At 62.8% G+C, this 57,056-nt stretch carries 50 protein-coding genes and 1 tRNA gene (1 of these 51 running past the window's edge); 34 read left to right on the top strand and 17 right to left on the bottom strand.

The genetic code is table 11. The features are described 5' to 3' along the window. A protein-coding gene (locus tag CDV46_RS18895) for a MarR family winged helix-turn-helix transcriptional regulator (RefSeq protein ID WP_058376204.1) crosses the window boundary here: on the bottom strand, positions 1–325 show its 5' portion. It extends 155 nt beyond the left edge of the window; 325 of the gene's 480 nt are visible here — the first part of the coding sequence; its start codon is at positions 323–325; its stop codon lies off the left edge, out of view. A gap of 169 nt (positions 326–494) precedes the next feature. Then, complete coding sequence (locus CDV46_RS18890) at positions 495–1,649, bottom strand: porin (protein ID WP_087686355.1); 1,155 nt, start codon at positions 1,647–1,649, stop codon at positions 495–497. A gap of 318 nt (positions 1,650–1,967) precedes the next feature. On the opposite strand from CDV46_RS18890, the gene coq7 reads away from it, so the two are divergent. The 17 genes from coq7 to lpxC all read left to right on the top strand — a co-directional run bounded on the left by coq7 (position 1,968) and on the right by lpxC (position 22,142). Then, positions 1,968–2,666 (top strand): 2-polyprenyl-3-methyl-6-methoxy-1,4-benzoquinone monooxygenase, encoded by a 699-nt coding sequence (gene coq7 / locus CDV46_RS18885; protein WP_087724216.1) that lies wholly within the window; start codon positions 1,968–1,970, stop codon positions 2,664–2,666. 443 nt (positions 2,667–3,109) lie between these two features. Next, the gene (gene mraZ / locus CDV46_RS18880) at positions 3,110–3,538 is read left to right on the top strand and encodes a division/cell wall cluster transcriptional repressor MraZ (protein WP_039406026.1); all 429 of its coding nucleotides are present in this window, start codon (positions 3,110–3,112) and stop codon (positions 3,536–3,538) included. A 22-nt stretch (positions 3,539–3,560) separates the two neighbouring features. Continuing rightward, the gene (gene rsmH / locus CDV46_RS18875) at positions 3,561–4,514 is read left to right on the top strand and encodes a 16S rRNA (cytosine(1402)-N(4))-methyltransferase RsmH (RefSeq protein ID WP_087686357.1); all 954 of its coding nucleotides are present in this window, start codon (positions 3,561–3,563) and stop codon (positions 4,512–4,514) included. Beyond that, a complete protein-coding gene (ftsL, locus tag CDV46_RS18870; RefSeq protein WP_087686358.1) occupies positions 4,511–4,855 on the top strand; it encodes a cell division protein FtsL in 345 nt (114 codons plus the stop codon). Before rsmH ends, ftsL begins: the two co-directional genes overlap by 4 nt. Continuing rightward, complete coding sequence (locus tag CDV46_RS18865) at positions 4,852–6,627, top strand: peptidoglycan D,D-transpeptidase FtsI family protein (protein WP_058376199.1); 1,776 nt, start codon at positions 4,852–4,854, stop codon at positions 6,625–6,627. Before ftsL ends, CDV46_RS18865 begins: the two co-directional genes overlap by 4 nt. Before the next feature lie 32 nt (positions 6,628–6,659). Next, positions 6,660–8,198 (top strand): UDP-N-acetylmuramoyl-L-alanyl-D-glutamate--2,6-diaminopimelate ligase, encoded by a 1,539-nt coding sequence (locus CDV46_RS18860; RefSeq protein WP_087724220.1) that lies wholly within the window; start codon positions 6,660–6,662, stop codon positions 8,196–8,198. After that, positions 8,195–9,604, top strand: coding sequence for a UDP-N-acetylmuramoyl-tripeptide--D-alanyl-D-alanine ligase (locus tag CDV46_RS18855; RefSeq protein ID WP_087686359.1), 1,410 nt, complete (start codon positions 8,195–8,197; stop codon positions 9,602–9,604). Before CDV46_RS18860 ends, CDV46_RS18855 begins: the two co-directional genes overlap by 4 nt. A 15-nt stretch (positions 9,605–9,619) precedes the next feature. Further along, entirely contained in the window at positions 9,620–10,789 is a 1,170-nt protein-coding gene (gene mraY / locus CDV46_RS18850; protein ID WP_058376197.1) for a phospho-N-acetylmuramoyl-pentapeptide-transferase, read from the top strand. Positions 10,790–10,915: 126 nt separating this feature from the next. Further along, a complete protein-coding gene (gene murD, locus CDV46_RS18845) occupies positions 10,916–12,439 on the top strand; it encodes a UDP-N-acetylmuramoyl-L-alanine--D-glutamate ligase (protein ID WP_087724214.1) in 1,524 nt (507 codons plus the stop codon). Further along, complete coding sequence (ftsW, locus tag CDV46_RS18840) at positions 12,436–13,704, top strand: putative lipid II flippase FtsW (protein ID WP_058376195.1); 1,269 nt, start codon at positions 12,436–12,438, stop codon at positions 13,702–13,704. Before murD ends, ftsW begins: the two co-directional genes overlap by 4 nt. Beyond that, a complete protein-coding gene (gene murG, locus CDV46_RS18835) occupies positions 13,701–14,804 on the top strand; it encodes an undecaprenyldiphospho-muramoylpentapeptide beta-N-acetylglucosaminyltransferase (RefSeq protein ID WP_087724212.1) in 1,104 nt (367 codons plus the stop codon). Before ftsW ends, murG begins: the two co-directional genes overlap by 4 nt. A 1-nt stretch (position 14,805) precedes the next feature. Beyond that, complete coding sequence (gene murC, locus CDV46_RS18830; RefSeq protein WP_087686361.1) at positions 14,806–16,215, top strand: UDP-N-acetylmuramate--L-alanine ligase; 1,410 nt, start codon at positions 14,806–14,808, stop codon at positions 16,213–16,215. A 1-nt stretch (position 16,216) separates the two neighbouring features. Next, positions 16,217–17,200 (top strand): D-alanine--D-alanine ligase, encoded by a 984-nt coding sequence (locus CDV46_RS18825; protein WP_084656438.1) that lies wholly within the window; start codon positions 16,217–16,219, stop codon positions 17,198–17,200. Between the two features lie 50 nt (positions 17,201–17,250). Beyond that, the gene (locus CDV46_RS18820) at positions 17,251–18,087 is read left to right on the top strand and encodes a cell division protein FtsQ/DivIB (protein ID WP_058376192.1); all 837 of its coding nucleotides are present in this window, start codon (positions 17,251–17,253) and stop codon (positions 18,085–18,087) included. Between the two features lie 22 nt (positions 18,088–18,109). Continuing rightward, entirely contained in the window at positions 18,110–19,342 is a 1,233-nt protein-coding gene (gene ftsA, locus CDV46_RS18815) for a cell division protein FtsA (protein ID WP_010806905.1), read from the top strand. A 116-nt stretch (positions 19,343–19,458) separates the two neighbouring features. Beyond that, positions 19,459–20,649, top strand: coding sequence for a cell division protein FtsZ (gene ftsZ / locus CDV46_RS18810; RefSeq protein ID WP_058376191.1), 1,191 nt, complete (start codon positions 19,459–19,461; stop codon positions 20,647–20,649). Between the two features lie 578 nt (positions 20,650–21,227). Then, positions 21,228–22,142, top strand: coding sequence for a UDP-3-O-acyl-N-acetylglucosamine deacetylase (gene lpxC / locus CDV46_RS18805; RefSeq protein ID WP_058376190.1), 915 nt, complete (start codon positions 21,228–21,230; stop codon positions 22,140–22,142). 134 nt (positions 22,143–22,276) lie between these two features. Here the strand turns inward: lpxC and CDV46_RS18800 are convergent, their stop codons facing one another. After that, complete coding sequence (locus CDV46_RS18800; RefSeq protein ID WP_058376189.1) at positions 22,277–22,756, bottom strand: DciA family protein; 480 nt, start codon at positions 22,754–22,756, stop codon at positions 22,277–22,279. Between the two features lie 306 nt (positions 22,757–23,062). Between CDV46_RS18800 and secA the strand changes: the two genes are divergently transcribed. The 4 genes from secA to CDV46_RS18780 all read left to right on the top strand — a co-directional run bounded on the left by secA (position 23,063) and on the right by CDV46_RS18780 (position 28,875). Then, positions 23,063–25,858 carry a preprotein translocase subunit SecA gene (secA, locus tag CDV46_RS18795; RefSeq protein WP_087686364.1) on the top strand — a complete coding sequence of 932 codons (2,796 nt, stop codon included), beginning with the start codon at positions 23,063–23,065 and terminating at the stop codon, positions 25,856–25,858. Between the two features lie 167 nt (positions 25,859–26,025). Beyond that, positions 26,026–27,255, top strand: a complete 1,230-nt coding sequence (argJ, locus tag CDV46_RS18790) for a bifunctional glutamate N-acetyltransferase/amino-acid acetyltransferase ArgJ (RefSeq protein WP_087686365.1) — start codon at positions 26,026–26,028, stop codon at positions 27,253–27,255. 224 nt (positions 27,256–27,479) lie between these two features. After that, entirely contained in the window at positions 27,480–28,358 is an 879-nt protein-coding gene (locus CDV46_RS18785) for an ATP-binding protein (protein WP_058376186.1), read from the top strand. Positions 28,359–28,443: 85 nt separating this feature from the next. Further along, positions 28,444–28,875, top strand: coding sequence for an NUDIX domain-containing protein (locus CDV46_RS18780; protein WP_087724210.1), 432 nt, complete (start codon positions 28,444–28,446; stop codon positions 28,873–28,875). Positions 28,876–28,968: 93 nt separating this feature from the next. Here CDV46_RS18780 and yacG read toward each other — a convergent pair whose 3' ends face one another. The 9 genes from yacG to CDV46_RS18735 all read right to left on the bottom strand — a co-directional run bounded on the left by yacG (position 28,969) and on the right by CDV46_RS18735 (position 36,778). After that, positions 28,969–29,163, bottom strand: coding sequence for a DNA gyrase inhibitor YacG (yacG, locus tag CDV46_RS18775; protein ID WP_087686368.1), 195 nt, complete (start codon positions 29,161–29,163; stop codon positions 28,969–28,971). 4 nt (positions 29,164–29,167) lie between these two features. Continuing rightward, complete coding sequence (gene zapD, locus CDV46_RS18770) at positions 29,168–29,923, bottom strand: cell division protein ZapD (protein WP_058376183.1); 756 nt, start codon at positions 29,921–29,923, stop codon at positions 29,168–29,170. 159 nt (positions 29,924–30,082) lie between these two features. Next, the gene (gene coaE / locus CDV46_RS18765; RefSeq protein ID WP_087724208.1) at positions 30,083–30,697 is read right to left on the bottom strand and encodes a dephospho-CoA kinase; all 615 of its coding nucleotides are present in this window, start codon (positions 30,695–30,697) and stop codon (positions 30,083–30,085) included. Continuing rightward, positions 30,694–31,563 carry a prepilin peptidase gene (locus CDV46_RS18760; protein WP_087724206.1) on the bottom strand — a complete coding sequence of 290 codons (870 nt, stop codon included), beginning with the start codon at positions 31,561–31,563 and terminating at the stop codon, positions 30,694–30,696. Before CDV46_RS18760 ends, coaE begins: the two co-directional genes overlap by 4 nt. Next, positions 31,560–32,813 (bottom strand): type II secretion system F family protein, encoded by a 1,254-nt coding sequence (locus CDV46_RS18755; RefSeq protein ID WP_176399118.1) that lies wholly within the window; start codon positions 32,811–32,813, stop codon positions 31,560–31,562. Before CDV46_RS18755 ends, CDV46_RS18760 begins: the two co-directional genes overlap by 4 nt. Next, a complete protein-coding gene (locus CDV46_RS18750) occupies positions 32,794–34,083 on the bottom strand; it encodes a GspE/PulE family protein (protein ID WP_087724201.1) in 1,290 nt (429 codons plus the stop codon). The genes CDV46_RS18755 and CDV46_RS18750 overlap by 20 nt, the downstream gene beginning before the upstream one ends. A gap of 159 nt (positions 34,084–34,242) precedes the next feature. Then, entirely contained in the window at positions 34,243–35,532 is a 1,290-nt protein-coding gene (locus CDV46_RS18745; protein ID WP_087686373.1) for an HlyC/CorC family transporter, read from the bottom strand. 214 nt (positions 35,533–35,746) lie between these two features. Beyond that, a tRNA-Pro gene (locus tag CDV46_RS18740) sits at positions 35,747–35,823 on the bottom strand. A 25-nt stretch (positions 35,824–35,848) separates the two neighbouring features. Continuing rightward, a complete protein-coding gene (locus CDV46_RS18735) occupies positions 35,849–36,778 on the bottom strand; it encodes a polyprenyl synthetase family protein (protein ID WP_237172219.1) in 930 nt (309 codons plus the stop codon). Between the two features lie 349 nt (positions 36,779–37,127). Here CDV46_RS18735 and rplU point away from each other — a divergent pair, with 349 nt between their 5' ends. The 4 genes from rplU to proB all read left to right on the top strand — a co-directional run bounded on the left by rplU (position 37,128) and on the right by proB (position 40,362). After that, positions 37,128–37,439, top strand: a complete 312-nt coding sequence (gene rplU / locus CDV46_RS18730) for a 50S ribosomal protein L21 (RefSeq protein ID WP_058376175.1) — start codon at positions 37,128–37,130, stop codon at positions 37,437–37,439. Between the two features lie 28 nt (positions 37,440–37,467). Further along, positions 37,468–37,728 (top strand): 50S ribosomal protein L27, encoded by a 261-nt coding sequence (rpmA, locus tag CDV46_RS18725; protein ID WP_017234735.1) that lies wholly within the window; start codon positions 37,468–37,470, stop codon positions 37,726–37,728. 150 nt (positions 37,729–37,878) lie between these two features. Continuing rightward, positions 37,879–39,024: an Obg family GTPase CgtA gene (cgtA, locus tag CDV46_RS18720; protein WP_087686374.1), complete on the top strand. Its 1,146-nt coding sequence runs from the start codon at positions 37,879–37,881 to the stop codon at positions 39,022–39,024. Positions 39,025–39,228: 204 nt separating this feature from the next. Then, on the top strand, positions 39,229–40,362 hold the full coding sequence (proB, locus tag CDV46_RS18715; protein WP_087686375.1) for a glutamate 5-kinase: 1,134 nt from the start codon (positions 39,229–39,231) through the stop codon (positions 40,360–40,362). 160 nt (positions 40,363–40,522) lie between these two features. Here the strand turns inward: proB and CDV46_RS18710 are convergent, their stop codons facing one another. Then, positions 40,523–41,215 carry a CNP1-like family protein gene (locus CDV46_RS18710; RefSeq protein WP_087724199.1) on the bottom strand — a complete coding sequence of 231 codons (693 nt, stop codon included), beginning with the start codon at positions 41,213–41,215 and terminating at the stop codon, positions 40,523–40,525. A 68-nt stretch (positions 41,216–41,283) separates the two neighbouring features. Then, positions 41,284–42,054, bottom strand: a complete 771-nt coding sequence (locus CDV46_RS18705) for an RNA pyrophosphohydrolase (protein WP_254916119.1) — start codon at positions 42,052–42,054, stop codon at positions 41,284–41,286. 130 nt (positions 42,055–42,184) lie between these two features. Between CDV46_RS18705 and CDV46_RS18700 the strand changes: the two genes are divergently transcribed. Both CDV46_RS18700 and CDV46_RS18695 read left to right on the top strand, forming a co-directional pair. Beyond that, complete coding sequence (locus CDV46_RS18700) at positions 42,185–43,924, top strand: proline--tRNA ligase (RefSeq protein ID WP_087724196.1); 1,740 nt, start codon at positions 42,185–42,187, stop codon at positions 43,922–43,924. A 164-nt stretch (positions 43,925–44,088) separates the two neighbouring features. Further along, positions 44,089–44,682, top strand: coding sequence for a MarC family protein (locus tag CDV46_RS18695; protein ID WP_058376170.1), 594 nt, complete (start codon positions 44,089–44,091; stop codon positions 44,680–44,682). 96 nt (positions 44,683–44,778) lie between these two features. On the opposite strand, the gene CDV46_RS18690 is transcribed toward CDV46_RS18695, so the two are convergent. Together CDV46_RS18690 and ffh are read right to left on the bottom strand one after the other, a co-directional pair. Then, positions 44,779–45,327, bottom strand: a complete 549-nt coding sequence (locus tag CDV46_RS18690; protein ID WP_058376169.1) for a hypoxanthine-guanine phosphoribosyltransferase — start codon at positions 45,325–45,327, stop codon at positions 44,779–44,781. Between the two features lie 141 nt (positions 45,328–45,468). Then, positions 45,469–46,833, bottom strand: coding sequence for a signal recognition particle protein (ffh, locus tag CDV46_RS18685; protein ID WP_058376168.1), 1,365 nt, complete (start codon positions 46,831–46,833; stop codon positions 45,469–45,471). A gap of 103 nt (positions 46,834–46,936) precedes the next feature. Here ffh and CDV46_RS18680 point away from each other — a divergent pair, with 103 nt between their 5' ends. From CDV46_RS18680 to CDV46_RS18660, 5 genes are all read left to right on the top strand, one after another. After that, positions 46,937–47,821: a cytochrome C assembly family protein gene (locus CDV46_RS18680; RefSeq protein ID WP_087686378.1), complete on the top strand. Its 885-nt coding sequence runs from the start codon at positions 46,937–46,939 to the stop codon at positions 47,819–47,821. A 6-nt stretch (positions 47,822–47,827) separates the two neighbouring features. Beyond that, positions 47,828–48,106, top strand: coding sequence for a PP0621 family protein (locus CDV46_RS18675; protein ID WP_058376166.1), 279 nt, complete (start codon positions 47,828–47,830; stop codon positions 48,104–48,106). A 223-nt stretch (positions 48,107–48,329) separates the two neighbouring features. Continuing rightward, positions 48,330–48,842: a DUF1269 domain-containing protein gene (locus CDV46_RS18670; RefSeq protein WP_058379914.1), complete on the top strand. Its 513-nt coding sequence runs from the start codon at positions 48,330–48,332 to the stop codon at positions 48,840–48,842. 439 nt (positions 48,843–49,281) lie between these two features. Further along, positions 49,282–49,908 carry a 1,6-anhydro-N-acetylmuramyl-L-alanine amidase AmpD gene (gene ampD / locus CDV46_RS18665; RefSeq protein ID WP_087686380.1) on the top strand — a complete coding sequence of 209 codons (627 nt, stop codon included), beginning with the start codon at positions 49,282–49,284 and terminating at the stop codon, positions 49,906–49,908. Between the two features lie 375 nt (positions 49,909–50,283). Continuing rightward, positions 50,284–53,235 (top strand): ribonucleoside-diphosphate reductase subunit alpha, encoded by a 2,952-nt coding sequence (locus tag CDV46_RS18660; protein ID WP_087686381.1) that lies wholly within the window; start codon positions 50,284–50,286, stop codon positions 53,233–53,235. A 107-nt stretch (positions 53,236–53,342) separates the two neighbouring features. On the opposite strand, the gene CDV46_RS18655 is transcribed toward CDV46_RS18660, so the two are convergent. Next, entirely contained in the window at positions 53,343–54,308 is a 966-nt protein-coding gene (locus CDV46_RS18655; RefSeq protein WP_087724193.1) for an aldose epimerase family protein, read from the bottom strand. Between the two features lie 655 nt (positions 54,309–54,963). Here CDV46_RS18655 and CDV46_RS18650 point away from each other — a divergent pair. Both CDV46_RS18650 and CDV46_RS18645 read left to right on the top strand, forming a co-directional pair. After that, positions 54,964–56,115, top strand: a complete 1,152-nt coding sequence (locus CDV46_RS18650; protein ID WP_087686383.1) for a ribonucleotide-diphosphate reductase subunit beta — start codon at positions 54,964–54,966, stop codon at positions 56,113–56,115. Positions 56,116–56,831: 716 nt separating this feature from the next. Continuing rightward, positions 56,832–57,056: hypothetical protein (locus CDV46_RS18645; protein ID WP_176399117.1), on the top strand; the 225-nt coding region annotated here is incomplete at its 3' end.

The following is a 57,056-nucleotide window of genomic DNA, read 5'->3' as shown; positions in this document are numbered from 1 at the left end:
AGGCGCGCCGGTCGTTGACGACGGTCTCACGCGTCACCCAGCCCTCCTTTTCCAATTGATCGGTGATGCCGGTGACGTTGCCGCCGGTGACCATCATGCGCTTGCTGAGCTCTCCCATCTTCAGCCCCTCGGGATGGCGATCGAGCTGTGCCAGCAGATCGAAGCGCGGCAAGGTGCAATCGAAATCCTGGCGTAGCCGCGACCGGATGTCGGTTTCGATCATGTTGGCGCAGGTGAGCAGCCGCAGCCAGAGACGCAAGGCGTCGTGCTCGCGATCATTGGCTCGCGTTTCGAGATCGAGAGAGTCGGAATCGGCGAGGCTCATGGGAGGCGCAATGAAATTTACAGTATGGAAATTTTAGGTTTGAAATAAACGCCGGGTCAAGCCGGGATTCCGTGGGGCGTTGGTCTGGAAACAACGCGCGTGCAATAAAAAAAGGGCACCCGAAGGTGCCCTTTCGTCAAACAAAGACTAAGTGACGAAAACTGTCAGCTTAGAACTTGTGACGGATGCCGCTCGTAACTGCGAACTGGTTCGAGTTGTTCGAGAAGCCCAGGCCGTTCATCGACGCGCCGCCAGGAGCATCGCTGCTGGCGTGTTGGTACAGACCAACCAGGTACAGGTCCGTACGCTTCGACAGGAAGTAGTCCGTGCCGATGGTGGCTTGCGTGTACTTCGGCGACACGTTCGTGCCGACGTTGTTCAGCGTCGACCACGTGTACGTCACAGCAGCGCCCAGTTGCAGAGCCGGGGTCAGCATGTACTTGCCGTTCAGTTCGACGTTGTCGAACTTCCAGCTGCCGCCACCAACGTACGTGTACGAGCTGTGGCCATACACCAGACCGACCGTTGCCGGACCGAAGGCGTACGACAGACCGGCTGCGCCGATCCATGCCTTGTCGCTGACAGCAGCACCGCCCAGGTTCATCGGCGTGTTGACGTCACCTGCGGTCAGAACACCGCTGGTGTTCGTGCCCGGCGAGGCGATGTACAAGTAGCCAGCGCCGAACGACAGCGGGCCGTTAGCGTAGCCAGCACCGAACGAATACGCACGGTTGTTAGCGAAGCCCGAACCAGCCGTACCGTTGTTGGCCGAGTTCGAGAAGCCGTACATACCGCCTGCGCTGAAGCCAGCGTAGTTGATCGACGTGTACTTGACAGTGTTGTTCACGCGGAACGAGTTGTTCAAGTTGTCGTTATCGAACGGGTGGGCGCCTGCGAACGTGCCCCACTGGCTACCGACTGCGAACGGACCAACGAAGTCCACCACGGAGTCGTACTGACGACCGATGGTCAACGTACCAGCCGTTGCGCTGCTCAGGCCGACGTATGCTTGACGACCGAATTCACGGCTGCCTTGGCCCAGCGTACCGTTGCCCAGGTTGAAGCCGTTTTCCAACACGAAGATAGCCTTCAGGCCACCACCGAGGTCCTCAGCGCCCTTCAGGCCCCAACGCGAACCTTGCAGGTTGCCGTTGGCGAACTGGAAGTTCTTCGAAGTGGTGCCCGTGCCGGCCAAGTTGCCGCCCGAACGGCTGACGTATTGAACGCCAGCGTCGATGATACCGTACAGGGTCACGCTGCTTTGTGCGTGAGCAGCGCCAGCGAATGCGCCGAGCACACCCAGAGCGAGAAGCGACTTTTTCATTGAGTGATCTCCAAAGGATTGTGAGATTTGTTTAACAAGGTCACTAGTGATAACGTCCTTGCTAATCAACTTCGCGAGAAGTTGGACGTAATGTAACAAATTCAATGTGGGCGGCAAAGGAAAAGGCCGGTTTTGCGCGGGTTTGCGGCGACCTTTGTTTCGTTTACGCAACAGCCCGGAAACCGGCTTCTGGCGCGGGTTACGCGCGTTTGCTCCCGCGCAAGGCACGTCTGGCAAAGGGGCGTATGATCCCCGGCAGGCGCGGTGGAATCGTCCTGAATTCCACATTGTGAAAGATTGAAGTGAGTTGAAAGCAAGATGTTCTCTGACAGCCTGATCTCCGAACTTGACCGTGGCCTGCGAGCAATCGTGGGTGTCACGCAAGCCTCCCGGCCGACTCCCGTCCCCGCAAAAGTGACCGCCCGGTCGACCCAAGTCGGTGGGGCGGCTGGCGCGACCGATGGTGCGTCAGCTTCTTCCCCGGAAGGTGCCGACGATGCGTTGAGCCCGCAGGAGCGTCGGCATGTCGCAGGTCTCATGCGCGTGAATCATGTGGGCGAGGTTTGCGCGCAGGCGCTCTATCAGGCACAGAAACTGGCGACCAAGCGGCCCGAATTGCGTAAGGCTTTCGAGCATGCCGGCAAAGAGGAGGAGGATCACCTCGCATGGACGGCACACCGGCTGACCGAACTGGGCTCCCGGCCTAGTCTGCTCAACCCGCTCTGGTATGCCGGTGCGTTCGCGATCGGTTTTGTTGCCGGCAAGTGCGGCGACAACGTCAGCCTCGGTTTCATGTCCGAGACCGAACGTCAGGTCGAACACCATCTCGATACCCATCTGGATGAGCTGCCGGCGCACGATCTGCGCTCGCGGGCCATCGTCGATCAGATGCGCCTCGATGAGATCGAACACGGCCAGGCGGCGCGTGATGCCGGTGGTATTGAGTTGCCAGCGCCAGTGCAGCGCGTCATGCGCGCCGCCGCCAAGGTCATGACGACGACGGCCTACTATATATAGAGCACTCGAAAACGCACTTCGTCAGCGCACTGCGATCGCCTCAGGCACACCCTCTCTTCTCGTGTCGTTCTCCCCTCGCGTAGCCCGTGTCATGCGCCATTTGGCAGGCCGCCAAATGGCGTGAGCGCGCACTACCCGGTATCGACAGCGTTGGCGGGCCTCGCACGAGGCCGGGTCATAAGTTTGAGGTTCCACTTTCACTATCGCAGTTATGTCATTAATTTTTCTGACAAAAATTCGTTTGGCTGCTTGAGGAAAGTGCGCTAAGTCATTGTTCTGCCTAACAAATCCCCTTCGAAAAACCGGCGAAACGCTTGACCGGCCAAACACTCTCCTCTAAAGTGGGAAATAGTGTGAGAAAGTGTATTTTTGTGTGGCGTTAGGCACGAAATCTTTCTCTCTCGGCATGACGGACAGGCGGTCGAAACCTCACGGGAGCGCACGTGTTTCAGGGAGCCTCGGCACTTTCACTGGATGCAAAGGGACGGATGTCGATTCCGGCCCGGCATCGTGACGTGCTGCAAGGCGAGGCCGAAGGCAAGGTCACGATCACGAAGCACCCCGATGGTTGTCTGCTGCTGTTTCCGCGTCCCGAATGGGAGATCTTCCGCGGCAAGATCGCCGCACTGCCGATGGATGCGCACTGGTGGCGCCGTATTTTCCTGGGCAACGCCGCTGACGTCGAGATGGATTCGGCGGGGCGTGTCCTGGTAGCGCCGGAATTGCGTGCCGCCGCAGGCATGGACAAGGAAGTCATGCTGCTGGGCATGGGCAGTCACTTTGAACTCTGGGATGCCGCGACTTACGCCGCCAAGGAACAGGCAGCGATGGCGCAGGGTATGCCGGAAGCACTGAAAAACTTCACTTTTTGATTGATCAGGTGGTCCGACGAGCATGGCGCACGCGGTGGAAACGGTAATGCAGCACCGCACGGTCCTGCTGGATGAGGCCGTGGACGCCCTGCTGTGGCGCGACGAAGGCGTATACGTCGACGGAACGTTCGGGCGGGGCGGGCACAGTCGCAGACTTCTCGAGCGACTGGGGGCCCAGGGGAGGCTGATCGCATTCGACAAGGATCCCCAAGCGATCGCGGAGGCGGCAAAGATTGCCGATCCGCGATTTTCGATTGAGCACGACAGCTTTGCGACGCTGCGTGACGGGCTCGCCCGTCGCGGTGTCGACAAGGTGTCGGGCGTCTTGCTGGACCTGGGCGTGTCGTCGCCGCAGTTCGACGACCCCGCGCGCGGCTTCAGCTTTCGGTTCGACGGGCCGCTCGACATGCGCATGGACACCACGCGCGGCGAGTCGGCCGCCGAGTGGCTGGCCCGGGCAACGCTGGAAGAAATGACGGAGGTCATCAAGGACTATGGGGAAGAACGGTTTGCTTTTCAGATTGCAAAGGCGCTTGTTGCTCGCCGGGCAAACGCCGATCACCTCGGTCCACTCGTCAGCACTCGCGAGCTTGCCGAGATCGTGGCTGGCGCCGTCAAGACCCGTGAGAAAGGCAAGGACCCGGCAACACGCACCTTTCAGGCTATACGGATTCACGTCAATCAAGAGCTTGCGGATCTCGAGATAGCACTTGAAGCGGCGGCCGATGTCCTCGAAACCGGAGGCAGACTCGTGGTGATCAGCTTTCATTCGCTGGAAGACCGCATCGTGAAGCGCTTCATGCAAGCGCGCACGAGCGCGCCGGTGGTGGATCGCCGCGTGCCTTTGCGCGCCCACGAAATTCCCGAGCCGCCGTTCAAAGCCCATCGCAAGAGCAAGCCTTCCGCCGCCGAGGTGGAAGCGAACCCGCGTGCGCGCTCGGCGATCATGCGGGTCATGGAGCGGGTGTCGACATGAGCCGGCTCAACATCCTCCTGCTCGCGCTGCTCATCGGCTGCGCGCTGTCGCTGATCAATGCGCAATATCGTGCGCGCGGGACGTTCGTCGAACTGAACCGCGAGCAGGCGCTCGAGCATCAGTTGTTGCAGGACTGGGACCGTCTCCAATATGAACAGAGCGCGCAGAGCAAGAGCGCGCGCATCGAGAACGTGGCGCGCAGCGACCTGAAGATGCAGGCCGTCTCCCCAGGCCGCACGCAATATCTGTCGGCCCCGGCCGGCGGGACGGGCGCGATGGTCGACGTGCCGGTGCCGACCGCGAGCGCCGCGTCGGCCCCTGCCAGCGGAGGCAAGCGATGATCCGCCGCAAAGACGCCAAGGCCAAGACGAAGGATGTGCAGTTCTCTGCCAGCCCCGTGCTGTCCGTGCGTCTGCCGATGTGGCGCTCGAAGATGCTCGTCTTCGTGATCTTCGGCGCGTTTGCCGCACTGGCTGCACGCGCCTTCTGGATTCAGGGCCCGGGCAACGCCTTCTATCAACGTCAGGGCGAGAGCCGTTACGAACGCACACTGGAGATGTCCGCCACGCGCGGCAAAGTGTTCGACCGTAACGGGCAGGTGCTCGCGACGAGCTTGCCGGTCAAGGCCATCTGGGCCATTCCCGAAGACGTGCCTGAAGATGTCTCCACCGATCAGGTGCGCAAGCTCGCGCGTCTGCTGGAGATGGGCGAGCCCGATCTGCGCCGCAAACTCAATCAGGAAAAGAGCTTCGTCTATGTGAAGCGCCAAGTGCTGCCGGACGTCGCCAAGCAAGTGTCCGATCTGGACATTCCGGGGATCTATCAGCGCAAGGAATACAAGCGTTTCTATCCGGAAGGCGAAATCGCGGCGCACATCGTCGGCTTCACCAACGTGGAAGACGTCGGGCAGGAAGGCGTCGAGCTGTCGATGCAGAAGGACCTCGCCGCCACGCCGGGCAGCCGCCGCGTGATCAAGGACCGGCTGGGCCGCGTGGTCGAAGATCTGGACATCCTCGCGCAGCCGCGCGACGGCCACGACATCACGCTCTCGATCGACAGCAAGATTCAGTTCCTCGCCTACAGCGAGTTGAAGGACGCCATCGAGCGCACCGGTGCAAAAGCGGGTAGTGCGGTCGTGCTCGACGTGCGCACGGGCGAAGTGCTCGCGCTGGTCAACCTGCCGACGTACAACCCGAACAACCGCACGAACCTGACCGGCGCCCAGTTGCGCAACCGCGTGATCACCGACACGTTCGAGCCGGGCTCGATCATGAAGCCGATCACCGTGGCGGCGGCTATCGAAAACGGCTACGTGAAGCCGATGACGACGGTGATGACCACCGGCCGCGCCAACTTCTTCGGCGCAACGATCACGGACACGCGCGACTACGGGTTGCTCACCGTGCAGGGCGTGATCCAGCATTCGAGCAACATCGGCACCGCGAAAATCGCCCTGCAAATGAAGTCGCAGGAAATGTGGGACATGTTTACTAGTGTGGGTCTCGGTCAGGCGCCGAAGATCGGCTTCCCCGGCGCGGTGGCGGGACGTCTGCGTCCGGCCAAGAGCTGGCGCCCGATCGAACAGGCGACGATGGGCTACGGTTACGGCTTGTCGGCCTCGCTGATTCAACTTGCGCGTGCCTACACCGTGTTCGCACACGACGGCGAATTGCTGCCGATCTCGATCTACAAGACCGACGGCAGCACCGTCAAGGGCACGCCGGTGATCTCGCCCGCCACGGCCCGCGAAGTTCGCAAGATGCTTGAAATGGTCACGTCGCCGGGCGGTACCGCCACGCGCGCGCAGGTCATCGGCTACCGCGTCGGCGGCAAGACGGGGACGGCCTACAAGCAATCGGGCAAGGGTTACGACAAGAGTAAATACCGCGCATCGTTTGTCGGCATGGCGCCGATGTCCGAGCCGCGCATCATTGTGGCCGTGACGCTGGACGAGCCGGGCCGTGGTGCTCACTACGGCGGCGTGGCTGCCGGTCCGGCGTTTGCCGCGATCGTGGGTGGCACGCTGCGCTCGCTCAATGTGGTGCCGGATTCGCCGGTAACGAAGCTCGTGGTGAGCGACGCCGTGGAGGAGAGCGAGCCATGGGCACCGTAAACCCCACCCCCGCCACCCCCGTCACGCTGGCGATGATCGCCAACGCCACTGAGCGCGCCACGCTGGCGCAGGCTTGGGATTGGCTGCGCCGCACGGTGCCGGCCGGTGCTATCTTGCATGCCGACAGCCGTCGCGTCGGGCCGGGCGATGTGTTTGTCGCCTATGCGGTCAAGGGCGCCGACAGCCGTGGTTTCATCGCCGATGCGGTGGAACGTGGCGCTGCGGCGGTGCTGTGGCAGAGCGACGATTTCACGTGGCCGTCAGGCGTTGCCAATCTGGGCAATGTGCCGCAGTTCGGCGTGCCGCGACTTGACTGGCTGGCGGGTCCGCTGGCATCGCTGTGGTACGGCGAGCCGAGCGTCGGCATGACGATGCTGGGCGTCACGGGCACCAACGGCAAGACGTCGTGCAGCCAATGGCTCGCGCAGTTGCTGACGAAGGCGGGCACGCGCAGTGCGGTCATCGGCACGTTGGGCAGCGGCTTCCCCGGTCATTTGACGGTCACCGGCTTCACGACACCCGACGCCGTGCAGTTGCAGCGCAGTCTTGCCGATCTGCGCGCACAAGGCGCGGCGGCGCTCGCGATGGAAGTCTCGTCGCACGGTCTCTATCAGGGGCGTGTGAACGGCGTGGCCTTCGACGTCGCCGTGTTCACCAATCTGACGCAAGACCATCTGGACTATCACGGCACGATGGCCGAGTACGAAGCGGCCAAAACGCGCCTGTTCGACTGGCCGGGTCTGAAGTCTGCGGTGATCAATCGCGACGATGCGATGGGCCAGCGCCTGCTCGCACGTCTGAAAGGCAAGACGCCGGTCTACGAATACGGGCTGCATGGTGACGCGACGTCGGCGCACGGCAATACCGTGCTGCGCGCCGAAGACATTCGCGCGACGACCATCGGTACGCGCTTCACGCTGCATATCGACGGTCATAGCCAGCAGATCACGGTGCCGCTGATCGGTGAATTCAATATCAGCAATGCGCTGGCCGTGCTGGGCGCTGCGCTCGCCGCCGGTGTGCCGCAGGATGCCGCGATTGCGGCACTCGCCTCGCTGACGCCGGTGTCCGGACGCATGGAACAGATCGGTCAGCCGGGGCAGCCGCTCGTGGTGATCGATTACGCGCACACGCCCGACGCGCTCGACAAGACGCTCGCAGCCCTGCGCCCGGTGGCGGATGCTCGCGGCGGCAAGCTTGTCTGCGTGTTCGGCTGCGGTGGCGATCGCGACGCGGGCAAGCGTCCGCAAATGGGCGCGGTGGCCGAGCGTCTGGCCGATGCGATCGTCCTCACGAGTGACAACCCGCGCAGCGAAGTGCCTGCCGAGATCATGGCGCAGATTGCTGCCGGTCTTGCGCAGCCCGACGCCGCGCGCCGCATCGAAGACCGCGCGAGCGCGATTCTGCAAGCCGTGCGCGGCGCGCAAGCCGCCGACGTGGTGCTGATTGCGGGCAAAGGGCACGAAAGTACACAGGAAATCATGGGCAAGAAAAAGCCGTTCTCCGATCAGGAGCACGCGCGTCTGGCACTTGCAGCGCGTGCAACGGCCGTGCGCGGAGGTGGCGAATGAGCATGTGGCAACTGAGCGATGCGCAGGCCGCCGTGACCGATGCCCAAGTGCTGGGTTCGGACGCGACGGCATTTGCCCGCATCGTTACCGACAGCCGCTCGGTGCAGCCGGGCGATTTGTTCGTGGCGCTCAAGGGCGAGCGCTTCGATGCGCACGACTTCCTCGCCGACGTGGTGCGCGCTGGCGCATCCGCTGTGGTGGCATCGCGCGTACCGGACGGTTTCGAGGCGCCGGCATTGCTCGTGCCCGATACACGTATCGCGCTGGGCGAATTGGCAGCCGCGTGGCGTCGACGCTTCGCGATTCCGGTCGTGGCCGTGACGGGCAGCAACGGCAAGACGACGGTCAAGGAAATGATCTCGGCGATCTTCGCCGAGGCGGTCGGTGTCGAAGCTCGACTGGCGACGGCGGGCAACTTCAACAACGACATCGGTTTGCCGCTCACGCTGTTTCGCCTCAAGGACAGCGACAAGCTCGCCGTGCTTGAACTGGGCATGAATCACCCGGGCGAGACGGCCTATCTGGCGCGCATTGCGCAGCCGACGGTGGCCGTCATCAACAACGCACAGCGCGAGCATCAGGAATTCATGGTGAGCGTGGCCGCCGTGGCCGAAGAGCACTCGGCCGTGCTGGCGGCGCTGCCGGCCGATGGCGTTGCCGTCTTCCCGGCGGAAAGCGAATTCGCGCCGATGTGGCGGGAGATTGCCGACGCACCCGGCACCAAGCGCCGCGTGCTCGACTTCGCGCTCGATGCGCGCGCGGCCGTGTCCGGCCGCTATGACGTGGCCACTCGCGTGCTGCGCGTGGCGTCGTCCGCTGGTGAATTTACGGTGAAGCTGCCGCTGCTCGGCGAGCACAACGCCCGCAACGCGCTGGCCGCGATCGCGTGCGCGCTCGGCGCGCATGTCGATATTGGTTCGATCGTGCGGGCACTCGAAGCGTTTTCTGCCGTCAAAGGCCGACTTAACGTGTCGACGCTCTCGAAGGGGCCGCTCGCCGGCGTCACGCTGATCGACGACACCTATAATGCGAACCCCGATTCGGTTCGGGCCGCCATCGACGTACTCGCTCAAACCCCTGCGCCGCGCGTGCTGGTGCTGGGCGATATGGGTGAAGTGGGCGACAACGGTCCCGAGTTTCATCGGGAAGTGGGTGAATACGCGGCACAACGCGGCATCGATGTGTTGATGACGCTGGGTGAACAAACGCAGGACACAGTTACGGCATTCGGCGACGGCGGCGAGCATTTCGCGGACGTCGCACCGCTGGTGGCGGCACTGAACGCGACGCTGAGTGCGCCGGCGACGGTGCTGGTTAAAGGATCCCGCTTCATGCGGATGGAGCGCGTGCTGGAAACACTGCGCGCTACGAGTGAAACCGGGGGCGGCGACGCCCCGGCCAAGTAAAAAAGGATTGATGGAATGTTGCTGACGTTGGCGCAATGGCTGCAAGCGGATGCGAGCTATTTGCGCGTGTTCAACTACCTGACGTTTCGGGCCGTGATGGCAAGCCTCACGGCGCTGGTGATCGGGCTCTCGTTCGGGCCGATGGTCATCCGCAAGCTCGCCGAAATGAAGGTGGGTCAGGCCGTGCGTACCGATGGCCCGCAGACACACCTGATCAAGTCGGGTACGCCCACGATGGGCGGGGTGCTGATTCTGATCGGCATTACCGTCGCGACGCTGCTCTGGGCGGATCTGAGCAACCGTTTCATCTGGATCGTGCTGATGGTTACGCTGGGCTTCGGCATCATCGGCTGGATCGACGATTACCGGAAGGTGGTGTTCAAGGACCCGCGCGGCATGTCGTCGCGCGAGAAGTATTTCTGGCAATCGATCATCGGCTTGTTCGCCGCCATTTATCTGGCGTTCTCGGTGTCCGAGACGAGCAACCTGAAGGTTTTCGAGCTGTTCATCAGCTGGGTACGTAACGGCTTCCCGCTTGATTTGCCGCCGAAGGCCGACTTCATCGTGCCGTTCTTCAAGACGATGAGCTACCCGCTGGGCGTGTTTGGATTTATTGCGCTCACGTACTTTGTCATCGTCGGCTCGTCCAACGCCGTTAACCTCACCGACGGTCTCGATGGTCTGGTGATCATGCCAGTGGTGCTGGTCGGTGCGGCGCTCGGCGTGTTCGCCTATGTGATGGGCAACGTCGTCTACTCGAAGTACCTGCTGTTCCCGCATATTCCGGGCGCAGGCGAGTTGCTCGTGTTCTGTTCCGCGATGTCGGGGGCCGGGCTCGCGTTCCTATGGTTCAACACCCACCCGGCGCAGGTCTTCATGGGCGACGTGGGCGCGCTGGCACTCGGCGGCGCTCTCGGCACCGTGGCCGTGATCGTGCGTCAGGAAGTCGTGCTGTTCGTGATGGGCGGCGTGTTCGTGGCGGAAACCCTGTCGGTGATGCTGCAAGTCACGTGGTTCAAGTACACGAAACGACGGTTCGGTGAAGGGCGGCGCATTTTCAAGATGGCACCGCTGCACCACCACTTCGAGCTGTCGGGCTGGAAAGAAACGCAGGTCGTGGTGCGCTTCTGGATCATCACGCTGATGCTGGTACTGATCGGCTTGTCGACGCTAAAGCTGCGCTAAGGCGGTATCAAGACGCAAAAAGTCGTAAAGCGCTAAAGGTAGGGCCGCTCACGCCGATAGTGGGAGATCGGCGGCAAAGAAGCGATGCATTCGTAGGTTGTTTGAATCGATAAAAGGAAGAGCGACGTGTTTGGCGAGAAGTTTGGTGAATCCTGGCAACCGCGTGTCCTGATCCTGGGTCTGGGAGAGTCCGGCCTGGCGATGGCACGTTGGTGCGCGCGTTACGGCTGCCGCGTCCGTGCGGCAGACACGCGCGCGTTGCCGCCGAGCGCACCGAACGTCGCCACGCTGCACGCCGAAGCCCCGCAGGCCGAGTTTGTCGGCGGCGCATTTGCCGATCGCATCGACCCGTTGCTCGACGATATCGAGCTGATCGGCATCAGCCCCGGTCTCTCGCCGCTCGCGTCCGATGTGACCGCGCTGCTGGCCGAGGCCGCCGAGCGCGGCATTCCCGTGTGGGGCGAAATTGAATTCTTCGCGCAGGCGCTGCGCCATATGCAGGCGACCAGCGGCTACGCTCCGAAGTTGCTCGCGATCACCGGCACGAACGGCAAGACCACGACAACGAGTCTGACCGGTTTGCTGTGCCGTCGCGCCGGCAAGCGTACGGCCGTGGCGGGCAACATCAGCCCGTCCGCACTCGATCGTCTGACCGAGTGCATCGCCGACGCAACGCTGCCCGACGTCTGGGTGCTCGAACTCTCCAGCTTCCAGCTCGAGACCACGCACTCGCTCGCTCCGGACGCAGCGACCATTCTCAATATCACGCAAGACCATCTGGACTGGCACGGCGACATGGATTCGTACGTTGCCGCCAAGGCCCGCATCTTCGGGCCGCAGACCGTTCGCGTGCTCAATCGCGACGATTCGCGCGTGATCGCCATGGCGTCGCCCGAGGCGAATGTCGTGACGTTCGGCACGTCGGCGCCCGATGCCGTGGGCGATTTCGGTCTGGAGATGGAAGGCGGCATGTGGTGGCTGGTGGAGGGCATCACGCGCGACGATGCGCCGCCCGCGCCGAAGCGCCGTAAGGCGAACGCCGAGCAGGCCGTCGTCGAAGTGTTCGGCAAGCGTCTGATGCCGGCCGATGCGCTGCGCATCCGGGGCCAGCACAACGCGTCGAACGCGTTGGCGGCGCTGGCACTCGCCCGTGCGATCGACCTGCCGATGGCCAAGCTGCTGCATGGCCTGCGCGAATACCCGGGTGAGCCGCATCGCGTGCAACTCGTGGCCAGCATCAACGAAGTCGAGTACTACGACGACAGCAAGGGCACCAACGTCGGTGCCACGGTCGCCGCGATCACCGGTCTGGAAAAGAAGCTGGTGCTGATTTTGGGCGGCGAAGGCAAGGGGCAGGACTTCTCGCCATTGGCCAACCCGGTCGCGCACCATGCACGCGCCGTGTTTCTGATTGGCCGCGACGCCGGTTTGCTGCGCGAAGCGCTGACCGACACGGGCGTCGATCTGATCGACGCGCCGACGCTCGAAGACGCCACGCGCGAAGCCGCCAAGCTGGCCCAGCCGGGCGACGCAGTGGTGCTCTCGCCGGCGTGCGCGAGCTTCGACATGTTCCGCAACTACGAGCATCGTGCGCAGGTATTTCGCGACACCGTCATTGATCTGGCCGCCGACGCGGGGGTGATGCTATGAATCGTCTCAAGTCGTTCTTCAGCAAGAAGCGTCAGGCGGGGTTTGCCGGCGCGGGTACGGCCACGGCACCGGGCGCGGCAACCACGGCGGCGAGCCGCACGCTGGGCAGCATCAAGCCCACGCGCTCGCGCATGCTCGAATACGATCACGCCCTCGTGTGGGTGGTGATTACGCTGCTCTCGCTCGGTCTGGTGATGGTGTACTCGGCATCGGTCGCACTGCCCGATTCGCCCAAGTACAACGGCTACTCGACGTATCACTTTCTCGGCCGCCACATCGTGTCGCTCACGATCGGGCTGACGGCGGCCGTCATCACCTTCCGCATTCCGGTCAAGACACTCGACAAGCTCGCGCCCAAGGTCTTCCTGCTCGCGTTGCTGCTGCTCATCATCGTGCTGATTCCACACGTGGGTAAGGGCGTGAACGGCTCGAAGCGCTGGATTCCGTTTGGTGTGTTGAACCTCCAGCCGTCGGAAATCATGAAGCTCGCGGTGACGCTGTACGCCGCGAACTACACCGTGCGAAAGCAGGAATTCATGCAGAGCTTCGGCAAGGGCTTCCTGCCGATGGGCATTGCCGTGGTGTTCGTGGGCCTGTTGCTGCTGCTCGAACCGGACATGGGCGCGTTCATGGTGGTGGCCGCTATCGCCATGGGCATTCTCTTCCTCGGTGGCGTGAACGGCCGCCTGTTCGGCGGTCTGGCGCTCACGGCGGTCGGCACGTTTGCCATGCTGATCTGGCTCTCGCCATGGCGTCGCGAACGGATCTTCGCGTATCTCGACCCGTGGCGCGAAGACTACGCGCTCGGCAAGGCCTATCAGTTGACGCACTCGCTCATCGCGTTCGGTCGCGGCGAATGGACTGGCGTGGGGCTGGGCGGCAGCATCGAAAAACTGCACTACCTGCCGGAAGCGCATACCGACTTCATCCTCGCCGTGATCGGTGAGGAGTTCGGCTTCGTGGGCGTGCTGGTGGTGATCCTGCTCTTTTACTGGCTGGTGCGCCGCGCGTTTGAAATCGGCCGTCAGGCACTGGCCCTCGAACGCACGTTCGCCGGCTTGCTGGCCAAGGGCGTGGGCGTGTGGCTGGGTGCGCAGACCTTTATCAACATGGGCGTGAATCTGGGCCTGCTGCCGACCAAGGGGCTCACGTTGCCGCTGGTCAGTTACGGCGGCTCGGGCATCTTGCTCAACTGTGTGGCCGTGGCGATTTTGCTGCGGGTGGATTACGAGAACCGCGTGCTGATGCGGGGAGGAAAAGTATGACCGAGCGCGCTACCGCGATGCCGGCACCGGAGACGAAGACACGCACGCTGCTGGTCATGGCCGGCGGCACGGGCGGTCACGTCTTTCCGGGCCTCGCGGTTGCCAATTTTTTGCGCGTGCAGGGCTGGCGCGTGGTGTGGCTCGGCAATCCGAACGGCATGGAAGCGACGCTCGTGCCGAAGTACGACATTCCGATGGAGTTCGTGAAGTTCGGCGGGCTGCGCGGCAAAGGTCTGATGACCAAGCTGTTGCTGCCGCTGAACCTGCTGCGTGCGTTCGGGCAAAGCTTCGCGGCGGTGCGTCGCGCCAAGCCGAACGTGGTGCTCGGCATGGGCGGTTACATCACGTTCCCGGCGGGCATGATGGCGTCGCTGCTGGGTCGCCCGCTGGTGCTGCACGAACAGAACTCGGTGGCGGGGCTGGCGAACAAAGTGCTCGCGCGCGTGGCAGACAAGGTGCTGCTGGCGTTCCCCGACACGATCGAGCGCGGCGAGTGGGTCGGTAACCCGATTCGCGCCGATTTCGACGACATGGCACCGCCGGCCGAGCGTTACGGTGCCCGTACCGGCCCGCTGCGCATTCTGGTGGTGGGCGGAAGTCTGGGCGCGACGGTGCTCAACGAGATCGTGCCGAAGGCGCTGGCCAAGCTGCCGCGCGAGACGCGCCCGCAGGTCACGCATCAGGCCGGCGTTAAACATATTCAGACGTTGCAGGCGAATTACGCCGCAGCGGGGGTGACGGTCGAAGCGCTGCCGTTCATCGACAACATGGTCGAGGCCTACGCCGCAGCGGATCTGGTGATCTGCCGGGCGGGCGCGATGACGGTGGCCGAAGTGGCCGCCGCCGGGGTGGCGGCGCTGTTCGTGCCGTTCCCGCACGCGGTCGACGATCACCAGACGACCAATGCGCGTTTCCTCGCCGATAAGGGTGCGGCAACGCTGATCGATCAGCGCGAGCTGTCGGTCGAGACCCTGGCCGAGTGGTTGCGCCGTCAGACGCGCGAATCGCTGCTCGCGATGGGAGAGAAAGCCAGGGCGCTCGCCAAGCCGGACGCCACCGAACAAGTGGCGCGCGTGTGCGCGTCCCTGGCCAAGGATTGAAATGAAACACATCGTCAAACACATTCACTTTGTCGGCATCGGCGGCTCGGGTATGAGCGGCATTGCCGAAGTGCTGCTTAACCTGGGGTATCAGGTCAGCGGCTCCGATCTCGGCGACAACGCCGTGACGCAGCGCCTCGTGGCGCTTGGCGCACGCGTCGCCCGTGGCCATACGGCCGGGAACATCGACGGCGCGGATGCCATCGTGGTGTCGACTGCCATCACGGCAGACAACCCCGAAGTGCTCGCGGGCCGTGCCCGTCAGATTCCGATCGTGCCGCGCGCGCTGATGCTCGCGGAACTCATGCGGCTGAAGCAGGGCATCGCCATTGCCGGCACGCACGGCAAGACCACGACGACGAGTCTGGTGGCCAGCGTGCTGGGACAAGGCGGGCTCGATCCGACCTTTGTGATCGGCGGCCGCCTGAACAGCGCGGGTGCCAACGCCAAGCTCGGCACGGGCGACTTCATCGTGGTCGAGGCCGACGAGTCGGACGCCTCGTTCCTGAATCTGAATCCGGTCATCGAAGTCATCACGAACATCGATGCGGATCACATGGATACGTACGGGCACGACTTCGCACGGCTGAAGCAGTCGTTCGTGGCCTTCACGCAGCGCCTGCCGTTCTACGGGATCGCGGTGCTGTGCGTGGACGATTCGAACGTGCGCGAAATTCTGCCGTTCGTCTCGAAGCCGATCGTGCGCTACGGCTTGTCGGAAGACGCGCAGGTGCGCGCCATCAACGTGCGCGCTGATGCGGGCCGCATGTGCTTCACCGTGCTTCGCACTTTCGGCGACGGTGCACCGCCGCTGGATATCACGCTGAATCTGCCGGGCGAGCACAACGTGCGCAACGCGCTGGCGGCGATTGCGATTGCGACCGAACTCGAAGTGCCCGACGCCGCGATTCAACAGGCGCTGGCCGAATTCAACGGCGTCGGCCGCCGTTTCCAGCGCTACGGCGAAATCGCACTGCCGCAAGCGAACGGTGGCGGCTCGTTCACGCTGATTGACGACTATGGTCATCACCCGGTCGAGATGGCGGCGACGCTCGCTGCCGCCCGGGGTGCGTTTCCGGGGCGTCGCATCGTGCTGGCATTCCAGCCGCATCGTTACACGCGCACGCGCGACTGCTTCGAAGACTTCGTGAAAGTGTTGTCCGAAGCCGATGCCGTGGTCCTCGGCGAAGTCTATTCGGCGGGCGAAGCGCCCATCGTGGCCGCCGATGGCCGCGCGCTCGCGCGCGCGTTGCGGGTGGCGGGCAAGGTAGAACCGGTTTTCGTGGAAGACGTCGCGCTGTTGCCCGACGCCATTTCGCAGGTCGCCCGTGCGGGCGACGTTGTCATCACCATGGGTGCCGGCTCGATCGGCGCGGTGCCCGCGAAGTTGCAAGTTCAGCAAGGAGTTTGACGTGAGTGCTTTCGATCCGAAACGTTTTGGCAAAGTTGGCGTCCTGATGGGCGGACGCTCGGCCGAGCGTCAGATCTCGCTGATTTCGGGCAATGGCGTGCTCGAAGCCCTGCGCTCGCGCGGGGTGGATGCCCACGGTTTCGATACCGGCATGCATGACCTGGCCGCGCTGGCCGCGCAGAAGTTCGACCGCGTGTTTATCGCGCTGCACGGCCGCTACGGTGAAGACGGCACGTTGCAGGGCGCGCTCGAACATCTGGGCATTCCGTACACCGGCAGCGGCGTGTTGGCGTCTGCGCTGGCGATGGACAAGGAAATGACCAAGCGCGTGTGGATCAACGAAGGGCTGCCGACGCCGCGCTTCACGATGCTCAACGCCGACAGCGATTTCGACGCCGTGGCGCGCGATCTCGGCCTGCCGCTGATCGTGAAGCCGTCGCGCGAAGGTTCGACCATCGGTTTGACGAAGGTCACCGAGGCATCGCAATTGAAGGCGGCGTTCGAGAAGGCCGTCGCGCTCGATCCCGACGTGCTCGCCGAAGAGTTCATCGACGGGGACGAGCTGACCGTGCCGGTGCTCGGCGTGGGCACCAAGGGTGCTGCCGCAGCGCGTGCGCTGCCGGTGATCCGCATCGTCGCGCCGGACGCGAACTACGACTACCAGAACAAGTATTTCAAGGACGACACCCGCTACGAGTGCCCGCCGCCGTTGTCGGTCTCGTTGCAGGAAGAAGTGCAGCGCATCGTGTTGCGCGCGTACCTGGTGCTGGGTTGCCGTGGCTGGGCGCGTGCCGACGTGATGCTGCGCAAGCGCGACAACAAGCCGTATCTGTTGGAGATCAATACGTCGCCGGGAATGACCGGCCACTCGCTGGTGCCGATTTCGGCGCGGGCGGCGGGCCTGTCGTATGAAGACCTGGTGGTTGAAATTCTGGCAACTGCGACGCTCGATCTGCATCCGAACGCGCAGTGGAAACCTGAGTGACATCTTGAATAACGCGTTGAAGAACGCCCTGATACGGAAAGCGAATCGCCATGTGGCAAAACGTACGCCTGCTCAACGCCATCGCGAGTGCGCTCGTCGCACTCGTCGTGCTGGCGGCGCTCGCGGCGGGCGGCCATTGGCTGATTCAGCGACCGATCTTCACGCTCAAGGCGATTCAGATCGACGGGGATGTGTCGCACATCAACGGGCCGACCTTGCGTGCGAATGCGGTGTCGCGGTTGAAGGGCAACTTCTTCACGATCGATCTGGATGCCACGCGCGCGGCGTTCGAAGCAGTGCCCTGGGTGCGTCATGCGAGCGTGCGTCGGGTATGGCCGAACCAGCTCGCGGTGTCGATCGAGGAGTACAAACCGCTGGCGACGTGGAACGACGGCCGTCTGGTGAGTGTGGACGGCGAACTGTTTGCGGCAAATCTGGCCGAAGCGGAGGACGACGGCAAGTTGCCGGAATTCGCCGGTCCGCCGGGCAGCGAGAAAGATGTGACGGCGCGGTACTACGACTTCGTGAAGTGGTTCGCGCCGCTGAATATGAAACCCGAAGCGATCACGCTGTCGAACCGCTACGCCTGGGGCGTGCGGTTGGCAGGGGGGCTGCAACTGGCGTTGGGACGCGAGCGTACGCCCGAGACCCTCGTTACACGCAGCCGACGTTTTGTGCAGGCGTATCCGCAGGTAGCGGCGCGCTGGGGCAATCAGATCGAGTATGCCGATCTGCGTTACCCGAACGGTTTTGCGGTACGGGCTGCGGGCATGCGTTTCTTGAGCGAAGAGCAGGCCAAGAAACTCGCCGCAGCACCGCCGCAGAAGCGGGATTCGCAAAAGCCGGCAGCGAAGAAGCCTGCCGCCCCGGTGAAGCGAAGCCAGTGAGACTTCAGGACTTACACACGCTATGAGCAAAGATTACAAAGATCTGTTGGTCGCCCTTGATATCGGCACGTCGAAAGTCGTGGCGGTGGTGGCCGAGCTGCGCCCTGAAGGCCGTTATGAAGTGATCGGTCTTGGCCAGAGTGAATCGCGGGGCCTGAAGAAGGGCGTCGTGGTGAACATCGAGGCCACCGTGCAGTCCATTCAGCGCGCGCTTGAAGAAGCCGAGCTGATGGCCGACTGCAAGATCACCAACGTGTTCACGGGCATTGCCGGCAGCCACATCCGCAGCTTCAATTCGAGCGGCATGGTGGCGATCAAGGACAAGGAAGTGACGCAGGCCGATGTGGCGCGCGTCATCGAGACGGCCAAGGCGATCAACATTCCGACCGATCAGCAGGTGCTGCATATCCTCACGCAGGAATTCATCATCGACGGTCAGGAAGACGTGCGCGAGCCGATCGGCATGAGCGGCATCCGTCTCGAGGTGAAGGTGCACATCGTGACCGGCGCCGTGTCGGCCGCACAAAACATCGTGAAGTGCGTGCGCCGCTGCGGTCTCGAAGTGAACGACCTGATTCTGCAACCGCTGGCGTCGAGCATTTCGGTGCTGACCGAAGACGAGAAAGAACTGGGCGTGGTGCTCATCGACATCGGTGGCGGTACGACCGATATCGCGATTTTCAGCGAAGGCGCGATTCGCCATACGGCCGTCATTCCGATCGCCGGTGACCAGATCACGAGCGACATCGCGATGGCCGTGCGCACGCCGACGCCCGACGCGGAAGACATCAAGATTCAGCACGGTATCGCCAAGCAATCGCTGGCCGATCCGGACGAAATGATCGAAGTGCCGGGCCTTGGCGAGCGCGGTCCGCGCACGCTCTCGCGTCAGGCACTGGCGGCCGTGATCGAGCCGCGCGTGGAAGAACTGTTCTCGCTGGTGCAGCAGGTCGTGCGCGAGTCGGGATACGAAGAACTGCTGTCCTCGGGCATCGTCCTCACGGGCGGCGCCGCGATGATGCCGGGCATGGTCGAACTGGGCGAGGACATCTTCCTCAAGCCCGTGCGTATCGGCGTGCCGGAGTACGCAGGCGGCTTGGCCGACGTGGTGCGCAGCCCGCGTTACGCGACCGCGATGGGCCTGCTGCTCGAAGGGCGCTCGCAACGCATGCGCGGCCGCAAGGTCGCCGTGCAATCGGGACAAGCGAACCAGGTGTGGACGCGCATGCGCGACTGGTTCTTCAGCAATTTTTAAGTCGTTTTATTGAGTTGTTTGAGGGGTGTGGATTCGGTGTTGAACCCACGGGCGGCTTACCCGAGCGGCGCGTGATCAGGCAGTGCCGGATCTGTTTTTAATTCACTGGAGGCGCTATGAACTTCGAAATGTTGGAAACGGAAACCAACGGCACCATCATCAAGGTGGTGGGTGTTGGTGGCGCTGGCGGCAATGCCGTCCAGCACATGATCAACCGCGGTGTACAAGGCGTGGAATTCATCGCCATGAACACGGACGCGCAGGCACTGGGCCGCTCGCAGGCCTCCGTCAACATCCAGCTCGGCAAGACCGGTCTGGGCGCTGGCGCGAAGCCGGAGATGGGCCGTGCCGCAGCGGACGAAGCGCGTGAGCGCGTGGCCGATGCCCTGCGCGGTGCGCACATGGTGTTCATTACCGCCGGTATGGGTGGCGGTACGGGCACGGGCGCAGCACCGGTGGTCGCGCAGATCGCCAAGGAGATGGGCATCCTGACGGTGGGTGTGGTCTCCAAGCCGTTCGAGTTCGAAGGTGGCAAGCGCATGCGCGTGGCCGAGACCGGCGCGCAAGAGCTGGAAGACAACGTCGACTCGCTCATCGTGGTGCTCAATGACAAGCTGTTCGAAGTCATGGGCGACGATGCCGAAATGGACAAGTGCTTCCAATGCGCGGATGACGTGCTGCACAACGCCGTGGCCGGTATCGCCGAAATCATCAACGTCGACGGTTTGGTGAACGTCGACTTTGAAGACGTGAAGACGGTGATGGGCGAGCAGGGCAAGGCCATGATGGGCACGGCGACGGTTGCCGGTGTCGATCGTGCGCGTCTGGCCGCCGAGCAAGCCGTGGCAAGCCCGCTGCTGGAAGGCGTGGACCTGTCGGGTGCGCGTGGCGTGCTGGTCAACATCACGGCCTCGCGTTCGCTGCGTCTGTCGGAAACGCGTGAAGTGATGAACACCATCAAGAGCTATGCCGCCGAAGACGCGACCGTGATTTTCGGTACCGTCTACGACGACAAGATGGGTGATGCACTGCGCGTGACCGTGGTCGCAACGGGCCTGGGCCGTGCCGTCGCGAAGAAGGCTGCTGCACCGATGACGCTGCTCAAGACCGGTACCGACAATATGCCGATCGCGACCGGCCATGTGCCGAACGTGGGTCAGGCCAGCGGTACGGACTACGGCGCGCTCGATACGCCGGCCGTGTGGCGCAGCACGCGCGAGACCGCAGCCTCGCACGTTGCCGCATTGCAGGAAAAGGGTGTCGACACGTACGACATTCCGGCCTTCCTGCGCAAGCAAGCCGACTGACAGGGTTGCGCGCGGGCCGGGTACCAGTGCCTGGCGCCGCCGCACCTTGGGAATCGCGAGACCTACGCAGGTCGTCGTGAGGACTCGTCGCCGCCCTATGAACCATACCTTTCGGTGTGGGGAAGGCGCGCCGCAGTACGAGTCTGAAAGGCGATACGGCAAGGTTGTTGCGTGGGTTGATGTCTCGTCGTTGCGACAACCAGAGTCGCATGAGAGGTCAACGCGCGACAGATGACGGACGTTACGGGTAAGCGTCCGCCATCCCTGACCCGGTCTCGCGAGTCTGTCCCCCGTCCACCGCGGCATGCCTCCGTCGCGGTGGACGGGGTGCCCTGCACCAGCGCGTCGATGTTCTAGGATGAACGTTGAAGGGCGCGAGGGGCCCCCGAGAGGTAATGGCCTTCGCTGGAATGCGAAATGGCTTGTTTCGTATGACGGGATATTCGGAATGTGTATCCGTGAGGCACAATCCAAAATGTTTAGTAACGAATCGTTGTGTTTGTGGCACAGCGATGAAGGCGCCGATCTGATATAATTCGATCTATGGTCATTAGCGTCTGATAGTTTTAATAAATAGCATGCTCAAGCAGCGCACTCTCAAATCCATCGCCAAGACAGTCGGCATCGGCTTGCACTCCGGTCGCAAGGTCGAGTTGTCGCTGCGTCCGGCGCCGCCGAACACCGGCATCGTCTTTTGTCGTACCGATCTGAATCCCCCCGTGGAGATTCCGGCGTCGGCGATGGCGATCGGCGACACGCGTCTCGCGTCGGTGTTGCAGAAGGATGGTGCGCGTGTTTCCACCGTGGAACACTTGATGTCGGCATGCGCCGGGCTGGGCATCGACAATCTGTATGTCGATGTGACCGCCGAAGAAATTCCGATCATGGACGGCAGCGCTGCAACGTTCGTCTTCCTGATCCAGTCGGCTGGCATCGAAGAGCAGCCCGCCGCCAAGAAATTCATCCGTGTGACCAAGCCGGTCGAGATTCGCGAAGGCGACAAGTTCGCCCGCCTCGATCCGTTTGAGGGCTTCAAGCTCAAGTTCACGATCGATTTCCGTCACCCGGCGGTGGACCGCACCGGTCAGGCGCTCGAAGTCGATTTCGCGGAAACGTCCTACGCGAAGGAAATCGCCCGTGCCCGCACGTTCGGTTTCGCGCATGAAGTCGAAATGCTGCGCGAACTGGGCCTCGCCCGTGGCGGCAGTATGGACAACGCGATCGTGCTCGACGAGTACCGCATTCTGAACAACGATGGCCTGCGCTACGACGACGAGTTCGTGAAGCACAAGATGCTCGACGCGATCGGCGACCTGTATGTCATCGGTCACCCGTTGCTGGCGTCGTACACGGCATACAAGTCGGGCCACGGTTTGAACAACCAGTTGCTGCGCGAGCTTCTCGCACAGGAAGCGTTCGAAGTGGTGACGTTCGAGCGTGCCGAAGACGCACCGCGCGGTTTCCAGTTCGAACCGCAAACGCAATTCGCATAAGTCGCGCACGTCACGCGCGGGTTACGCGCCGCACCGCTTGCCGGTGCGAATGTAACAAAACGAAAGCGCCGGTTTCCCGGCGCTTTTTTATTTGACGCGCAACAAGTTTCGGTCGCCCGTGATTGCCGCGAAGCTCAGGGCTTGCGGGTGCCGCCGTAAGAGTGTCGCGCCACCAGCCGGGCCAGTGCGTCGCGAAGCGGCGACGGTTCCAGCGAATCGCGCAAATCGCGCAGACTCACCAGACCTTGTCGCGGCAGGCGGGCTTCCTTGGGTGGTTTGGGCGGTTCCGGCGCCGTGATGCTCACGCGGATGCGAATCGTACGAATCAGCCAGCCGCGCTTGGCGAGGCCTTCGATCAACGAAGGCGTTTGCTGGCGCAAGCGCGCGGCCAGTGCATTGTTGGCGACGAGAAAGACGAGCGCCCCATCGCGTGGCGGCGAGACCCGCACGCTCGCGGTGAGCGGCGCTGGCAGCAACGCGTGCACATCGCGCTCCAGGCGGCCGAGCTGTTCGGCGGCGGCCAGCAGCGATCCTGCGCCGTCGGACGTCGATAAAGACGCGGATAACAGGGCGTTCAGCGGGCGGGCAACACGGGGTGCTTTGCGTCGTTTCATATGGTGAGACAGAGAATGCCTCATATTCTACCCCGCGATCGGGCGTGGACCCGGCGGGCGGCGAGAAACCAAGGCTGTCCGAGATGCCAAGGCGCCCGGGCGTATCACCGCAGCATGCTAGAATCCTTTTTTTAGAACAGGTATCGAACCGGCACGTGGCAACTCTGCCAAATGCTGGTGACCCGCAGTGCGCAGGCGCGTCGGGCGGTCCGGATGTCACGGGGGGAATTTCGTGGCGCTCGGACCTTGTTCCTTCGACCGTCCGCACGCTTGCGAACGACATTTGCCGCCCTTACCAGTGATCCGATGATTCCCGGTCTTCTCAAAAAAGTATTTGGCAGCCGCAACCAGCGGCTCATCAAGCAGTACCAGAAAACCGTCGCGGCGATCAACGCGCTCGAGCCGCAGATCGCACAGCTGAGCGACGAGCAACTGCGTGGCAAGACTGAGGAATTCAAGCAACGTATCGCCCAAGGGGCGAGCGTCGACTCGCTGCTCGTCGAAGCCTTCGCCGTCTGCCGTGAAGCGGGCAAGCGCGTGCTGAAGATGCGTCACTTCGACGTGCAGCTGATCGGCGGTATGGTGCTGCACTTCGGCAAGATCGGCGAAATGCGCACGGGTGAGGGCAAGACGCTCGTCGCCACGCTGCCGGCCTATCTGAATGCACTCTCGGGCAAGGGCGTGCACGTCGTGACGGTCAACGACTACCTGGCCCAGCGCGACGCCGAATGGATGGCGCGCCTGTACAACTTCCTCGGTCTGTCGGTGGGTATCAACCTGTCGCAGATGCCGCACGATCAGAAGCAGGCCGCTTACGCCGCCGACATCACGTACGGCACGAACAACGAGTTCGGCTTCGACTACCTGCGCGACAACATGGTCTACGAGACCGAGCAGCGCGTGCAGCGGGCCCTGAACTACGCCATCGTCGACGAAGTGGACTCGATCCTGATCGACGAAGCCCGCACGCCGCTCATCATCTCGGGTCAAGCCGAAGATCACACCGAGTTGTACGTCAAGATGGATCGCCTGCCGGCGATGCTCGAACGTCAGATCGGTGAAGAGAAGGCCGACGGCACGGGCGTTGAAGTGCCGGGCGACTACACGCTCGACGAGAAGGCACGTCAGGTGTTCCTGACCGAGCGCGGCCACGAGAAGGCCGAGCAACTGCTCGCCGAGTGGGGCATGATCGCCGAGGGCGACAGCCTCTACGCACCGCAGAACATCACGCTGATGCACCACGTGTACGCCGCCCTGCGCGGTCACACGCTGTTCCACAAGGATCAGCACTACGTGGTGCAGAACGACGAGATCGTCATCGTCGACGAATTCACGGGCCGTCTGATGTCGGGCCGTCGCTGGTCCGAAGGTCTGCATCAGGCCGTGGAAGCGAAGGAACACGTCACGATCCAGCACGAGAACCAGACGCTCGCCTCGATCACGTTCCAGAACTACTTCCGCATGTACGCCAAGCTCTCGGGCATGACGGGTACGGCGGATACCGAAGCGTTCGAATTCAACGAAATCTACCGTCTCGAGACGGTGGTGATCCCGACCAACCGTCCGCCCAAGCGGATCGACCGTCAGGATCAGATCTACAAGACCTCGAAAGAGAAGTACGACGCGGTCATCAAGGACATTCGCGATTGCGTCGAGCGTGGCCAGCCGGTGCTGGTGGGCACGACCTCGATCGAAACCTCGGAATACCTCTCGCAACTGCTCACGCGCGAAAAGCTGCCGCATCAGGTGCTCAACGCCAAGCAGCACCAGCGTGAAGCCGAGATCGTGGCGCAAGCAGGCCGTCCGGGCGTGATCACCATCGCGACCAACATGGCCGGCCGTGGTACCGACATCGTGCTGGGCGGCAACGTCGAGAAGCAATCGGCATTCATCGAAGCCGACGAAAACATTTCGGAAGCCGACAAGCAAAGCCGCATCAAGCAATTGCAGGACGAGTGGCAAGGGTTGCACGAGCAAGTGAAGACCGCTGGCGGTCTGCACATCATCGGCACCGAGCGTCACGAGTCGCGCCGTATCGACAACCAGTTGCGCGGCCGTTCGGGCCGTCAGGGTGACCCGGGTTCGTCGCGTTTCTACCTGTCGCTGGAAGATCCGCTGCTGCGCATTTTCGCGGGCGACCGCGTGCGCGCGATCATGGATCGCCTGAAGATGCCCGAAGGCGAAGCCATCGAAGCCGGCATCGTCTCGCGCTCGATCGAATCGGCACAACGCAAGGTCGAAGCGCGTAACTTCGACGTGCGTAAGCAACTGCTCGAGTACGACGACGTGGCCAACGATCAGCGCAAGGTGATCTATCAGCAACGTAACGAACTGCTCGAAACGCAAGACGTCTCCGAAACCATCGCCGGCATGCGCCAGAGCGTGTTCGAAGATATCGTGCGTGCCTATGTGCCGGCCGGTACGGTGGAAGAGCAGTGGGACCTGAAGGGTCTCGAGACGACGCTGCGCGAAGAGTGGCAGCTCGACCTGCCGCTGCAATCGCGCATCGAAGGCGCCGACGAGATCGACGACGAGGACATCCTCAAGGAAGTGCTCGAAGCCGCCGAGGCCGCCTACAGCGCCAAGATCGATCAAGTGGGCCGCGAGTCGTTCTCGGGCTTTGAGCGCTCGGTCATGCTGCAAAGCGTGGACTCGAACTGGCGCGAACATCTGGCCGCCCTTGATCACCTGCGCCAGGGTATCCATCTGCGCGGTTACGCACAGAAGAACCCGAAGCAGGAGTACAAGCGCGAAGCGTTCGAACTGTTCTCCCAGTTGCTGGAAACCATCAAGCTGGAAGTCACGCGCGTGATCATGAACGTGCGGATTCAGTCGCAGGAAGAGCTGGAGCAGGCGACCGAATCGCTCGAAGACAACGCGGGCGGGCTGGTCAACATCGAGTTCAAGCATGACGAACTCGAGACCGTGGGCGGTGAAGGCGAAGTCGACGAGGACGCCGGGCGTCCGGTGGTCGCGGCGATCGCCTCGGCTGCTGCTGCGGTGGCCGGTGGCGACGATCTGCTGCCGAAGGTTGGCCGCAACGATCCGTGCCCGTGCGGCAGCGGCAAGAAATTCAAGCACTGCCACGGCAAACTGTCTTAAGATGTGAACCGAGCGACGCGGCGCCGACCAAAAATCGGCGCCGAGTCGTTTGTGGCGCCGGTACTCGCAGTCTCCGGCCGCACCGATCAACCGCCGCCCGGGCGGACTGTCGTGCCGACGTCGCCAGGGCGGGAGATGCAACCCTTACCTCTCGCGGGCGAACCCTCATGGCCGTCAATTTCCCCTCGATCGAAGCCTCCCAATTGCGCGCCGTGCCCGGCGTCGAACTGGGTTGGGCCGAAGCCAATATCCGTAAGCCGAACCGCAAGGACGTGCTGGTCATGCGACTGGCCGCCGGTAGCACCGTGTCGGGCGTGTTCACCACGAACCGCTTCTGCGCGGCGCCGGTCACCGTCTGCAAGGAGCATCTGGCCGCACACGCGGGCATTCGCGCGCTGGTGGTAAACACCGGCAACGCTAACGCCGGCACCGGTGAGCCGGGTATGGCCGCGACGCGCGCCACGTGCGACGCACTGGCCAAGCTGCTGTCGGTTTCGCCGAACCAGATTCTGCCGTTTTCCACGGGCGTGATTCTCGAACCGCTGCCGGTCGACCGTCTGGTCGCGGGGCTGCCGCAAGCGATTGCCAATCTCGCACCGGCGCACTGGTACGAAGCCGCCCAATCGATCATGACCACCGACACGCTGCCGAAGGCCGCCTCGCGTGAAGTCGTGATCGACGGCCAGACCATCGTCATGACCGGCATCAGCAAGGGCGCCGGCATGATCAAGCCGAATATGGCGACCATGCTCGGTTACGTTGGCACCAACGCCCGTGTGGCGCAGCCGGTGCTCGACGCGCTGGTGAAGTACGTGGCCGACCGCTCGTTCAACGCGATCACCATCGATGGCGATACCTCGACGAACGACTCGTTCATCGTGGCCGCCACGGGCCAGACCGAATTGCCGGAAATCAGCAGCACCGACACGCCGGCGTTTGCCGCCTTGCGCGACGCGCTGCTGTCGATCTCGCAGGAACTGGCGCAACTGATCGTGCGCGACGGCGAAGGCGCCACCAAGTTCATCACCGTGACCGTCGAAGGCGGCCGCGACGTGGCCGAGTGCCGTCAGATCGCGTATGCGATCGGCCACTCGCCGCTGGTGAAGACGGCGTTCTTCGCGTCGGACCCCAATCTGGGCCGGATTCTGGCGGCCATCGGCTATGCCGGCGTCAACGATCTGGACGTCAGCAAGATCGACCTGTATCTGGACGACGTGCTGGTCGCCCGCGCCGGCGGCCGTAACGCCGACTATCGCGAAGAAGACGGTCAGCGCGTGATGAAGCAAAGCGAGATCACGGTGCGCGTGGTGCTGGGCCGCGGCGACGCGGCAGCAACGCTGTGGACCTGCGATCTGTCACACGACTACGTGAGCATCAACGCGGACTACCGCTCCTGAGCCCCGACGCGACAGCGCCCGTCTTCTACCGGAGACGAGCGCTGTCGGTGACATCGATGCGTGCCTGACCGGCACGGGCGATGCGCCGTTCGAGGTGCCGGCAACACGGGCTGGCAGGCAGGTCACCGATGGCACGAGCATCGGGGCCGATAGCGAAGGGAAACGACAACACCGAACGACGAGACATCGACTGGCATTTTCCCGCCAGCGCAAGGATTCGAAGCATGGACAAGCTGGAGCAGTTCCTCACGCGCGCCGAAGGCGTGCTGGCCCGACTGGAGGCGATGTTGCCGCCGGCCACGCCCGAGATCGACTGGAATGCGGCAGTGGCGTTTCGCTGGCGCAAGAAGCAGGGACGCGGGTTCCTGCAACCGGTCGCGCACGTCTCGGAAATCACGCTGGGCGATTTGCAGAACATCGAGCGCCAGAAGGGTTTGATCGAACAGAACACGCGTCAGTTCGTGCGCGGCGAGCCGGCCAACAACGTGCTGCTCACGGGCGCACGCGGCACGGGCAAGTCGTCGCTGATCAAGGCCTGCCTGAATCAGTATGCGAGCGAGGGCCTGCGTCTGATCGAAGTCGACAAAGACGATCTGGTCGATCTGGGCGACATCGTCGATCTGATTTCGGCGCGTCCGGAGCGCTTCGTGGTGTTCTGCGACGACCTGTCGTTCGAGGACGGCGAATCGGGCTACAAGGCGCTGAAGGTTGCGCTCGACGGCTCCATCGCCGCGCAATCGGACAATGTGCTCATCTACGCGACGTCGAACCGCCGCCATCTGTTGCCCGAGTACATGAAGGACAACGAGACCTATCGCCACACCGATGACGGTGAGATTCATCCGGGCGAAGTGATCGAAGAGAAGATCTCCCTGTCCGAGCGTTTCGGCCTGTGGGTGAGCTTCTATCCGTTCAAGCAGGACGACTACCTGAGCATCGTTGGTCACTGGCTGCAACACTTCGGTGTGCCGGCCGATCAGCTTGAGAAAGCGCGCCATGAGGCGCTGATCTGGGCGCTGGAGCGTGGATCACGTTCGGGACGTGTGGCGTTCCAGTTTGCGCGCGATTGGGCGGGCAAGCTCAGCGGTGCCGCGGCGTCCTGACGCTTTTTCAAGACCGACAACAGACCCGCAAAAAAGCCGGGGCGTGTGCAGCGATGGCGCGCCCGGCCAAGAGAACCGCAGACTTATGACTGAATCGAAGCGATACGCGCCCGATGGGCGTGCCATTACGGAAGTGGCGGTTGGCGTGATGGTGCGCCCCGATGGCACGGTGCTGCTCGGCCAACGCCCGGCAGGCAAACCGTATGCCGGTTACTGGGAGTTTCCGGGCGGTAAGCTCGAAGCGGGTGAGTCGGTCGCGGCGGCGCTGGCGCGCGAACTGCACGAAGAGCTGGGCGTGACGGTCGTGCGATGCGCACCATGGCGTGTGCTGGAGCACGATTACCCGCATGCGTATGTCCGTCTGCACTTCTGCAAGGTCACGGCATGGGACGGCGAGCCGCATGGCAAGGAAGGGCAGGCATTGGCGTGGGAGCGGCCGCCGGTGGGCGTTACCCCGCTGCTGCCGGCCGCAGAACCGCCGCTTACCTGGCTCGCCGAGGAAATGGCGAGCAAATAATCAGGTCACGGACGCACCACGGCAGGTCTGAAAAACAAGAAAGGCACCCTGGGGTGCCTTTTTTGTTTTATCGACTCACTTCAGCGACAAAATTCAGCGCTCCGTCGGATCGAGCGGTGAGTCTTGCGAAGGATCGTCAGCGACTTCTGCGGGAATGGTGTACTTCTCTGCGGCCCATGCGCCGATGTCGATCTGCTTGCAGCGCTCCGAGCAGAACGGACGAAACTTGGCTTCAGGGCCCCAAACGACTTTCTTGCCGCAGGTCGGACAATTGACGACGGTTGTCATGGTCTTACAGATTGCAGAGTGTCAGCAGGAAAGGTACGTCGCTGTCGACTGGACGGGGCTTCAGATCGCCGTCCTGCGTGGTGAAACGCACCCAAAGCATGTACTTGTTGGCGCTGGCTTCCGGGATCACGCGCAGATCGGCGGCCACGCGCACCTGCATGAGCTGGTAGACGCGGCCCGTGAGCATCTGCTGATAGCTGCCTTGCTGCGCCATCGCCTTGCTGGCGTGACCGGATTCGCGCGCCAGTCCGAGCACGATGCCGATGGCATCGCGCAGCGGCATCAGCGGACCAATCCACTTGTCGATGTCCTGGCGGCGCTGTTCGGTATCGTTGTGCCGCCACGCGTAATACGACGGCAGATCGAAGCGGCACGTTCCCCCGGGGATCACCGAGCGGCTGCGAATGCTCGACAGCCATTCGTTGTCGTTCAGGTGTTGGCCAGGTTTGCCGGGAATCTGATTGAGATTGGCAATCGCACGCTCGACTTCGTCGATGAACTGTTCGAGGGCATCCGACGCGATGTCGGGATTGCCGCGATAGGTTTGAAGCGTCAGCCGCTGCCGATCCAGTTCTTTGACCAGATCGTTCTTCAGGTCGGAGCGCCCCGCGATGTCCGCGATTTCGAACATGGTGATCAGCGCCGCGTGATGATCGAGCGGCTGATCCTGTCCGACGAAAAAGGCAAAGCGCCCGAACAGCTCTTCTAGCCGAAGCAGCGTGCGAATGCGTTCGTTGAGCGGATATTCGTACAGGATCAAGCGCGTTGGCCCAAAAGTTGGCGCTTTTCAGCGTAATGGCGACATTCTAATGCGGGAATCCAAAGAGAAGCAACGCGCGTCGGCGTTCCATGGCGCGCAATTGCCATGTGCGTTGTCAACGAGCGCCGCATTGCGATGTCCCTGTGAGCGTCGAGTGACTCAGTGTGCACCGAATTGCCCCGCGAGTTTGAGATATTCCGCATGCAGGCGATCCACACGCGAGGTCAGTGCAGCGTGTTGCGTGTCGTTGTCGACGACATCGTCGGCGAGCGCGAGCCGCTGTGCTCGCGTAGCCTGCCGCGCCATGATCGCCAGCACCTGATCGCGCGAGAAATGGTTGCGCGCCATCACGCGGGCGATCTGCGTTTCTTCCGGACAGTCGACGACGAGTATGCGTTGCACACGTTCGCGCCACGTGCCCGACTCGACCAGCAACGGCACTACGAAAATCAGATAGGGCCCTTCGGCTTGCGCCGCCGCTCGCTCGCACTCGGTGCGGATCAGCGGATGGGTAATGGCCTCCAAACGCGCTTTTGCATCGTCATCGGCAAAGACGAGTTCGCGCATACGGGACCGATCGAGCGAGCCGTCGGGGGCCACGAAATCATCACCGAACGTGCGGCGGATGGCAGCCATGGCGGCACCGCCCGGTGCGGTAATGCCGTGGGCGATCGCATCGGTGTCGATAATGGCGATGCCGTGCGCGGCAAACAGGTTGGCGACAGTGGTCTTGCCGCTGCCGATGCCGCCGGTCAGGCCGATGGCGTAAGTCATGGGGTGCCTCCGATCCACATCATCAATTCATTGCCGCCGAACAGCGTGGCAATACCCCCCGCCGCGAGAAACGCGCCGAACGGAAACATCTGGTCGTGGCGCAGCTGGCCCGCGATCCAGGCGCTGCCGGCCACCACGATGGCGAGCAAACACGCCAGCGTCATGATCTGCAACAGCGAGGCCCATCCGAGCCATGCGCCCAGTGCAGCGTAGAGTTTGAAGTCGCCAAAACCCATGCCCTCGCGGCGCCGCAGCAGCCAATAGACCCAGTACAGCAGCCAGAGACTCAGGTAGCCCGCCGCCGCCCCGATCACCGCTGCCGGGAGCGTGGCGAACCAGTGGCCCAGATTACAGAGGAGGCCCGCCCATAGCAGCGGCAAGGTGAGGATGTCGGGCAGCAGTTGTGTGTCGAAATCTATGTAGGCGAGTGTGATGAGCGTCCATACGAGGCCAAGGGCGCCTACGCTCTGCCAAGTCGGGCCGAAGCGCCATGCCACGGCCACGCTCAGCAGCGCAGTAAGCACCGACAACTGCCAGCGGCGTGTCGGCGCAGCGTCGGGCAGCGGCACGGCCTGGAAACGTTCTGCGGATAGGGCGGTGATCGATGCCAGCGGAATCTCCGTATCGCCATGGTCAGGGGATAAGGCAGACGCGCTTGCGTTGATCGAGTTGATCGAGGTGGCGGATGTGGTCGCGGTGGCTGACTCTGCCAGCCATGCAAGTTCGACGGCGACCGGCACGCGGCGTATGGCGATATCGAGAAAGAGGCCTGCGACGATGCCGACGGCAGCAAAGAGCGCAAAGCGCCAGTGCGGCGCCAGTTGGGCGAGAAAGTCGATGAGCAGAGGCTCTGCGTAGCCGTTCATGCGACACCGTATCCGAGTTGGAACATCGGCAGATACATGGCAAGCACCATGCCTCCGATCAGCAGTCCGAGCAACGTAATCATCATGGGTTCCAGCGTCGCGCAGGCGCTCACCAGCGTATGTGCGGCTTCTTCGTCCAGCAGATCGGCCGCCTGGTTGAGCATGCGCCCGAGTGTACCCGATTCCTCCCCCACCACGGCGAGTTGTGCGATGACCAGCGGCCAGTGTGAATCGGCCTCCAGGGCCGTCGCCAGCCGTGCACCGCGGGCGACCGACACGTGCACGACGTGCGCGGACTGCCGGATGACGAGGTTGCCACAGGCGTTGGCCGCGGCGTCCATCGCGTCGGCCAACGCAATGCCCGCGTCCAGCAGTGTGCCAAGCGTGCGGGCCCAGCGCGCGGTGCTTGTCATGCGCACGATCGGTCCGATACCGGGCAGTTTCAGGATCAGGCGATCACGCCATCGTCGCGCGCGCGAACTGCGCCTGAGCGTCACGCTGATCGCGACGCCTGCGGTGCTGAGGGCGGCCAGCAGCCATGGTCCGTCGTCGAGCGTGACGCGAGACATGTCGATGAGCCATCGGGTGAGCGGTGGCAACGGTACGCCGCCGCCAGCGGCGTTGGCAAAGAGCCGTTCGAACTCGGGGATGACCCAGCGAAGCAGCGCGATTACGATCGCGATGGCCACGCCCAGCACGGTCAAGGGATAGGAGAGCGCCCGCTGGAGTTTTTCGCGGAGTGCGCGCGTGTGGTCACGCTGCGTACTGAGGCGGGCGAGCGTCGGTGCGAGTTGTGCGCCCAGTTCGCCCGCGGCGACCAACTGACAATCGACGGTGTTGAAATGATGTGTTGCACGCGCCATCGCCTGTGCCAGCGGAAAGCCTTGCCTGACGTCGTGCCCGATTTCTCGCGCGAGACGTTTGAGACCACGGGCGTACGCACCGCGCGCGAGGATGTCGAGTGCGGCACTCAAGGGCACACCGGCTGCCAGCAGCGTGGCAAGGCGTCGCATGAGATTGGCGGCATCGATGGCTTTCACGCGAATGGCGGCGGTGTGGCGGCGTCCGGCGCTCAGGTGCGTCACGCGCACATGTTGCCGACGCAATTCGAGGCGTGCGACCGCTTCACCCGTCGCGATCAGCTCTCCTTGCCGGGCACGGCCATCGGCGTCGTGCCCCTGCCAGTGCCAGCGACGGGGTTGGGCGACTGGGGCGCGCCGGGTCACCCCGTCAGGCAGGTGTTGTCGCATCGACATCCTCCTGACAGATCGTGCCCGCACTGGCGTGCCACAAGCCCGCTTCGCGCAGCGTCATCACGCCTTCGCTCGCCGCCTGCGCCGCTAGTTCGTGAGGACTGCGCGATTGCGCGATGTTGACCGCTTGCGTGGCGCTGATCGGCATCACCTGGAACACACCAATGCGGCCCGCAAATCCAGTGCCGTGACAGCGCATGCAGGTGTGGCGGCGCTGCGGTTCGTCGCGGCCCTCTCCAGGCGCTCCATGCTCGGTAATCCCGGACGGGGCCGACGGCGTCTCCTTCGATGCGTCGGCGCCCCCGGCCACATCACACCCCGCCGGACAACGGCGCCTGACGAGACGTTGCGCACTGACCAGCAGGAGCGCCGACGACAGATTGAACGGCGCGACCCCGAGATCCAGCAATCGGGCGACCGTGCTCGAAGCATCGTTGGCGTGCACGGTGGCGAAGACGAGATGACCCGTTTGCGCCGCTTGTACGGCAATCGAGGCGGTCTGTGCGTCGCGGATCTCCCCGATCACAAGCACGTCGGGATCTTGTCGAAGGAAGGCGCGCAAGGCGGTCGAGAAGTCGAGCCCGGCCCGCTCGTTGAGATTGACCTGCGTGACGCCCGGCAGCCGGATTTCGACCGGATCTTCGATCGTCACGATATTGCGTGTGGTGTCGTTGAGCCGCCGCAGGCAACTGTAAAGCGACACCGTCTTGCCGCTCCCTGTCGGCCCCGTGAGCAGGATCATCCCGTGCGGGCGCGCGATGGCACGTGCGAGCGCCTGATATTGCACAGGCGTATAGCCGAGCGATTCGAGCGAGAGCGGCACCTTGGCGCCATCGAGCAGCCGCACCACCAACTTCTCACCGTAGAGCGTGGGCAACGTGCTGACGCGGCATTCGACAGGTTCGCCCGATTCACGCCATAACATCCGGCCATCCTGCGGCAGACGCTTTTCCGAGATGTCCAGATGGGCGAGTACCTTCAATCGGGCAACCAGCATGTCGCGCCACGCGACCGGCACTTCGGCGTGTTCGTGCAGTTCGCCATCTACGCGCAAGCGAATGCGGAACCGTCGTGCCATCGGCTCGAAGTGAATATCGGAGGCACCTGCGCGCACTGCTTCACCGAGCATCTGTTCCAGATACTGGAGAGGCGAAGCCGCTTCGGGGGTGGGGGCAGGGGATGAAAATGACGCAGCAACCGGCGCGTCCACACTGCGCGATTCAGCGGGCGTGTGACGGCGTGGCGTCGAGACGGCTTGCGATGACATGACAGGGAATGACGAGAGCGACGTGAAGCTTCAGTCTCGTCAAATCCCTGGGGGATCTCAATCGGAATTGCCCGAAAAATGGGGGGATGTTACGCGCAGTGAACGAGGAGATTGCAACCCGCTAGCCCCGTTCAATTTGCGTCACCTGTACGGCCGTCGTCAGTTGGCGGATTGATGCCCCGCCGGTTTGAACAATCGCACGGTCTTGATCGCCTGATTGTCGATCTGCACGATCTCCATGCGCACGCCGCTGATCTCCAGACTTACCGACGCTTCCGGAATCTCGCGCAGCACTTCGAGGATCAGGCCGTTAAGTGTCTTGGGGCCGTCGGTGGGCAGATGCAGGCCCAGGCGGCGATTCAGGTCACGAAGTCCGACGCCGCCACTGACCAGACAGTCGGCATCTTTGCTCCAGCCCGAGCGGCTGCCGCCCGAGCCGTGGGTGCTCGTGGTGAACTCACCGATCAGTTCCTCGATGATGTCTTCGGTCGTCACGAGCCCTTCGACTTCGCCGTATTCGTTGACGACGAGACCCACGCGGCGGTGGTTCTCCTGAAAGTACTGCAACTGGCGCAACGCAGGCGTATCGCTCGGAATGAAGTACGGCTCGACGAGCAGCGCGCGAAGGGTGTCGACCGTGAGGTCGTCGGGGTGGCGCAGCGCGGAGAGTGTGCGGCGCACGGGAAGAATGCCGACGATGCGATCGATATCGCCGTCGTACACCGGCAGCTTGTTGTGATAGCAGGTCTCGAGCTGCGAGAGGATCGTCTCGAGCGGTGCCGAGATATCGAGTGCTTCGATACGCGCGCGCGGCACCATCACGTCGTCCACCGCGATGTTCTCCAGATCGAGCAGATTGAGCAACACGCTGCGCGGTTTGGTCGGCATGTAGTTGCCGGCTTCCAGCACGATGGTGCGCAGTTCTTCGGTGGTGAGACGTGTTTCGCTGGCATCGCGGCGCGTATTGATACCGAGCACACGCAGAATGCCGCGCACGAAACCGTTGAGCACCCAGACGAGTGGCGTCGCAAGCGTGACGATCGGTTTGAGCAGCGCGCTGGTGGGCAGTGCGATGCGTTCCGGGTAGGTCGCACCGACGATTTTCGGACCAATCTCGGCGAACACGATGATGAGCAACGCAATCAACGCTGTGGCAACGGTCAAGGTGACCGCGTCGTTGCCGAAGTAACGCACCGCAATGGAGGTGGTGAGTACCGGAACAACCGTGTTGATGACGTTATTGCCGACGAGAATCGTGGACAGCAGGTCTTCGGTGCGGGAGAGCAGACCCTGGGTGTCTTTCGCGCCTCGGACGTTGAGGCGCACGAGATGTTTCAGGCGATGGCGGTTGAGCGCCATCATGCTCGTCTCTGAAATGGAGAAGAAGCCCGAACAGACGATCAGCAGGGCGACGGCGCAAATTTGCGCCCATAAGGGCAAGGCTTCCAAGCGTATTTGTGCACCAGTGGCGCGGGGGGTGGCAATGAGTTGCCACTATAGCAGAGGGGGCCCGTCGTTCCGCCGGCGTGGCGCGGTTGTCCGCGAAGGTCGCGAATGCAACGGAGTGCAAGGCATTTGCGCAGGACGGGGGATGACGCAGAAATAAAAAACCGCCGGACGAATCCGGCGGTTTTTTTGCTTTGCATGAGAGCAAAGTGAATCTTGGTCGGGGTGAGAGGATTCGAACCTCCGGCCTCTACGTCCCGAACGTAGCGCTCTACCAGGCTAAGCTACACCCCGCTTTCGATTTTGTCGCTTCGCCTTGTTAAGTGCGTCGCGTTATCGAGTAAGAACACAATTCTAGCAGGCTATTTTTGTATTGTGAAGAGGGGAGTGTAGAAATAATTTGTGCGGCGGCATCGGCTTCTTCTTGCGCACGTGCCAGCGTGTAGTCGAGTGCCCCCGTGCGCGTGATCGCGGCGAGGATCGGCTCGAACTTGTCGGTGCCGCCATTTTCGATCGCTTCCCGCACGAGCGCGCGTTCGGCTTCGGTGCCGTGTTGCAGCACATGAATCAGCGGCAGCGTCGGTTTGCCTTCGCGCAGATCGTCGCCGGCGTTCTTGCCCATCGCATCGGTGTCGCCCGCGTAATCGAGCCAGTCATCCATCAATTGGAACGCGGTGCCGAGGCGGCCGCCATATTCCAATACCGCCGCTTCCGTCTGTGCATCGGCATTCGCCAGCACGGCGGCGAGTTGCGTGGCCGCTTCGAAAAGGGTGGCGGTCTTGTACTTGATGACCTGGAGGTAGCGCGCTTCGTCGACGTCCGGGTCGTGCATGTTCAGCAACTGGAGGACTTCGCCTTCCGCAATGACGTTCGTGGCGCGCGCGAGAATCTGCATGACGCGCATGTTGTCCACGCTCACCATCATCTCGAACGAGCGGGAGTACAGGAAGTCGCCGACGAGCACCGACGCCGCATTGCCGAACAGGGCATTGGCCGTCTGGCGGCCGCGGCGCAGGTCGGATTCATCGACCACGTCGTCGTGCAGCAGCGTCGAGGTGTGGATGAATTCGATGACGGCGGCCAGCTCGAAGCGAGCCGGCGAGGTGACGCCAAGCGCATTCGCGACGAGCAGCAGCAAGGCCGGACGCAGGCGTTTGCCGCCCGAATTGATGATGTACTCCGAGATCTGATTGATCAGGACCACCTCGGAGGCCAGCCGGTGGCGGATAAGCTGGTCGACGGCACGCATGTCGTCGGCGATGGCGGCCAGTACGTTCTGGGGAGAAGTCGAAGCAGTCAAGACAAGGCTCGGGTGAGGAAAAATTCGCCCCAAATTATATAGTGCGCGGGGCCACTTTCGGGCACCAGCCCCGCGGAATGACTGGCTTCACGGAAGTCTTTGACTCAAAAGGATAAAGTCTGTATAATCCCCGGTTTTCGTGCGCGCATTCTTCGCGACAAGTCCAAAAATACTTCGGTATCGCGGGCTGCGGAGCGGCGTTGGGTCGGTAAGAAGCGTCCTAAATGTCCTTTCGGGGACCGGGACCCTCGGCCTGCACGGGAAGAATATATCTCTTGTTTATGAGTGAGGTTCAACAATGTACGCGGTCATAAAAACCGGCGGCAAGCAATATAAGGTTGCTGCTGGCGAAAAACTTAAAGTAGAACAGATACCGGCTGACATTGGCGCTGAAATCACCATCGACCAGATTCTCGCCGTTGGCGAGGGTGAATCGATTAAGTTCGGTGCACCGCTGGTTAGTGGGGCTTCCGTCAAGGCTACCGTTATCGCCCAGGGTCGTCACCCCAAGGTGAAGATTTTCAAGATGCGCCGTCGCAAGCACTACCAAAAGCGTCAAGGCCATCGCCAAAACTACACCGAGCTGCGCATCGACAGCATCAACGGCTAATCGATAGAGCTAGGTAAGGAGTTAAGTCATGGCACACAAAAAAGCAGGCGGATCGTCCCGTAACGGCCGCGATTCCGAGTCGAAGCGCCTCGGCGTGAAGGTGTACGGCGGTCAGGCAATCCTGGCTGGCGGCATCATCGTTCGCCAACGCGGTACTCGTATGCATGCCGGCGAAAACGTCGGTATTGGTAAGGACCACACGCTGTTTGCACTGGCCGATGGCCACGTGCAATTCGCCATCAAGGGCGCAGCGAAGAAGCAAGTGGTTAGCGTGGTGCCGGCAGCGTAAGCTAAGCCTTTTGCCACCAAAAGGCTCCGCTCTCATGCGGAGCCTTTTTTGTTTGTCCCGTCGCTATCTCCGCGAAATATCGCGAGGCTCACGGGGCGTTGTACAGAATTCAGTATCGTCTGCGGACGGTCGATAAGGCGGAACGGAACCATGAAATTCATTGACGCAGCGCGTATCGAGGTGATCGCCGGGGACGGCGGCAATGGCTCGGCATCGATGCGCCGTGAGAAGTTCGTGCCGTTCGGCGGACCCGACGGCGGCGACGGCGGTCGTGGCGGCAGCGTGTATGCCGTGGCGGATCGCAACATCAATACCCTGATCGATTACCGTTACTCGAAGAAGCATCTGGCGCGCAACGGTGAAACCGGCCGCGGCTCGGATTGCTACGGCAAGGGCGGCGACGACATCCATCTGCGTATGCCGGTGGGCACCATCATCAGCGACATGGACACCGGCGAAGTCATCGCCGACCTGACCGAACACGGCCAGGAAGTGGTCCTCGCGCAAGGCGGTGCAGGCGGTCTGGGTAACCTCCATTTCAAGTCGAGCACGAACCGTGCGCCCCGTCAGAAGACCGACGGCAAGCCCGGCGAGCGCCGCATGCTCCAGCTTGAGCTCAAAGTGCTCGCGGACGTCGGCCTGCTCGGCATGCCCAATGCGGGCAAATCGACTTTCATCGCGTCGGTATCGAACGCGCGTCCGAAGATCGCCGACTATCCGTTCACCACGCTCCACCCGAACCTTGGTGTCGTGCGCACCGCGCCGGGCAAGAGCTTCGTGATCGCCGATATTCCCGGCCTGATCGAAGGTGCCGCCGAAGGTGCCGGCCTGGGTCACCAGTTCCTGCGCCATTTGCAGCGTACGGGCCTGTTGCTGCATATCGTGGACATCGCCCCGTTCGACGAAGGCGTCGATCCGGTGGCGGACGCGAAGGCCATCGTGCTCGAATTGCAGAAGTACGACCAGATGCTGTTCGAGAAGCCCCGTTGGCTGGTGCTCAACAAGGTCGACATGATCCCGGAAGACGAACGCGCCGAGCGCGTGGCCGACTTCCTCAAGCGTTATGACTGGGACGGCCCGACCTTCCAGATCTCGGCGCTGACCGGCGAAGGCTGCGAACACCTGTGCCTTTCGGTGCAGGAGTATCTGTACCAGCAACGCGGTGCCGTCGAAGAAGCGCTGGAAGATGCCGCGCTCGATCCGCGTTTCCGCGCCGGCAGTGCGACCCCCGAGGCCGCCCCCGCTGCCAGCGAACCCGCACCACAAACGCCCCCGGACGATACGCCAAAGGCGTAAACTCCCCATCACTCAAGACACGGGCGGTGCCGTCGCAATGACGTTACCGCCAGTGATCCGGCCACGCTGGCCGTGAGCGGTGCAGAACTGACGGGGCAATCAACGTGTTTGACGTGTTGAGCGCGTTGAACACATCCGCCGCAGTTGCCCGACGGTGCCAGCGAACCAGCCTTCCCCAATACATCCGCAGGAGAAACCAGTCCCATGCGTTCGGTCATTGCCGATGCCAGGCGGCTCGTGGTGAAAGTGGGTTCCAGCCTTGTGACCAACGATGGTCGCGGCTTGGACGATGTTGCGATTGCGCGTTGGGCGCAGCAGATTGCCGCCCTGCGGCACGGTGGCGACGGGCGTGCGCCAAAGCAAGTGGTGCTCGTGAGTTCGGGCGCCATTGCCGAAGGCATGCAGCGACTGGGCTGGACGCGTCGTCCGAAAGCCATCGACGAGCTTCAGGCGGCTGCCGCCGTGGGGCAGATGGGGCTCGCACAGGTCTACGAGACCCGTTTCGCCGAACACGGCGTGCGCACCGCGCAGATTCTGCTCACGCACGCCGATCTGGCCGACCGCGAGCGCTATCTGAACGCCCGGACCACGCTGCTGACCTTGCTGCGTCTTGGCGTGGTGCCGATCATCAACGAGAACGACACGGTCGTGACCGACGAAATCAAGTTCGGCGACAACGACACGCTGGGCGCGCTCGTGACCAACCTGATCGACGGCGATGCGCTGGTCATTCTCACCGACCAGTCGGGGCTTTATACCGCTGACCCGCGCAAGCACCCGGACGCCGAGTTCGTGCACGAAGCGGAAGCAGGCGACGAGCGTCTCGAAGCGATGGCCGGCGGTGCCGGCTCGAGTATCGGCCGTGGCGGCATGCTGACCAAGATTCTGGCGGCCAAGCGCGCGGCGACGAGCGGCGCACACACGGTGATCGCGTCGGGCCGCGAGGCTGACGTACTGGTACGACTGGCCGGCGGCGAGGCGATCGGCACGCAACTGACGGCGCGCACGGCCGTACTGACGGCGCGCAAGCAGTGGATGGCCGATCACTTGCAGGTGCGCGGGCGCGTCGTGATCGATGCGGGCGCGTGCAAGAAGCTGATCGAAGAGGGCAAGAGCCTGCTGCCGATTGGCGTGATCGACGTGGAAGGCACGTTCGCGCGCGGTGAGGTCATTGCGTGTCTGGACGAAGCCGGTCACGAAGTCGCACGCGGCTTGTCGAACTACAGCGCGTCGGAGGCCCGGCTCATTCGCCGTCACCCGAGCAGCGATATCGAGCAGGTGCTGGGCTTTGCCAACGAACCCGAGTTGATTCACCGCGACAACCTGATTCTGCGCTGAACGAGACGCGCTACCGGGGCAACTGGGGCGCAAATCGTGAATACGGAAGTAGAAACAAAAACGCCGGCACGATAACCGTGGCCGGCGTTTTTTTATGGCATCGGCGGATGTCGTCGGGCGCCGACGCCAACCGACGGACGAGATTTCGCCCGCTGCGCGATTACTTGTAGTCGGGGTTGCCCACCGGATAGCGCAGGTTCTGCACGATTTCCTTCGGCTTGCCCAGCGGCGTTTTCTCGCGGCACAGGTAGTCGCGGTACAGGATGCCTTGGTAGGCCGTCGAGCCGTACGGACGAATCTGCCGCCACTCGCTGTTGCGTGCGGCGACCCACGTGCCGTCAGGGCGGCCGGTGGCGTACAGGCGCGTCTCGAACGTCGAGCAGTGCATGCCCTCGAACGACACGTTACGCGCGCCTTCCTTGCTGGTGATGACGGCCACGTAGCGCACCACGCCGTCGTCAGACACTTGCACGGACTTGGTGTCGATCGCGTAGGTCAGCGAGGAGTTCGGCAGGGTGGGGAAGGTGGCGAGATCGGCGTTCTGCGGGGCCGTCGTCGGCATCGTGAAGTCGGATTCCTTCCATTTGCCCTTGGCGGCTTCCTGCTGGGCGAAGTATTCGTCGAGATCCTGAACGGGCTGCGACGTGCTGCTGCAAGCGGCGAGCAGCGTCAGCGCGGCCAGAGGGGCCAGAACGGCGAGGCGCGGAGCGCGGCGGGTGAAAGACAGGCGCATGAGGTGACGGTCAGTAAGACGGCTGATGAGCGAAAGCGGGCGAGGCCGCGCAAAATGTTCTGGGTGATCGGCGACGAACGTGACGACGAACACGACGGCAAACGTGACGGCGACGAACACGGGGAATTCAGCACGACGCGGGCATGAAGCCCGCGTACGGATGATGGACAGCGCGGTCGCGGCCCGGTTCAGTGCCCCCCGCCTGCGGAACCCTTACCCGGACTAACGGGGCTATCGGCGCTGCCGGAGTCAAGGCCGCCAGCATGCTCGGCGGTATCGGCGGTATCGGCAGTATTGGCGGCATCGCCATCGTCGACCGCCACGGAAGCACCGCCGCAATCGTCGCTGTATTCGCCCGAGTGATGCTCGCCCGGGCCGGGATCGATCGCGTCGCCGTACGACCCGCTCGTGGCGCCCGGCGGCAGTTCGCCGATATGGGCACCCGCGCGCGGAAACCGCCGCCGTTCGTGCTGGGCACGCGCAGTCGTGCGCCGCAGATAGCGCGAGAGTTCGTTGAGCGCGAGTTGATACACTTCGCGTTTGAACTCGATCACGGCCTCGAGCGGCACCCAGTATTCGTTCCAGCGCCAGGCGTCGAACTCGGGATGATCGGTCGCACGCAGGCAGATATCGCAATCGCGACCAACCATGCGCAGCAGGAACCAGATTTGTTTCTGGCCCCGGTAATGTCCGCGCACTTCGCGCTTGATGAACTTGTCCGGCACCTCATAACGCAGCCAGTCGCGCGTGCGACCGATGATTTTGACGTGTTCTGGCTTTAGCCCGGTTTCTTCGTGCAATTCTCGGAACATGGCCTGTTCGGGCGTTTCGCCGTACTTGATGCCGCCTTGCGGGAACTGCCAGGAGTGTTCGCCCAGCCGCTTGCCCCAGAACACTTCATTGCGTGCGTTTAAGAGGATGATGCCGACGTTCGGGCGAAAGCCTTCACGGTCAAGCATACAACCACCCTTGAATCCTTTAAAATTGCTTCGATTATAAACAGATAATCACCGGCGCGGCGGCTGGCGGGGCTCGGGCACCCGACCGAAGCAACCCGGCCGTTGACCCCTAATTTTTCCGGAAATCTGCATGAAAGCCTCTCGTTTCTTCATCGGCACCCTCAAGGAAGCTCCCGCGGACGCCGAGATCGTCAGCCACAAGCTGATGGTGCGTGCCGGCATGATCCGTCGCGTTGCCGGCGGTATCTACGATTACCTGCCGATCGGGCTGCGCTCGATTCGCAAGGTCGAAGCCATCGTCCGTGAAGAAATGAACCGCGCCGGCGCGCTCGAACTGCTCATGCCGGCCGTCCAGCCGGCCGAACTCTGGCAGGAATCGGGCCGCTGGCAAAAGTACGGCCCGGAGCTGCTGCGCCTGAAGGACCGCAACGACCGCGATTTCGTGGTCGGGCCGACCCACGAAGAAGTGGTGACGGACATCGCGCGCCGCGAGATCAAGAGCTACCGCCAGCTGCCGGTCAACTTCTATCAGGTGCAGAACAAGTTCCGCGACGAGATCCGTCCGCGCTTCGGCGTGATGCGCGGCCGCGAATTCCTGATGAAGGACGCGTACTCGTTCGATAAGGACCGTGCCGGCCTGCAAGTCTCGTATCAGAAGATGTTCGACGCCTATGTGCGCATCTTCACGCGTCTGGGGCTGGATTTCCGCGCGGTCGTGGCCGACAACGGCTCGATCGGCGGCTCGGGTTCGCATGAATTCCACGTGATCGCCGACACCGGCGAAGACGCCATCGCCTACTGCCCGACGTCGGACTATGCGGCCAACGTCGAAATGGCCGAAGCCGTCGCCCCGCAAGGCGAGCGTGCCGCCCCGGCCGAAGCCCTGACCAAGACCGCCACGCCGGGCAAGGCCAAGTGCGAAGCCGTGGCCGAACTGCTCTCCATCCCGCTGACACGCACGGTCAAGTCGATCGTGCTGGCGACCGACAGCGAAGACGCCGGCACCACGGTCTGGCTGCTGCTGCTGCGCGGCGATCACGAACTGAACGAGATCAAGGCGAGCAAGGTGCCGGGGCTGACGGACTTCCGTTTTGCCTCTGAAGCCGAGATCGTCGAGTGGTTCGGCACGCCGCCGGGCTATCTGGGCCCGATCGGCACGAAGAAGCCGGTCAAGCTGGTGGTCGACCGCACGGTGGCCAAGATGAGCGACTTCGTGGTCGGCGCCAACGAGGCGGACTTCCACATCACCGGCGTGAACTGGGGCCGCGATCTGCCCGAAGCCGAAGTGGTGGCCGATCTGCGCAACATCGTGCCGGGCGACGCCTCGCCGGACGGCAAGGGCGAGATCGCCCTGTGCCGCGGCATCGAAGTGGGTCACGTGTTTCAGTTGGGCACCAAGTACTCGGATGCCATGGGCGCCACCTTCCTCGACGAGAACGGCAAGCCGGCCCCGATGGAAATGGGCTGCTACGGCATTGGCGTCACGCGCGTGCTGGGCGCTGCCATCGAACAGAATTTCGACGATCGCGGCATCATCTGGCCGGAATCGATCGCCCCGTTCGAAGTGGTGCTGTGCCCGATGGGCTACGACCGCAGCGACGCTGTGCGCGCCGCGGCCGACAAGCTCTACGAGGAACTGCTGGCCGCCGGCATCGACGTCATTCTCGATGACCGTGGCGAGCGCCCGGGCGTGATGTTCGCCGACTGGGAACTGATCGGCGTGCCGCACCGCGTGGTGATCGGCGATCGTGGCCTGAAGGAAGGCAAGATCGAGTATCAGGGCCGTCGCGAGACGGAAGCCCAGTTGCTCGACGCTGCCACCGTGGCCGAGATCGTGACCGGCAAGGTGCGCGCTGCGAAGGCGGTCTGAGCGTCAGTGAGGCGGGAGTGAGTCGAGTCTGGTCGGCACGACCGATGACACCGCACCTGCCAGCCAGCCGCGCAATCTTGTAGAGGTTGAGTCGGCTGGATCCTGCATTACCTGACGGCAGTCGCCTTGGCGGCTGCCGTTGTCATATCCAGAGCATTCTCCGTATGGAATACACGTTCGCTTCGGCCACGATCCTGCTGCTGCTCATCACGGATCCGTTCGGCAATATCCCGATTTTCGTCAACGCGTTGCGTAACGTGCCCGCATCGCGACGGCCGCGCGTGATCGTGCGAGAGGTGCTGATCGCGTTCGCGATTCTGCTGCTGTTCATGCTTGTGGGCGATCGCTTCCTGCGGATGATGAGCCTGACCGATCTGTCGCTGCAACTGGCGGGCGGCATCGTGCTGTTTCTGATTGCGCTGCGCATGATCTTCCCGCATCCCGATCAGGGCTCGCTGCCGACGGCGGGTGAGCCGCTCATCGTGCCGCTGGCGATTCCCGCGCTTGCCGGGCCGTCGGCGCTGGCAACCGTCATGCTGCTGGTGTCGCAACAGCCGGGCAGGATGCTCGAATGGATTACGGCGCTGAGCGTGACGATGGCCGTGTGTGCCGTGGTGCTGTTGCTGGCCGACCGCATCGAGCGCCTGCTTGGGTCACGCGTGGTGGCGGCGTTCGAGCGTCTGATGGGGCTGATTCTCGTGGCGATCTCGGTCGAGATGATCCTCAAGGGCGTGAAAGTCTTCGTGCATCAGTTCTGAGCGCATGCATCGAAGGCATCGCTGGCATCGGCAGCAAAAGAAAAGGGCCCCGAGGGGCCCTTTCTTCATGGCGACCTGACTGACGTCAACACGACATCAGCGCGGCGTCGTCAGTGCGCGAATCGTCGGCAGGTTACGCCAGTAACCCTTGGCATCCATGCCGCAGCCGAAGACGTAGCGATCGGGCACGGTAAAGCCGCAAAAGTCGGGATGCGACGGCTTGTCCTTGGCGAGAATCTTCTCGCACAGCACGGCGCTGTAGAACTTCGACGCGCCCATCTCGAGAATCCGGTCACGAATGGCGGCCATCGTCGCACCTTCGTCGAGGATGTCGTCGAGCACGAGCACCACGCGATCACGCACCGAGTCACGCGGGGCGACACGCCACTGCATGGCACCGCCAGTGGTGGTGTTGTTGTAGCGCGAGAGGTGGATATAGTCGAACTCGAGCGGGAAGTCGAGGCGCGGCAGCAGCATGCCGGTGAAGACGGCGGCGCCGCCCATGACCGACAGCACCATCGGGAATTCGTCGCCGATGGCGGCCTTGATGGCACCGGCCATCTGGTCGACCGAGGCGTTGACCTGATCGGACGAGACGATTTCTTCGGAATTACGGAAAACTTCGAGGGCTTCTTCGCGGTTCATATGGGGCGACCCTGTATCACTTGTTGCGGGGGATGTCGCTATTTGCGGCCCGGAGTATATACGGAATAGCCGGCGTTGACCGGATCTGTCCGAAATCTGACGGGCCGCAACCCTGCGACCGGGGAGAGAACGTCTGCGCGCTTAGCGCATGCCCGGCATCATGCCCTTCATGCTGCGCATCATCTTCATCATGCCGCCGCCCTTGAGCTTCTTCATCATCGTGCGCATCTGGTCGTACTGATTGAGCATGCGGTTGACTTCCTGCACCTGCACACCTGCACCGGCAGCGATGCGGCGCTTGCGGCTGGCCTTGATCAGTTCCGGCTTGGCGCGCTCGGTCGGCGTCATCGAGTTGATGATGCCTTCCATGCGGCGGACCTGCTTCTCGGCCTGATCCATATTGGTCTGGCTGGCGGCGGCCTGGAACTGCGCCGGCAGCTTGTCCATGAGCGAGGAAAGCCCGCCCATCTTCTTCATCTGGCCGATCTGCGCCTTGAAGTCGTTCAGATCGAAGTCGCCGCCTTTCTTGACCTTCTCTGCGAGCTTCTGGGCGGCCTGCACGTCCACGCCGCGCTGGGCTTCCTCGACGAGCGCGAGAATGTCGCCCATGCCGAGAATCCGGTTCGCCATGCGGTCCGGGTGGAAGACTTCGAGGCCGTCGAGCTTTTCGCCCACACCGACGAACTTGATCGGCTTGCCAGTGATATGACGCACCGACAGCGCGGCACCGCCACGCGAGTCACCGTCGAGCTTGGTGAGCACAACGCCGGTGAGCGGCAGCGCTTCGTTGAAGGCACGGGCGGTGTTCACGGCGTCCTGACCGAGCATGGCGTCGACGACGAACAGCGTTTCGATCGGTTTCAGCTCCGTATGCAGGGCGGTAATTTCCTGCATCATCGCTTCGTCGATACCCAGACGGCCGGCCGTGTCGACGAGCAGCACGTCGTGGTGATGGCGGCGTGCCCAGTCCACCGCCGCGCGGGCGATGTCGACCGGTTTCTGATCGGGTTGCGACGGGAAGAAGTCGGCGTCGACCTGTTCGGTCACCGTCTGCAACTGCGCGATAGCGGCAGGGCGGTAGACGTCGACGGAAACGGTGAGGACTTTCTTCTTCTGCGCGCGCAGCAGCTTGGCGAGCTTACCGACGGTGGTGGTCTTACCCGCACCTTGCAGACCGGCCATCAGGATGATGGCGGGCGGGGTGGTGGCGAGATTGAGTTCGGCGGCGCGGCCTTCGTAGTCGCCGCCCATGAGCGCGGTGAGTTCGCGCTGGACCACACCCACGAGCGCCTGACCCGGCGAGAGGCTGCCGACGACTTCTTCGCCGAGCGCCTTTTCGCGCACCTTGGCGACGAAATCGCGGACCACGGGCAGGGCAACGTCGGCCTCAAGCAGGGCAAGGCGCACTTCGCGCAGCATTTCCTGCGTGTTGGCCTCGGTCAGACGGGCTTCGCCGCGCAGGGTCTTGACGACCTTGGCAAGGCGCGTAGTGAGATTGTCGAGCATGAAACGTATCCTGTAAGACCCGCAGTGGCCCGGTGGGCGGGCGTGCCCGGGCGAGTGAGCAGCACGGCAGCGCGCCCGTCATGGGCTGGTGTAAACTTCAAACATGACTATTTTACTGTATGCGCTGACCGCCATCCTCTACGCCGGGTTGGCGGTTTGTTCTTGGCAAGGTTACCGGCGCGATGCCGCACTCGCGATGGCGGGCGGGCAACTCGCGCCTGCGCCGGTCACGGGCACGCCTTCGCGCTGGCCGATGCAGCTTTCGCTGTTCGTCGCGCTCGCGCTGCACGGGGTGTTGCTGCATCAGACGATCTTCCGTGCCGACAGCATGCACTTCGGTTTCGCGTACATGCTCTCGGCCATGCTCTGGCTCTCAGTGGGCATCTACTGGATCGAAAGTTTCTTCTTCCCGCTCGACAGCCTGCGGCTAATGGTCACACCGATCGCGGCGGTGGCCTGCATCCTGCCGCTGATCTTTCCCGACGTGCGAATTCTCGGCTTTGCGGCCGAACCGATCTTCAAGGTGCACTTCATCATCGCGAACATGGCGTATGGCCTGTTCGCACTCGCGGCGCTGCATGCGCTGCTGATGATTTATGCCGAGCGGCAGCTGCATCCGTCGCGCGGCAGCGAGCCGACTGGCTGGCTTGCCCGCTGGCTCGAAACACTGCCGCCGCTGCTCACGATGGAGAAGCTGCTGTTCCGCCTGATCGGTGCGGGCTTCGTGCTGCTCACGCTGACGCTGATTTCCGGCGTGATGTTCTCCGAGGCGCTCTTCGGGCGCGCGGTGCGCATCGATCACAAGACCGTGTTCGCGGTGGTGTCTTGGCTGATGTTCGGCGCGGTGCTGCTGGGGCGGCATTTTTATGGGTGGCGCGGTAAGGTCGCGCTGCGTTGGGTTCTGGCGTCATTCGTGGCGCTGTTGCTGGCGTATGTCGGTTCTCGCTTCGTGCTAGAGGTGGTGCTGCATCGCATGACGGAGACTTGAAGCGCGATGCGCAATATCTTGCTGTTACTGGTGTTGTTGGTGCTGGGCACCTGGTGGATGCGTCATAACGAGCGCAAGCGCGATGCCGATCGCATGCGCCCGCCGCCCGCGAACGGGGCGAAGACCACCGTGCAACAGTCGCTGCCGCCGGCCGAGCGCATGGTGCGCTGCCAGGAGTGCGATACCTATCTGCCCGAGAGCGACGCGATACATGGCGCCGGCGGCACGCATTTTTGCAGTGGCGCGCATCGCGACGCCTATCTCGCGCGCGAACGCCGCGCCTGAGCCCCGAAGCGCGGCCTCACCGCGCATACGTCGGGGCCCATTCCTCGCATATTCCCCGCGCTTTCTTTCCCGCTGCCTCTCTCTATTAGCAAGCCTGCCCCGGTGGCCGGCTTGCGCATGCCTGTCGCATGCACTAAAACACAGTAACCAGCCCCGTACAAAACAAGAACAAGCATGACGAGACGGGATGGGGGATCAGTCGACAGGAGGGCGCCATATGTTGATGCGCAGACGGATGTATTTCCTTCTTCCCGATTTGGCGAGTGCGCAGCGCACGATGAGTGACCTGCTGCTGGCGCGAATCGAGGAGCGTCACATCCACTTCATGGCACGTGACGAAATGGACCTGGAGGGACTGCACGAGGCTAACCTCCTACAGACTTCCGATATCGTGCACGGCGCCGAAGCCGGGCTCGTGATCGGTGGCTTCTGTGGGCTGGCAGTCGGTGCAGTCGCGGCGTTTTTCCCCATCGTGGGCACACGTCCCCAATGGGAGTTGATGATCATTACCGCGCCGCTCGGTTCGCTGTTCGGCGCGTGGGTGTCGAGCATGATCGGCGTATCGGTGCCGAACTCGCGGCTCAAGATGTTCCGCGAGCCGCTGGAGCAAGGCCAGATTCTGCTGATGGTCGATGTGCGCGAGAGCCGCGTCGACGAGGTTCGCGAGATGTTGAAAGCGCACCATCCCGAAGCGCATATGGAAGGGGTGGAGGCGGCGATTCCGGCATTTCCGTGATCGATGGGTTCATCCGGCCGGCAACGGCCAATGGCGCCGCCCCTGTGAGCGGTGCGGGGTGGTACGCGTGTTGCACGACACGAGTCCGTTGCCACCCCCGGGCGTGGCAACGCCCATGGAAGCCTCTCGGCCTAGAACGGCGAGAGGCTTCTTCTTTGGGGATTCTGCCGATTTTTTTCCGGGCATCGGGCGGGCACAGTAGCGGGAGTGCGCATCACATCGCGCGTCATATCGAGCATCCCTTGACACCCCACCGCGACCGTTGGGCCCCGCGTCGGCGGCGTTACGCCAAGTGGGCTACAATGGCGCCCCTCGCTCTACGGGAGATCGCCGTGCCCGTCATGCTCCAGTCATTTGTGTCCCCTATCGTTGCCCACCGGCCGGATCGCCGCGTCAGCGCTTGCGCTGCGGTATCTCGTATGTTGTCGCGGGGCGCGGCATGAACGCACCGGATCGATCGAAGGTCGAAGGCGCGCCGAACCGGCTGCCGGTCTTCACGCTCGACACCGAAGGCTGGGTGCGCGAAGCGCAGCGACTGCCATCGCCGAATTTCGATGCACGTCCGGCCGGGCTGCCGACCGACTTGCTCGTGGTGCACAACATCTCGCTGCCGCCGGGGCAGTTCGGGGGCGACGAGATTCCCGCGTTCTTCCAGAACCGGCTCGACCACGACGCGCATCCGTTCTTCGACGAGATTCGCGGCGTGCACGTGTCGTCGCACTTTCTCGTGCGCCGTGATGGTGCGTTGCAACAGTTCGTGTCGTGCGACGCCCGCGCATGGCACGCCGGTGCATCGTCGTTCGAAGGGCGGGCGCGCTGCAACGACTTCTCGATCGGGGTGGAGCTGGAAGGCACCGACGAGACGCCGTTCACCGAGGCGCAGTACGCGACGCTGGCGGCGCTGACGCAAACGTTGCAGCTGCGTTACCCGATTCAAGCTGTCGCCGGACATGCCGATATAGCACCGGGCCGGAAGACGGATCCGGGGCCGCATTTCGAGTGGCAGCGGTGGCGCCGGATGGCGGGCCTGAACCCCGCGATGTTGCCGTTTCAGCCGGCGGATTAACCCCCATGCCGGACTAGGTTTTGCTTGACACGGCGACGCCACGGGCCTTCCCGGCGACACAAATTTTTGAGTTTGCGGAGTGCGTCATCTCCACTATACTTAGTGCCAATTCGGGTGCCGACCACTATATGTAGTGGTTTTTCATGAGGTCGGCGCAGGAAGCAATATCCATCAATACCGTGCTGTCCCGCGGCGTTTTGTGGGGCGGTACAGCAGCAAAGCCGTGCAGCGGACACCTCGAACCCTTGGCCGTCCGTCGGTCGTACGGTGTTCAGCACTTCGCTCCATCGGCGCCCCCAAGGGCGCATTTTTGCCGGCCGTCAAACTGGTAGAGACGCGCTAACAGCACCATCTCATTGGAACGGGAGTTTTTACATGCAGACTAACGAAAACCTCACCCGCCCGAACCCGACGGCCGCCGCGAATGCCGGCAGCACGGGTGCGTCGGCGCCCCAAACCACGGGCGCCTTCGAACCGGCGACCAACGCCGACTTCAAAGTGATTCGACGTAACGGCGCGGTGGTGGGTTTCGAGCCGTCGAAGATCGCCATCGCCGTGACCAAGGCGTTCCTCGCCGTGAACGGCGGTCAGGGTGCGGCTTCGGCGCGTGTTCGCGAACTCGTGGAGCAACTGACGCAAGCCGTCGTGCGTGCGCTGGTGCGCAGCCGCCCGAACGGCGGTACGTTCCACATCGAAGACATTCAGGATCAGGTCGAACTCGCGCTCATGCGCGAAGGCGAGCACAACGTCGCACGTGCCTACGTGCTGTATCGCGAAAAGCGTTCGCAAGAGCGTGCTCACTCGGTCGAAACCACGCAAGAATCGGCAGCGCCTGACGCGCCGGTGCTGCGTGTCACCGACAACGGCGTGACGCGCTCCCTCGACATGGGCGTGCTGCGTGGCGTAGTGCAGGCCGCTTGCGAAAACCTCGGCAACGAAGTCAGCGCCGAGCCGATTCTGACTGAAACCCTCAAGAACCTGTACGACGGCGTGCCGCTGTCGCAGGTGTACGACTCGGCGATCCTCGCCTCGCGTACCCTCATCGAGAAAGAGCCGGCGTACAGCCTCGTCACCGCTCGTATTCTGATGCACACGATCCGCCGCGAAATCCTCGGCGAAGAAGTGCCGCAGGGCGAGATGGCAGCCCGTTACGTCGAATACTTCCCGCGCTTCATCAAGCAAGGCGTGGAAGCCGAACTGCTCGACGAGCAACTGCTCACGTATGACCTGGCCAAGCTGGGCGCCGCACTCGACGCGTCGCGCGACCTCCAGTTCAACTATCTGGGTCTGCAAACGCTGTACGACCGCTACTTCCTGCATATCGACAGCCATCGCATCGAAATGCCGCAGGCGTTCTACATGCGCGTGGCAATGGGTCTGGCATTGAACGAAGTCGAGCGCGAAGCGCGTGCGATCGAGTTCTATCAGATCCTCTCGAGCTTCGACTTCATGAGCTCGACCCCGACGCTGTTCAATTCGGGTACGCGCCGCTCGCAGCTGTCGTCGTGCTACCTGACGACCGTCTCGGACGATCTGGAAGGCATTTACGAAGCGCTCAAGGAAAACGCACTGCTGTCGAAGTTTGCCGGCGGTCTGGGCAACGACTGGACGCAGGTTCGCGCGCTCGGCTCGCACATCAAGGGCACGAACGGCAAGAGCCAGGGCGTGGTGCCGTTCCTGAAGGTGGTCAACGACACGGCCGTGGCCGTGAACCAGGGCGGCAAGCGCAAGGGCGCGGTCTGCGCGTACCTGGAAACGTGGCACCTGGATATCGAAGAATTCCTGGAACTGCGCAAGAACACCGGCGACGACCGTCGCCGTACGCACGACATGAACACGGCGAACTGGATTCCCGATCTGTTCATGAAGCGCGTGATGGAAGGCGGTGAATGGACGCTGTTCTCGCCGTCGACCTGCCCGGACCTGCACGACAAGTACGGCAAGGCCTTCGAGCAGGCGTACACCGCCTACGAAGACAAGGCGGCGCGCGGCGAACTGAAGCTGTTCAAGAAGGTGCCGGCACAAGCACTCTGGCGCAAGATGCTGGGCATGCTGTTCGAAACCGGCCACCCGTGGATCACGTTCAAGGACCCGTGCAACATCCGTTCGCCGCAGCAGCACGTGGGCGTGGTGCACTCGTCGAACCTGTGCACGGAAATCACGCTGAACACGAGCGAGACCGAAATTGCCGTGTGTAACCTCGGCTCGGTGAACCTGGTGGCTCACCTGAAGCAGACGGCCAACGGCTACGAGCTGGATCACGAGAAGCTGCAACGCACCGTTCGCGTGGCGATGCGCATGCTCGACAACGTGATCGACATCAATTACTACGCCGTGACGAAGGCGCGTAATTCGAACCTGCATCACCGTCCGGTGGGCATGGGCATCATGGGCTTCCAGGACTGCCTGCACCTGCTGCGCACGCCGTACGCGTCCGACGATGCCGTCGAGTTCGCCGACCGTTCGATGGAAGCCGTTTGCTACTACGCCTACTGGGCGTCGAGCGAGCTGGCCAAGGAACGCGGTCAGTACTCGTCGTACAAGGGCTCGCTGTGGGATCGTGGCATCCTGCCGCAAGACTCGATCAAGCTGCTGGCTGAAGAGCGCGGTGGCTACCTCGAAGTCGACCAGTCGGCAACGCTGGACTGGGACAGCCTGCGCAAGCACATCGCTTCGCACGGCATGCGCAACTCGAACTGCGTGGCGATCGCACCGACCGCAACGATCTCGAACATCATCGGCGTGTCGGCCTGTATCGAGCCGACGTTCCAGAACCTGTACGTGAAGTCGAACCTGTCGGGCGAATTCACGGTGGTGAACGAGTATCTGGTGCGTGATCTGAAGGCGCGTGGCCTGTGGGACGAAGTGATGGTCGCCGACCTGAAGTACTTCGACGGCTCGCTCTCGCGTATCGACCGCGTGCCGGCCGATCTGCGCGAAATCTACGCCACGGCGTTCGAAGTCGAGCCGAAGTGGCTGGTCGAAGCGGCCTCGCGTCGTCAGAAGTGGATCGATCAGGCGCAGTCGCTCAATATCTATATGGGCGGCGCTTCGGGCAAGAAGCTCGACGAGACGTACAAGCTGGCGTGGACGCGCGGTCTGAAGACCACGTACTACCTCCGTACGATGTCGGCCACGCACGTCGAGAAGTCGACGGTGAATCACGGCGCGCTGAACTCGGTGAGTTCGGGCGGTGTGACGCCGACGAGCAGCTTCTCGGCCGAGCCGACCTCGCCGTTGGCCCAGCCGATGCCGGAAGCCGAAGGCGCGGTCTGCACGATGCGTCCGGGCGATGCCGGTTTCGACGAGTGCGAAGCCTGCCAGTAAGTTGAGTTCGTGCCGGTGCCGGTTCGGTGCCGGCCACTCGGAAAAAAACCCGTCGGTCCCTCAGGGCGACGGGGTTTTTTCTTGGGTGTCTTCCCGCTCAGGTCAGGTCACGCCAGATCAATCCGCATCGACAGGTTGAGCGTCTCGCCATGCGGCACCCGGGCGTGGTCGTGATCGAAGTCACCGACGCGATGCGTCGACGGCTCCAGGCACAGGTAGGGGCGTCCAGCGGGCGAGTGCACCACGAGCCACGAGGCATCGTCGCTGCGCACCGTCGCCGAGCGCAGGCCGCCGGCGTAGTCGATGCGCGCATCGAACCGTCCGGCCTCGGTGGGCACTTCAGCGAACCACGTCGAGCGGCCTTTGCTGTCGAGCCCGCCGCCGACCGACACCACCTCGATGGCGCCGACATGGATGCGCTGTTCGCTCGGCCACCGGACGTCTTCCGAAGGCGAGCGCCAGATGGACTCCGCTTCGAACGTCAGACGCGCCCCGGCGGGCCAACGGAAGTAAGGATGCAGACCGAGCCCGGCCGGCATCTCGCCCGCAGAGAGATTGGTGAGCGAGAGCTGCATGTCGACACCTTGCGCATCGAGCGATATCGACAGATAGGCCTGATAGTGCCAAGGCCACTCGGGTTGTGCGGGGCTGTCGAGTTGCAGCACGCAGCAGTGCGCGCTCTCGTCCACGACTTCCCAAGGGCGGCGCAGCCCCCAGCCGTGCAGCGAACTGGAGGCCACTGCCGCGTCACGGGCGGCGATGGCTCGGCCTTGCCAATGGAGCGTGTCGTCACGCAACTGATTGGTATAGGGCAGCATCGGAAACGCGCCGGCCTTCGGCCATTCGTCCGATGCAAAGGGTTCGTTGCCGAGTGGCATGAGGTAGTCGAACAGATCGCCGCGTGTGTCGCGCCGCGCCAGTCGGGCGAGCCGCCCGCCGCAGCCCGGTTGCACTTCGGCGATCAACGACCCGGCCGAGAGCCGGAGCGGTTTGCCCGGGGTGAGGGTGAGCGGTGTCGCGCCCGGGGGAAGCGTCGCGAGGGCGCGTGCGTTGCCGGCATCAGGGGAATGCATCGTCAGTATCTCCTTCGTCTCCTTCGCGTCTTGACGCGCCGCGCGTCCGGATCTGCCGTCCGGGTTCGCTGCGCGGGTGACGCGTGACGCATAGGATACGCCCGATGTTGTCGTGCCGAGTGGCTCGCCGCCAACGTCGCGCCAGGCGCTGCGCAAACCCTACCGCCCGCCCGCAAATCGTGGCAACATGCCGGTCCCGCGGGGCTTGGCGGGCGTGGCACGAGTGTTGCGGTGTAACACTAGGTATAGTGGTTTGCATGGAGTGCGGCACTATATATAGTGGAGGGTGCTGGAATACGCGACGTAATTGTGCTAAATTTGAGTCATTCAATTCGACGTCGGGAGGTCATGATGTTGCCAGTGACGCAAGCCAACTCCCCCGTCTGCGAAGTTCCTCAAAAGTGCGCGAATGCGCCTCTGACTGGCCCCCGAAACACGGTATCGACCCTTGCGGATTTTCCGCCGCCCGTCACGCGAATCGCGCGATGATGTCCGCCGGAACGCATGGCTTTTTGCGCGTGACCCAGTAAGTTAAGTAACCATTAATTCGTATCAGCCGAGTCGCACACGCCCCAGGCGAGTGATCGGCTGATCTGCCACTTCGGCGGTGTGCGTAGTTGTGTGCACCGCATCAACCTGAACGGACCGAGACCCTATGTTGAACTGGGAAGAAGAGACCACCACCGCCAAACCTGCTGCACCGGCAGCTCCTGCCGCCAGCTTCACGCCGGCGGAGAACATCCTTGGCACGCAGGGGGATACCCCGAACGTGATCGCCTCGTCGTCGACGCGCCGCGTGAGCGCCTCCGACAAGCGCGTGATCAACGGCACGACCGACGTGAACCAACTGGTGCCGTTCAAGTACAAATGGGCGTGGGAGAAGTATCTGGCCGGTTGCGCCAACCACTGGATGCCGCAGGAAGTGAACATGTCGCGCGACATCGCCCTGTGGAAGGATCCGAATGGCCTGACCGAAGACGAGCGCCGCATCATCAAGCGCAACCTCGGCTTCTTCGTGACCGCCGACTCGCTCGCCGCGAACAACATCGTGCTCGGCACGTATCGCCACATCACCGCGCCCGAGTGCCGTCAGTTCCTGCTGCGTCAGGCGTTTGAAGAAGCGATCCACACGCACGCCTATCAGTACATCGTCGAGAGCCTGGGCCTGGACGAAGGCGAGATCTTCAACGCGTATCACGAAGTGGCGTCGATTCGCGACAAGGACGAGTTCCTGCTGCCGTTCATCGAAGTGGTTGCCGACCCGTCGTTCCAGACCGGCACGCAGGAGAATGACCAAAAGCTGCTGCGCTCGCTGATCGTGTTCGCCTGCATCATGGAAGGTCTGTTCTTCTACGTCGGCTTCACGCAGATCCTCGCGCTGGGCCGTCAGAACAAGATGACCGGTGCTGCGGAGCAGTATCAGTACATCCTTCGCGACGAGTCGATGCACTGCAACTTCGGCATCGACCTGATCAATCAGGTGAAGCTGGAAAACCCTAACCTGTGGACGCCGGAGTTCCGCGACGAGATTCGCGAGCTGTTCAAGAAGGCAGTCGAGCTGGAGTATCGCTACGCTGAAGACACGATGCCGCGCGGCGTGCTCGGTCTGAACGCGGGCATGTTCAAGAGCTATTTGCGCTTCATCGCGAACCGTCGCTGCGCACAAATCGGTCTCGAGGCGCTCTACCCGAACGAAGAGAATCCGTTCCCGTGGATGAGCGAGATGATCGACCTCAAGAAGGAGCGCAACTTCTTCGAGACGCGAGTGATCGATTATCAAACCGGCGGTGCGTTGAGCTGGGACTAAGCGTTGCGTGAAAATGGGTGCTGGCTGCAAAGCCAGCATTCATGCGGTTCTTGAGAGGGTGGTGTGTGCGTGCGAAGCACGCGTGACTTGTGCGAAGAGAAGTCAAAGCGAAGCGCAAGAGAAGGCATGAGTCACACACATCGCCCTCGTCATCGCATGCTTGTGAGTGCGTCGAAGCGATCGAAGCACGCGTGCGATGTGCATCAAATACAACAGATTGACTTCTTCGTTGCGATTGATGTGCGCTTTTTTATGCGCAAAGTATTAACATCGCATCACAAAAGAATTATTATTCGCTCAAATAAATTGCAGTCTCGATGAACACACGAAAGCACATTGCTTTCCTCCCGCGACAGAGAGCTGGTAGTTACGGAGCGTAAAAACCTTGGTGCATAGCAAGCAGTATCGCTTATCCGCTATCGCAATCTCCTCCATCCCGATGACGGGACAGGCAAGCTACCCCCCGAAGAATCTGGCGAACTCCCCCTATCAAGACAATCGAATTGCTGACGGCGATGTCGTCGGCAATTTTTTTGCGCGCGTGACCACTCATGGTAAGCGTCATGCGCGCAGCGCCGAATTCATTAGCGTAAGCCGTCGATGTCCGATGCGTACGCCGATGAATAGCCCGCTCGCCGGCGGTTCGCCGTGCGGTGGTCGGGTTTCCTTCTCAGGTAGTTTCGTTTGAGTGATATCTCACGTTAAGGAGCATTGTGATGGCTACTACTGCTAAGAAAAAACCCGCAGTCAAGAAGGCTGCTGTTGCGAAGAAGCCGGTAGCGAAGAAGGCTGCTGCTGCCAAGAAGCCTGTCGCCAAGAAGGCTGTGGCCGCTAAGAAGCCGGTCGCCAAGAAGGCTGTTGCCGCTAAGAAGCCGGCCGCCAAGAAGGTCGCCGCTAAGAAGCCGGCAGCCAAGAAAGTCGCAGTGAAGAAGGTTGCTGCG

The sequence above is a fragment of the Pandoraea sp. PE-S2T-3 genome, from assembly GCF_002179965.1.
Classification (GTDB): Bacteria; Pseudomonadota; Gammaproteobacteria; order Burkholderiales; family Burkholderiaceae; genus Pandoraea.
The sequence above is the reverse complement of the archived record's forward strand: the minus strand, read 5'-3'. Positions and strand labels throughout refer to the sequence as shown.

What these genes read in the sequence shown, in the direction of transcription:
- CDV46_RS18670 (WP_058379914.1), top strand. Translation starts at nt 48,330, where the DNA reads ATGCGCAGACGGATGTATTTCCTTCTTCCCGATTTGGCGAGTGCGCAG.
- ampD (WP_087686380.1), top strand. Translation starts at nt 49,282, where the DNA reads ATGAACGCACCGGATCGATCGAAGGTCGAAGGCGCGCCGAACCGGCTG.
- cgtA (WP_087686374.1), top strand. Translation starts at nt 37,879, where the DNA reads ATGAAATTCATTGACGCAGCGCGTATCGAGGTGATCGCCGGGGACGGC.
- proB (WP_087686375.1), top strand. Translation starts at nt 39,229, where the DNA reads ATGCGTTCGGTCATTGCCGATGCCAGGCGGCTCGTGGTGAAAGTGGGT.
- ftsW (WP_058376195.1), top strand. Translation starts at nt 12,436, where the DNA reads ATGAATCGTCTCAAGTCGTTCTTCAGCAAGAAGCGTCAGGCGGGGTTT.
- argJ (WP_087686365.1), top strand. Translation starts at nt 26,026, where the DNA reads ATGGCCGTCAATTTCCCCTCGATCGAAGCCTCCCAATTGCGCGCCGTG.
- ftsA (WP_010806905.1), top strand. Translation starts at nt 18,110, where the DNA reads ATGAGCAAAGATTACAAAGATCTGTTGGTCGCCCTTGATATCGGCACG.
- CDV46_RS18785 (WP_058376186.1), top strand. Translation starts at nt 27,480, where the DNA reads ATGGACAAGCTGGAGCAGTTCCTCACGCGCGCCGAAGGCGTGCTGGCC.
- CDV46_RS18650 (WP_087686383.1), top strand. Translation starts at nt 54,964, where the DNA reads ATGTTGAACTGGGAAGAAGAGACCACCACCGCCAAACCTGCTGCACCG.
- rsmH (WP_087686357.1), top strand. Translation starts at nt 3,561, where the DNA reads ATGGCGCACGCGGTGGAAACGGTAATGCAGCACCGCACGGTCCTGCTG.
- CDV46_RS18690 (WP_058376169.1), bottom strand. Translation starts at nt 45,327, where the DNA reads ATGAACCGCGAAGAAGCCCTCGAAGTTTTCCGTAATTCCGAAGAAATC.
- CDV46_RS18755 (WP_176399118.1), bottom strand. Translation starts at nt 32,813, where the DNA reads ATGCGACAACACCTGCCTGACGGGGTGACCCGGCGCGCCCCAGTCGCC.
- mraY (WP_058376197.1), top strand. Translation starts at nt 9,620, where the DNA reads ATGTTGCTGACGTTGGCGCAATGGCTGCAAGCGGATGCGAGCTATTTG.
- rplU (WP_058376175.1), top strand. Translation starts at nt 37,128, where the DNA reads ATGTACGCGGTCATAAAAACCGGCGGCAAGCAATATAAGGTTGCTGCT.
- CDV46_RS18700 (WP_087724196.1), top strand. Translation starts at nt 42,185, where the DNA reads ATGAAAGCCTCTCGTTTCTTCATCGGCACCCTCAAGGAAGCTCCCGCG.
- murG (WP_087724212.1), top strand. Translation starts at nt 13,701, where the DNA reads ATGACCGAGCGCGCTACCGCGATGCCGGCACCGGAGACGAAGACACGC.
- CDV46_RS18890 (WP_087686355.1), bottom strand. Translation starts at nt 1,649, where the DNA reads ATGAAAAAGTCGCTTCTCGCTCTGGGTGTGCTCGGCGCATTCGCTGGC.
- CDV46_RS18675 (WP_058376166.1), top strand. Translation starts at nt 47,828, where the DNA reads ATGCGCAATATCTTGCTGTTACTGGTGTTGTTGGTGCTGGGCACCTGG.
- coq7 (WP_087724216.1), top strand. Translation starts at nt 1,968, where the DNA reads ATGTTCTCTGACAGCCTGATCTCCGAACTTGACCGTGGCCTGCGAGCA.
- yacG (WP_087686368.1), bottom strand. Translation starts at nt 29,163, where the DNA reads ATGACAACCGTCGTCAATTGTCCGACCTGCGGCAAGAAAGTCGTTTGG.
- ftsL (WP_087686358.1), top strand. Translation starts at nt 4,511, where the DNA reads ATGAGCCGGCTCAACATCCTCCTGCTCGCGCTGCTCATCGGCTGCGCG.
- CDV46_RS18680 (WP_087686378.1), top strand. Translation starts at nt 46,937, where the DNA reads ATGACTATTTTACTGTATGCGCTGACCGCCATCCTCTACGCCGGGTTG.
- coaE (WP_087724208.1), bottom strand. Translation starts at nt 30,697, where the DNA reads ATGACTTACGCCATCGGCCTGACCGGCGGCATCGGCAGCGGCAAGACC.
- rpmA (WP_017234735.1), top strand. Translation starts at nt 37,468, where the DNA reads ATGGCACACAAAAAAGCAGGCGGATCGTCCCGTAACGGCCGCGATTCC.
- CDV46_RS18735 (WP_237172219.1), bottom strand. Translation starts at nt 36,778, where the DNA reads ATGCGTGCCGTCGACCAGCTTATCCGCCACCGGCTGGCCTCCGAGGTG.
- CDV46_RS18655 (WP_087724193.1), bottom strand. Translation starts at nt 54,308, where the DNA reads ATGCATTCCCCTGATGCCGGCAACGCACGCGCCCTCGCGACGCTTCCC.
- secA (WP_087686364.1), top strand. Translation starts at nt 23,063, where the DNA reads ATGATTCCCGGTCTTCTCAAAAAAGTATTTGGCAGCCGCAACCAGCGG.
- CDV46_RS18705 (WP_254916119.1), bottom strand. Translation starts at nt 42,054, where the DNA reads ATGCTTGACCGTGAAGGCTTTCGCCCGAACGTCGGCATCATCCTCTTA.
- CDV46_RS18865 (WP_058376199.1), top strand. Translation starts at nt 4,852, where the DNA reads ATGATCCGCCGCAAAGACGCCAAGGCCAAGACGAAGGATGTGCAGTTC.
- CDV46_RS18780 (WP_087724210.1), top strand. Translation starts at nt 28,444, where the DNA reads ATGACTGAATCGAAGCGATACGCGCCCGATGGGCGTGCCATTACGGAA.
- murC (WP_087686361.1), top strand. Translation starts at nt 14,806, where the DNA reads ATGAAACACATCGTCAAACACATTCACTTTGTCGGCATCGGCGGCTCG.
- lpxC (WP_058376190.1), top strand. Translation starts at nt 21,228, where the DNA reads ATGCTCAAGCAGCGCACTCTCAAATCCATCGCCAAGACAGTCGGCATC.
- CDV46_RS18855 (WP_087686359.1), top strand. Translation starts at nt 8,195, where the DNA reads ATGAGCATGTGGCAACTGAGCGATGCGCAGGCCGCCGTGACCGATGCC.
- CDV46_RS18860 (WP_087724220.1), top strand. Translation starts at nt 6,660, where the DNA reads ATGATCGCCAACGCCACTGAGCGCGCCACGCTGGCGCAGGCTTGGGAT.
- CDV46_RS18695 (WP_058376170.1), top strand. Translation starts at nt 44,089, where the DNA reads ATGGAATACACGTTCGCTTCGGCCACGATCCTGCTGCTGCTCATCACG.
- CDV46_RS18760 (WP_087724206.1), bottom strand. Translation starts at nt 31,563, where the DNA reads ATGAACGGCTACGCAGAGCCTCTGCTCATCGACTTTCTCGCCCAACTG.
- CDV46_RS18750 (WP_087724201.1), bottom strand. Translation starts at nt 34,083, where the DNA reads ATGTCATCGCAAGCCGTCTCGACGCCACGCCGTCACACGCCCGCTGAA.
- CDV46_RS18820 (WP_058376192.1), top strand. Translation starts at nt 17,251, where the DNA reads ATGTGGCAAAACGTACGCCTGCTCAACGCCATCGCGAGTGCGCTCGTC.
- ffh (WP_058376168.1), bottom strand. Translation starts at nt 46,833, where the DNA reads ATGCTCGACAATCTCACTACGCGCCTTGCCAAGGTCGTCAAGACCCTG.
- CDV46_RS18660 (WP_087686381.1), top strand. Translation starts at nt 50,284, where the DNA reads ATGCAGACTAACGAAAACCTCACCCGCCCGAACCCGACGGCCGCCGCG.
- CDV46_RS18800 (WP_058376189.1), bottom strand. Translation starts at nt 22,756, where the DNA reads ATGAAACGACGCAAAGCACCCCGTGTTGCCCGCCCGCTGAACGCCCTG.
- ftsZ (WP_058376191.1), top strand. Translation starts at nt 19,459, where the DNA reads ATGAACTTCGAAATGTTGGAAACGGAAACCAACGGCACCATCATCAAG.